The sequence below is a fragment of the Rhizobium sp. BK049 genome, from assembly GCF_014193135.1.
Lineage (GTDB): Bacteria > Pseudomonadota > Alphaproteobacteria > Rhizobiales > Rhizobiaceae > Rhizobium.
In genome coordinates this window covers 1-47,838 of record NZ_JACHYV010000035.1, presented here as the reverse complement: position 1 = coordinate 47,838, position 47,838 = coordinate 1, and the positions used below count along the sequence as shown (strand labels likewise).

Sequence of the window (47,838 nt, the reverse complement as noted above, 5' to 3'; positions counted from 1 at the left end):
TCCCACACCCCTCAAAGGAAACCTCATGGACACCACCACTGCCCCTCAAACCAAGCGCAAGGGCCGCGTACCGAAAGACCCCAACTGCCCTAAGAATGCAGCCAAGCGTGCCGCTTATCACCGCAAGATGGCACGTCTGCGAGAGAACCCTGAAGCCTACCGTGAGCGACTGGACAGGAAGGCTGAGTATCAGCGGGCCTACCGTCAGACCGAAGCGGGCTATGCTGTCGTCAGAGCTGCGGAAGAGCGCTGGCAAGCGGCACACCCTGAGCATGCTCGTCAGCACTATCAGACCGTCATCAGGCCTCAAGTGGTCGAGCGTATCGCTGACATTGTCAAGCGCTTCGACAACCTGCATGATGATGAGCGGTTAGGGTTCGTAGAGTCGCTCTGTGATGACCGTCACGGTGACTACATCACCATGTTCGCCATGCAGTGGGCCATCGTGCGGAACAGGATTGTACCGTATCTGGCCCAGCTCGGAGAAGAAGACGAGTGACCGCCCCCACGGACAAGTTTTAATCTGCTTTAAAGCATCTCGAAGTTTGTTGTTTCAGTCAGCAGGCGGGGCTGACGCCCCTGCTTCAGGACCCCAGTCACACGCACGTAAGCCCCCGCCGACATATGGGCCTTGTCCGCCTTAAGGTAGCTGTCCGCATCAAGCACCGTTCGGGCCCGCACGGTCTCCCCTTCTGGCAGTAGAAGTGCCAGCACCACTGGCCCTGATCGTCTCCCATCGGAACCCATCTCGCCTTCAAGACGCTCCACCGTGCCGACAAATGTGTCAGCTTCATCCCTGTCCTTGATGATCAGCTCTCTGCCAACTTCTTCAACCCTGGGAAAGTAGTCCCGCTGAAATCGTAGGCGGGAGAGGTTGGAAGCTTTCGGAACCTCGCGGAGTGACGACCAATTGAATGTGATGTCCAGAGCGTTATCGACCTGTTCGTCGTGCATTGCCACCAGCGCCTCACATAAGTTCGAGGAAATGATAGGCGCTCTTGATGACTTTAGCTCGTCGACCAGTGTGTCCAGTTCGTCCTCTTCGATGGCGAGGATCAGATCGTTCAATGCCCTCTGTAGCGAAACGGTCACCTTACGCACGAACGGCGCATCCTCAGCGTCGAACTCGATCCTGCTTTGAGCATCCATTGAATTTACTGGGCAGGACACGCTGAGAATGAAGCTGCCTTCCTCGGTCTGATTAAACCTCGCCTTGTCCACGAACTGGCTGGCCTCGGCTAAGTTCAGTCTGGGGTGGCTCGTCCGAGGAAGAACGACTGTGCAGGCGGACGCTTTAAGAAGCTTCTCTGTACTGTTGACCAGCGAAGAAGCGAAAGAGAGCGGTAGCGATCTGTCGTCACCGTCGAAAAATACCCTAAACCGCAGGACGTCGTCGCGGACTGTAGCAAGCGCCGCGAGAAGGGCTTGCCACTTAAGAGAGGCAATATCCGCGAATTTCTCCAGTGCGCCACGCACAGCCTCGTCGTAGTCGGGCGTGATGTCCATGGGGAAGACGAGCTGGCGCTTGGGATACATGTCGTTAGACATGGCATAGAGGCGATGTGGCATAGCATCACGATTCAGACGCCATCCGCGAGCCTTTAAGAAGTCGCGAAGGTCTACGGGCGTAACGAGGTGCGGGTCGCTCACAGGCTGCTTCCTTGATAAGTCGGCAGTTCAAATCGAGACAATGATGCCATTAACCGGCTCAGGCTATGGGGGTCGAATAGCTGCGTTCGGGGCAAATATACTGTTTGTGTCTTCTCGTTCTCGGAAGCACCGGCTCCCCGTAAGCTGACCCAGTACGCACACTTTCGCATGAGGAGCGCTTCCTCGGAATGGTGTAACCAATCTTCGCTCGTCTGAGGCAGGAATAAGACAACAAGTATGCGAGGAGTAGCCACTTCAGTTGATCGCAGGTCATCGTACCGGTTCAGGCCTGAGAGACTGTAGGAATATGAATCGCCCACGAGGGCCGGAGGTTTGACGGTTGCTTTCAGTTGAACCTTCAGGTCCACCTCTTGCAAGATACCACCGGCGAAAGGACCCCATGCGGTGATCTTCGCATCGATACCCGCGCTATCGTCGTGACGGCTCGCGACCTCGCAACCCATATGCGCCTTCGCTGCCACCGCATGAATGTATGCGTAGCTTAGCTCGGCTTCCACGTTCTGCGAGGTTAAAGGGCGCATGTGTCTTCCGCTGTTAAAGAGCATAGCCTAACTGAAAGGCTTAAACGATTTGCCTATCTTATCCAGCCCCAGTGAGCGACAAACGTATCGCACGAAGCTTGCGGGGCATGATGGAGTGGCTTGGGAAGGCCTTTTTAGATTGGTCAGAATGATTGGTCAGAATGAAAAAGAGCAGCCGCTGTAAGGCGTTGATCTCAAAGGAAAAAATACACCATGGATGGGATTGGTGGAGCTAAGCGGGATCGAACCGCTGACCTCTTGCATGCCATGCAAGCGCTCTCCCAGCTGAGCTATAGCCCCATCAAGGCAGTCCGGCGTGGCCGGTCCTGGGATGCTCCGGAGGGCGTTTCCTCTGGAGTGGCGGCTTCTTACTTGCGGTTTTCGCAGATAGCAAGCCTAAAAAATCCGACCCGGAAATTTTTTGTCATCCGGGCCGGCATTTGTCTGATCAGACTTCGTCTTCGTCGCCGGTCACGCCGATGATGTCGCTCATGTCGTCGTCATCGTCGTCTTCGTCAGGCGTGAGGAAGGTGTCGTCATCGTCGTCGCCTTCGATTTCGACATCGTCATCGCCGATATCAGGGATGTCGTCGCCGCCGGCGGCGTCATCGGCATCCTCGAGCGAAACCAGTTCGACTTCGGTGTTTTCGGTATCGACTTCCGCGACCTCGTCTTCCTCGGCAACGTCGGCGATTGCCGAGGTTTCCTCGAAGAAGGACAGGGGATAGGACTTGCCGGTATAAGGGGAAACGATCGGATCCCGGTTCAGATCATAAAACTTCTTGCCGGTTTCCGGATCGGTGCGCTTGGTTCCAAGTTCCGCTTTCGCCACTATAAGCCTCGTGAGAATGGCCGAATCCGCGATTCGGCAAAATGCCGTGCAAGCCGGCGTTCCATCGGAATTTATAAGCCGGTCCCCTTAATCGCTGTGGCTTCCCATGTCAAAGCCAAACTTTATCATCTCCGTGCGGCCGTTTTCGCCGGCTGGCGGATGACCGCTGACGGCGTTTGTGGTAACGAGCCACGGCGGTAGAAGAAGCGGACGAAGGCAGCAGCCGGCCAGGCCGACGCTTCGGAAGAAATGCGCTGCAGTTACAGAGGATTACGCGATGCATGGCTCTGCGCCGCAGCCCGCCGCCAGCTTCCAGCTGTTCCAGCCGCATCCGCGCAGGATGACCCCTTCGGCGCCTCGCGGCGCATCATTGCAGGATTGATCCCCATGGCAACAAAGAGTTTCACCATCGCCATCGACGGTCCGGCGGCGGCCGGCAAGGGGACGCTTTCGCGTCTTATCGCTGAGCGATACGGCTTTCACCATCTCGACACGGGCCTGACCTACCGCGCGACCGCCAAGGCGCTGCTCGATGCCGGCCTGCCGCTCGACGACGAGGCGGTGGCGGAAAAGACCGCGCGGGAGGTTGAACTTGCCGGGCTGGATCGCGATATACTTTCCCGACACGAGATCGGCGAAGCCGCCTCGAAAATCGCCGTCATGCCAGCGGTGCGCCGGGCCCTGGTCGAGGCGCAGCGTCGGTTTGCGGCAAAGACGCCGGGCACTGTGCTCGACGGACGCGATATCGGCACGGTCGTATGTCCGGATGCGCCGGTCAAGCTCTATGTGACGGCGTCGCCGGAGGTACGCGCCAGACGGCGTTACGATGAGATCCTCGGCAAGGGGGCGACGGCGGATTTTGATGCGATTTTCGAGGACGTCAAGCGGCGCGACGAACGCGACATGGGACGGGCCGACAGCCCTTTGAAACCAGCCGATGATGCGCACTTGCTTGATACGTCGGAAATGAGTATAGAGGCCGCGTTTCAAGCCGCTCAATCGATCATCGATGCGGTCTTGAGCCGAAATGCCTAAATTCAAGCGATATTGCATGCTCAGACGCATGGATCGCTTTAATGCAGCCTGAAATTCCGTCCAAGCGCCGGATTGCCTTCGTGAAAGAGGGCGGACTGGGTTCAGGCCCATTCAACTCGAACCAACCGGCGCATACGTGGGCCTTGAAGCTATCGAAGGCCACGCAGGAGATTTTATGTCAGTAGCAACTCCCTCTCGCGAGGATTTCGCGGCCCTTCTCGAAGAGTCCTTTGCCAAGAACGATCTGGCTGAAGGCTATGTCACCAAGGGTATCGTCACGGGCATCGAAAAGGATGTCGCCGTTGTCGACGTCGGCCTCAAGGTCGAAGGCCGCATCGCGCTCAAGGAATTCGGCGCACGCGCCAAGGACGGTTCGCTGAAGGTCGGCGACGAAGTCGAAGTCTATGTCGAGCGCATCGAAAACGCGCTTGGTGAAGCCGTCCTGTCGCGCGAGAAGGCTCGCCGCGAAGAAAGCTGGATCAAGCTCGAAGCCAAGTTCGAAGCCGGCGAGCGCGTCGAAGGCGTCATCTTCAACCAGGTCAAGGGCGGCTTCACCGTCGACCTCGACGGTGCAATTGCCTTCCTGCCGCGTTCGCAGGTCGACATCCGCCCGATCCGCGACGTCACGCCGCTGATGCACAACCCGCAGCCCTTCGAAATCCTCAAGATGGACAAGCGCCGCGGGAACATCGTGGTTTCGCGCCGTACGGTTCTGGAAGAGTCCCGTGCCGAGCAGCGTTCTGAAATCGTTCAGAACCTCGAAGAAGGCCAAGTTGTTGACGGCGTCGTCAAGAACATCACCGATTACGGTGCGTTCGTCGACCTCGGCGGCATCGACGGCCTGCTGCACGTCACCGACATGGCATGGCGCCGTGTGAACCATCCGTCGGAAATCCTGAACATCGGCCAGCAGGTCAAGGTTCAGATCATCCGTATCAACCAGGAAACCCACCGCATCTCGCTCGGCATGAAGCAGCTCGAGAGCGATCCGTGGGATGGCATCCAGGCGAAGTATCCGGAAGGCAAGAAGATTTCCGGTACCGTCACGAACATTACCGATTACGGTGCGTTCGTCGAGCTGGAGCCGGGCATCGAAGGCCTGATCCACATCTCGGAAATGTCCTGGACCAAGAAGAACGTTCACCCCGGCAAGATCCTGTCCACGAGCCAGGAAGTCGAAGTCGTCGTTCTCGAAGTCGATCCGTCCAAGCGCCGTATCTCGCTCGGCCTCAAGCAGACGCTGGAAAACCCGTGGGCAGCATTCGCCCGCAGCCATCCGGCCGGCACTGAAGTCGAAGGCGAAGTCAAGAACAAGACCGAATTCGGCCTGTTCATCGGCCTCGACGGCGATGTCGACGGCATGGTGCACCTCTCCGACCTCGACTGGAATCGTCCGGGCGAGCAGGTCATCGAGGAGTACAACAAGGGTGACGTCGTCAAGGCTGTCGTTCTCGACGTCGATGTCGAGAAGGAACGCATCTCGCTCGGCATCAAGCAGCTCGGCAAGGACTCGGTTGGTGAAGCAGCCGCTTCGGGCGACCTACGCAAGAACGCCGTTGTTTCCTGCGAAGTCATCGCCATCAACGACGGCGGCATCGAAGTGAAGCTCGTCAATCACGAGGATATCACTTCCTTCATCCGTCGCGCCGATCTCGCCCGCGACCGCGACGAGCAGCGCCCTGAGCGCTTCTCGGTCGGCCAGATCGTCGACGCCCGCGTCACCAACTTCTCCAAGAAGGACCGCAAGATCATGCTGTCCATCAAGGCTCTGGAGATTGCGGAAGAGAAGGAAGCCGTCGCTCAGTTCGGTTCGTCCGACTCGGGCGCTTCGCTCGGCGACATCCTGGGCGCAGCCCTGAAGAACCGCAGCGGCGAATAAGCCCCGCAGTCACGTCTGAAATATGGAACCCGCCGGAGCGATCCGGCGGGTTTTTTATTTTCAAGTAATGAAAACCGCTATTCCCAGCCGACCATGCGCTGATAGAGCGCGTAGACCGGATCAGCTGCCGTGTCGGGCCGATACGCCGACGGCTCGGTGTCGATCATCCTTGGCGTCCTGCGCTCTGGTGCCGCTTCCGCCCCGTCAGCATCGGGCTCGGCATCCTCACCGCCGGATTTCGCCCGCTGCTCGTCCTGCGGCGCACCGTCCTGGTGATGGTGATGCTGGTGACTGGTTTCACCGGCCTTTTCGTTCGACGGCGTATCCTTGGCGAACTGATAGGGCAGCTGGGCATAGGCAAAGCCCTCCGGCACCCTGGCCGCGAGCGGCACATAAGAGGCCTCGGCCATTTCGGGAAGCGGCATCGGTTGCGGCTGTGCGGCGATTTCTTTCGACTGTCGGGCGGCGGCAGCCGTGGCTCCGGTTTCCATCTGCGACGGGTGGAGCGCTGCGGACCGTCGAGCGTCGGCGGCGGCCAGATCTGCCGGCTGTCTCGTCAAGGTCTCATTCGCTTCGCTGATGACGGCTTCGTCGAGAATGACATCGATCTCCACCGCCGCCTCGACAGCACCATCCTCCATCACGTTTTCCGAGTCCTGCTCGCGGATGATGGTGACGATCATCTCGGAAACCTCTTCGGTCATCGAGGCGACGATTCCCGTCCAGTTCCGGGGAATGACAGGATCGGCTTTTTCCGACGTTGCGCGAGGCTGAATGACCGGCAGTTCCGTCACCTCGGCCGTGTCGTCACCTGGCTCCGCCTGGGCCGATTGCCGAGCTTCGACCTTCGGGGCAACCTCTGCTTTTGTCGCCGAAGCGGAGCGAATCCGGTTTTCAGACTGCGAAATTTCAGGATCAGCGGCTTCCACGGTTGCGACGGTCACCGCTTCCTCGGTTGCCGCAAGCAGGGCGGTCTCGAACAATTTGCCGGCTGGTTCGGTTCGCTTTTCCGCCGGCTGGCGCATCGTGGCGGGCAGGCTGTCTTCATGCAGCTGGATCTCGGGCCGGGCTTCGGCACGCATCGGCGACGCGTCGTTCTGGCCATAGGAGCGGACAACGGCACGGGCGGCAAGATCGCGATCCTTGTAACGCACCATTTCCAGATAGGCGATGATGCGCGCCGCCTCAGGCCCCGCCGGGTTCTTCAGGGCTTCGGCGATCATCCGGAGCGGCAGGTTGTGACCTTGCTCATTCAGCTGGCGTTCGACCTCATCGATTCTGGCGGCCGGCAGCCGCTGAATGGCGTCGGCAAGCCGAGAGGCGAAGGCCAGATTGGTCTCGTCTTCACGGCGATCGAGGGAAATGGAACGGCCGGCCGCATCGATGACATCGAAAAGGGCTTCGACCATGCGCTCGCGTGCCGCAAGGAGCAGGATATTGAGCTTGCCTGCAATGGCGGAATTCAGGTCGGCGGCTTCGACCGCGTTGACGGGCGCGGGGGCAATCACCGAACGGTCAAGACCGCCGGCAACGATCGCCGCAGTCTGGCCCTGAGATGAAAAGCTTGCATTGGACGCTGCACGAACGGGGGTCAACATGGCATGCCCTTTCGTAAAGTGACGATGAAAGCAGGCTCTATGAAAGGACCGCGCTCATCCGGTCCCTTGCATCCCGAGCAGATCCTCCTGTCCGCATGACGCAAGCGGCGCCATCGAATGCCTAAAAATTAAATCGAATATTAAGAAACAGAGATTAACCAATCGCTAACGCCCGCGGATAAGTTCATCCGCGGCTGCAGACAGTGGAGAATGACGGCAATTCGCTTAGCTGTGAGCGAAGATATCGGCCTCTTCCCAGCCGAGAAGGTCGAGCTTGGCGCGGGTCGGCAGGAATGCGAAGCAGGCCGTAGCGTGGTCGAAGCGGCCGTCGCGGATCAGGCGGGCCGTCAGCTTGTCGCGAAGCGCGTGCAGATAAAGCACGTCGGATGCGGCATATTCGAGCTGGGCCGGCGACAGTGTCTCGGCCGCCCAATCGGAAGATTGCTGCGCCTTGGAGACGTCGACATCGAGCATCTCCTTGAGATTGTCCTTGAGGCCGTGGCGATCGGTGTAGGTGCGGCAGAGGCGCGAGGCGATCTTGGTGCAGAACACCGGGTTCGTCGTGACGCCGAAAGTATGGAAGAGCACGGCGATATCGAAGCGGCCGTAATGAAAGATCTTCTGGTGCGTGGGATCTTCGAGCAGAGCGACGAGATTGGGGGCCTCTTTCTGGCCGGCAGCGATGCGGATGATGTCGGCGGTGCCGTCGCCCGGAGAAAGCTGGACGACGCAGAGACGATCCCGCCGCGGCACCAGGCCTAGGGTCTCGGTATCGATCGCGATCGCGCCGGTATAGCGGGCCGCATCGGTCGCGGAAATATCGCCTTCGTGATAACGGATGGTGGCGGCCATGAGACTGTCTTTCGTTCGGATATTCTCCACTCGCGCTATAGCGCAAAGGCACACATTGCGAAACTGCTTCCTGCTGCGGCTGGTTCAGAATGTCGGCGGCGTGTTGATCCAGAGGAGCACGGTTTCGCCATCGTGGCGGTTGCGCCAGGAATGGTAGCGGCGGCTTTCGAAATATAGTGAATCGCCCGGGCCGAGATCGAAGAACTGGTCGCTGTCGAGCACCAGTTCCAGCCGGCCGGACAGGACATGCATGAATTCCTCGCCTTCGTGGCGATAGGCGCCTTCGCTGGCAGCGCCCGGCGCCAGCACGAAACGATGGCAATCCATCATCCTGCGGCCTTCGGCAAGCAGCTGCACCGTAACTCCGGGGGTCGTTTCCGGCCAGGTGCGCCACTCGCCGGCGCGTATCACTGCCGGCACCTCCTCGCTTTCCTCGCCGGAGAGGCGGGAGACGGTGGTGGCGTAGTATTCGGCGAGGTCGTGCAGCGTCTTGAATCCGACGCCTTGCGAGGTGCGCTCCAGCGTCGAGAGCGTGGAAGCGGTGATGCCGATATCACCGGCGACCTGATCAAGCGTTTTGCCCGCGGCGTGGCGGAGGCTCCGCAATTTACGGCCGAGGCCGGAATCTTGGCCGGGTTCGGCACCGTCGGCGGAAGGTTCCTCGCTCTCCAGCGCCTCGCGAATGGCCGCGGGATTGAGACCGCGCTCGGCCCGATACCAGGAGATGCGCTTCAGTCGCGCCACGTCGTCGGCGCTGTATTGGCGATGGCCGGTTTCGGAGCGGCCGGGAACGACCAGACCCTGGCTTTCCCAGAGGCGCAACGTCGAGGCGGAGACGCCCGCCAGCCGCGCGGCCTCCGCCACCTTGTAGCGCACAGGCCCGTTGTCACTCATCAGCCAATACCCCGATTCTCGTTGCGCGAGCATTCATCAAATCGCGTGATGTTTGAAGCAAAAAATGCCGCTTGTTTTCTTGCAGAAAAAATGTAGGAATTTCCAGAGTATCTTACAGAACTTATGTAAGATAAATCCAAAAACTTCAAACGGGAGCAGATCGATGACCGCGACACACCTTACCGACCGGAAGAATGCCGCGATTTCGCGCGGTGTCGGCATGACCACCCAGATCTATGCGGACCGCGCAGAGAATGCCGAAATCTGGGACAAGGAGGGCCGCCGCTATATCGATTTCGCCGCCGGCATCGCCGTGCTCAACACCGGTCACCGGCATCCCAGGGTTATCGCAGCCGTCAAGGAGCAACTCGACCACTTTACCCACACCTGCCATCAGGTCGTGCCCTACGAGAACTACGTCAGCCTTGCCGAACGGTTGAACGCGCTGTTGCCCGGCAATTTCCAGAAGAAGACGATCTTCGTCACCACTGGCGCCGAGGCGGTCGAGAATGCCGTCAAGATTGCACGCGCGGCAACCGGCCGCTCGGCCGTCATCGCCTTCAGCGGCGGTTTCCATGGCCGCACCTTCATGGGCATGGCGCTGACCGGCAAGGTCGTGCCCTACAAGGTCGGCTTCGGCGCGATGTCCGGCGACGTGTTCCATGTTCCTTTCCCGGTAGAACTTCACGGCGTCTCCGTCGACCAATCGCTCGCAGCGCTGAAGAAACTCTTCGCCGCCGATGTCGATCCGCAGCGCGTCGCCGCCATTATCCTCGAGCCGGTGCAGGGCGAAGGCGGCTTCTATCCGGCGCCCGTGGCCTTCATGAAAGCACTGCGCGAACTCTGCGACCAGCACGGGATCCTCTTGATCGCTGACGAGGTGCAGACCGGTTTTGCCCGCACCGGCAGAATGTTCGCGATGGATCATCACGAGGTGGCCGCCGACCTGACGACGATGGCGAAAAGCCTTGCCGGCGGCTTCCCGCTTGCTGCCGTCACCGGCCGCGCCGAAGTCATGGACGCGCCGGGACCGGGCGGGCTCGGCGGCACATACGGCGGCAACCCGCTCGGCATCGCAGCTGCCCATGCCGTCCTCGACGTCATCGCGGACGAAGACCTCTGCAGTCGCGCCAACCAGCTCGGCGGACGGCTGAAGCAGCGGCTTGAATCCTTGCGCGAGAAGGTGCCGGAGATTGCCGATATTCGCGGACCCGGCTTCATGAACGCCGTCGAATTCAATGACCGGACGACGGGATTGCCGAGTGCTGACTTCGCCAACAAGGTGCGGCTGACAGCGCTCGACAAGGGGCTGATCCTGCTCACCTGCGGCGTCCATGGCAACGTCATCCGCTTCCTCGCGCCGATCACCATTCAGGACGAGGTATTTGGCGAGGCGCTCGACATTCTCGAGACGTCAATGCTGGAAGCAAGCACGGGCAAGTGACCGCATCGGAACCGCATTCAATTCCCAATGAGGATATGACATGGCTTTCACCACCGCACTGACAAAGCACGTTCCTTTCTCTTCTCCCTTGCTTCGCGACGCCGGCTACATCAACGGCGTCTGGACATCAGGCAATGCTGCTGGAACTTTCGACGTGCTCAACCCGGCAACCGGCGAGCTGCTCGCCTCCCTGCCCGATATGGGCGCAGCGGAAACGCGAACGGCGATCGATGCGGCCCATGCCGCCCAGCCGGCCTGGGCTGCCCGCCCGGCCAAGGAGCGCAGCGTCATCCTGCGCAAATGGTTCGACCGGATCGTCGCCAATGCCGACGAACTCGCGGCGATCCTGACGGCCGAAATGGGCAAGCCCTTCCCGGAAGCACGCGGCGAGATCCTTTATGCCGCCGCCTATATCGAATGGTATGCGGAAGAGGCCAAGCGCATTTACGGGGAGACGATCCCGGCGCCTTCCAACGATAAACGCATGATCGTCATTAAGCAGCCGGTCGGCGTCGTCGGCACGATCACGCCGTGGAATTTCCCGGCGGCGATGATTGCCCGCAAGATCGCGCCGGCGCTTGCCGTCGGCTGCACTGTCGTCTCGAAGCCGGCCGAGCAGACGCCGCTGACGGCGATTGCCCTTGCCGTGCTCGCCGAACAGGCCGGCATTCCCGCCGGCGTCTTCAATCTCATTGTCGGGCTCGATGGCCCGGCGATCGGCCGCGAGCTCTGCGGCAATGAAAAAGTGCGCAAGATCAGCTTCACCGGCTCGACCGAGGTCGGCCGTATCCTGATGCGGCAATGCGCCGACCAGATCAAGAAGGTGAGCCTGGAGCTCGGCGGCAATGCGCCGTTCATCGTCTTTGATGATGCTGATCTCGACGCCGCAGTGGAGGGCGCGATCGCCTCCAAATATCGCAATGCAGGGCAGACCTGCGTTTGCGCCAACCGCCTCTATATCCAATCAAACGTCTATGACGCCTTTGCCGCCAAGCTCGCCGCCAAAGTCGCCGCAATGTCGGTTGGCGACGGGTTCAAGCCGGGTGTCGAGATCGGGCCGCTGATCGACGAGCAGGGGCTCGCCAAGGTGGAGGACCATGTCGGCGACGCGCTTGCTAAGGGCGCCAATGTTCTGACCGGCGGCAAGCGCCTCGACGGCACCGGCACCTTCTTTGCGCCGACAGTGCTGACCGGCGTGACCCGCGGTATGACGGTGGCGCGCGAGGAAACCTTCGGGCCGGTAGCGCCGCTCTTCCGCTTCGAGACGGCCGAGGACGTCATTGCTCAGGCCAACGACACGGAATTCGGCCTGGCCGCCTATTTCTATGCCGGCGACCTTAAGAAGGTCTGGCGCGTGGCGGAGGCGCTGGAATATGGCATGATCGGCATCAATACCGGCCTGATGTCGTCCGAGACAGCGCCTTTCGGCGGCATCAAGCAATCCGGCCTCGGCCGCGAGGGCTCCCGCCACGGCGCCGACGATTATCTGGAGATGAAATATCTCTGCATTGGCGGCGTCTGATCGGCCAGCCTCGATCCTTGACCAGGGTAGGTGCCGGTAGCGAGGAACACGGCCGGCATGCTGGTTTTCGTGTGGAAGCCGGTCGATCTCCGGCCGGGTATCCCGGACCGCGTACTTGAGCCTCTCTGTGTCGAAGAGGCTCTGTTGCTGGCGCGTCTCTAAGCGGACCGGGATTGACCTGGCCGAAGGCGCCGGTGCCAATAGTGCGTATCCGGCAGTGTTTCACGTTCTCAAAGTGCCGCCTGCGGTTGCCACGGGCTGACGACAGTTGCTCCAAGCGTGATCTCCCTTCTCAGTTTATTATGGGAAAACAGCTAGCCGACATGGACATTTTTTCGCGCGTGATCCAAGGCTATCGGAAGTAGCTCTACCCGTGGATGCGCCATGACGATTTTAAAGCGTTTACTTAAGCGTCCGCTCACATCGGCGGACCTGCACCGGCTGACCAGGCAAAACATGATGAAGCCGCCTTTACCAAAAGGAATGTATGAAGCCGCTGCGGGCCTTGTAGGAAAGTCAGGCCTCTCACTGTGGGATTACTGGCGCAAAACTTTTTCGATGCAATTGGACGAAATCGCTGCCCAGAAGACGTGGCAAGGTCAACGGGCAAGGCTCTTAGAGCTGTTCTTAGCTGAACAAGGATGGTGCGATATTTGGGCGTCCGCCAAAGACGTTGAAGCGCCGGTATGGGGACACCTAGTTTCCGAGGTGGAACCTTTCGCCGCCATTCCAAAAGAACATTGGAATGGGCTTTTGTCGCAACGGTACATAATCGCGTTGCTCAGCGTAGCGTGTTTGGAAGAGCTAGCAGCGAAAATCCATGCTTTCAACAGTGCCAAAAAACTAGAGCTACGACTGCACAGTGAATATTACAGGGAAATCCTGGGACTCGATCTAAAAACGAATACGATGGTCCATCAAATGGTCGGTTATGATGACGAAGGGGCGTTTGAGTTGGCGGGTCTGAAGGATGACATCATTAACCCGCTCATTGCCGACCAATATAAGTTACTGGATCTAGTGGCGGAGCAGATTGCGAATTCGCAAATTGATATCGTTTCGGTCAAAGAGAAAATCGACGCATTTGACGTGCGAAAACGCGAGCTCGTCGGTGTTTTTCTCGCCAATGCGCCCAAGAGCGCGTAACCTGATTTTCCTAAAAGTAGGCTTCAGGCGTAGCTGCAACCCTGCCACTGCGAGGCTCGGCGCAGCGCTTTCGTGACTGCTCTAAGTGTCCGGAGATTATGGCTTCGGAATACCTTGGAAGACTTGAGCTTCTTGATGAACGTAGCAGGCAAGCGGTCTTCCTCCGCGCCTCGTTAATAATGCGGCGGGCGGGTGATCGGGGGCGCGTCCAGCGACTGCTCCTCCAGCGACAGGAAGCGTTCCGTCAGCCGGTCCAGCTTGGTGCGCATCTGCTCGACGATCTTCCATTGTTCGGCGAGTTGATCGGAAAGCTCTTCGATCGTCTTTGCCTGATAGGCCAGCATTTCCTCCAGCCGGGTGATGCGGTTGGTCTCGTCGGACATTGATCCTCCTTTGCCGGCACCGGCAGAACAGATGATTTTCCCAAAGCGGAAATAGGCCACCGCGTCAATGCTTTCGAGGGCGGGCGCGCCCACGCGCAAAACCGAACCGTTTGGTTACTAAAAGGCCTTGCCGTGCCTGATGTTGTGGGGTAGGCCCTAATCCATCAGGGAGGAATACTGATGGATGCAGGCGACGGCTTTCTTCATCCGGACCGGCTCTTTCCGGCCGACCCGGCGACACGGACGATCGCGCGAAACCTCTACGAGACGGTGCGCAATCTTCCGATCGTCAGCCCGCACGGGCACACCGAGCCATCCTGGTTCGCCGACGACAAGCCCTTCGAAGATGCGGCCTCGCTGCTGGTCATTCCCGATCATTATCTCTTCCGCATGCTGCACAGCGTCGGCGTCGCCCTGGACCAACTCGGCGTTCCCAGGCTCGACGGCAAGCCGGTGGCCGAGGGCCGTGCCATCTGGCGGACCTTTGCCAAGCATTACCATCTCTTCCGCGGAACGCCCTCGAGCCTCTGGGTGGACCACGCGATGTCAGCCGTTCTCGGCTGCACCGAGCCGCTGACGGCTGATAATGCCGACGCGCTCTACGATCACATCAATGCCCAGCTCGCCCTTCCCGAATTCCGCCCGCGGGCGCTGCATCAGCGATTCGGCATCGAAACGATCGCGACGACGGAAGGCGCGCTCGACCCGCTTGTCCATCACCAGAAAATGGCGGCGGAGGGCTGGATCGGCAAGGTCCGGACCACCTACCGGCCGGACAGCGTCACCGATCCCGATGCCGTCGGCTTCCGCGACAATCTCGTCAAATTCGGAGAGATCAGCGGCGCCGATGTGACGCGCTGGGACGGCCTGATCGAGGCGCATCGGCGCCGGCGCGCCTTTTTCCGCCAGTTCGGCGCGACCGCGACCGATCACGGCGTACCCACGGCCTTCACGGCTGATCTGCCGCTTGTAGAAAAGCAGGCGCTGCTCGACAAGGCATTGAAGGGCCCGCTTTCGGCTGTTGATGCCGAGCTTTTCCGCGGCCAGATGATGACGGAGATGGCCGGTCTTTCGGCCGAGGACGGCATGGTAATGCAGATCCATGCCGGTTCGAGACGCAATACCGACAGCGGGCTCTTTACCACCCGTGGCCCCAACATGGGCGCCGACATTCCGACACGCACCGACTGGATCGGCGGCCTGAATGCGCTGCTTTCCAAGTATGGCCACGCGCCGGGCCTGCGTATCCTGCTTTTCACGCTCGACGAGACGACCTATGCCCGGGAGCTCGCGCCGATGGCCGGCCACTGGCCCTGCCTGATGATTGGCCCGCCCTGGTGGTTCCATGACAGCCCGCTCGGCATCCGCCGCTATCTCGACCAGGTGGTAGAGACAGCAGGTTTTGCCAATATGGCCGGGTTCAACGACGATACGCGCGCGCTGCTGTCGATCCCTGCCCGCCATGACGTCTGGCGCCGCGAGGTCTGCCGCTTCCTCGCCGGACTCGTCGCCGAGCACCGGATTTCCGGGAAGGACGCCGAAATCGTGGCGCGCGAACTCTCCTATGACAATGCGAAGAAGGCCTACAAACTGTGAGCGACAGACTGCAGAACGTGACCGGCCTTGCGCCGACGGCGAAGCTTCCCGCCTATAACAGGAATGCACTGAAGGCCGGCATCCTGCATCTCGGCCCGGGCGCCTTCTTCCGCGCCCATTTCGCACCCTTCACGGATGCGGCACTCGCAGCCGCAGGCGGCGACTGGGGTATCGAGGTGGCGAGCCTGCGCACGCCCGATGTCGCGGACAATCTCTCCGCCCAGAACGGCCTCTATACGATGCTGATCCGCGATACATCGGGCACGACGGCCGAGGTGATCGGTTCGATCCTGAAGGCGCATGTTGCGCCGCGCGATCCGGCCGGGCTGCTGGCGCGGCTCGAGGATCCTGCCATCCGCATCGTCAGCATGACGGTGACGGAAAAGGCCTATGGTTTCGATCCCGCAACGGGCGGCCTCGACCTCAAACATCCCGATATTGTCGCCGATCTTGCCAATCGGCATGCGCCGCGCGGCGTCATCGGCTATCTCGTCGAAGGGCTGGCGCGCCGCAGGCAGAAGGGCATAGCCCCCTTCACCCCGCTCAGCTGTGACAACCTGCCGAGCAACGGCGCGGTACTGAAACGCCTCGTGCTGGAATTCACCTCGCGCATCGATGCCGATCTCCATCGCTGGATCGAGACTAATGTCCCCTTCCCCTCGACGATGGTCGACCGTATCACGCCGGCAAGCACCGAGGCGACCTATGCCGATGCCGAGCGGCTGACGGGCCGCACCGACTTGGCAGCGATCGAGACCGAGCCCTTCACCCAATGGGTCATCGAAGATCATTTCGCCAATGGTCGGCCGGCTTGGGAAAAAGTGCGCGGCGCCCTGATGGTCGAGGAAGTCTCGGCCTACGAAAAAATGAAGCTCAGGATGCTGAACGGCGCCCATTCACTGCTTGCCTACCTCGGTTATATCGGCGGCTATGAATTCATCCGCGACGTGATGGACGATGCCGGTCTCGCCGCCCTTGCCTATCGCCATATGCATGCGGCGGCGCGTACCCTCGATGCGGTGCCCGGCATTAATCTCGATGACTACGCGAATGAATTGATAGCGCGCTTTGCAAATAAGGCGATTGCGCATCGCACCTATCAGATCGCCATGGACGGCACGCAGAAACTGCCGCAGCGGCTGCTGGAGCCGGCCTGCGAGGCGCTGGCCCATGGCGACCGTGCGGAGACCTATGCGATCGCCGTCGCGGCATGGATGCGCTATGCGATCGGCGAGCGCGGCAATGGCGAGCGTTACGAGCTGCGCGATCCCCGTGCCGGCGAAATCGCCGCGCTCATTGCTGATGTCCCCCGCACCGGACCGGCGATTTCGGCGGCGCTCTTCACCCTCCCCGGCCTTTTCCCGGCGGCTTTGACGGGCCACCGGGCGTGGACGCAGGATGTGTCGGATAAGCTGGAGATTCTGATCCAGGATGATCGGCTGCCGCTGTTTTAAGGCTTGGAGCCTTTCGGGAAAGAGAGGGTGTGCCGTGTGACACCCCCCTCTGCCCTGCCGGGCATCTCCCCCACAAGGAGGGAGATCGGCTGGGCGCGATGGCTTCCCCAACCACCTCAGGCCCAAACAACTCAAGCATTGTGGTTGTCGGTGCCCGTTTGAGAGGGAGCGATGGTCAAGCCTCTTGCCGATCTCCACCCTTGTGGGGGAGATGGCCGGCAGGCCAGAGGGGGGTGCCACACGATACACCCTCTCCTTGAGTCACTCAGCCCTTCACCCGCACCATCTCAGGATCATAGAGCGGCGACAGCGACACCTTGCAGGGGACGCGTTCCCTCGCGATATCGAGCTCATAGGTGCCGGAGAGGACGAAATCCTCGGTCACCCCCTCGGGATTGCGGACGTAGCCGTAGCCGATCGCCTTCCCAAGCGTATAACCGAAGCCGCCGCTCGAGAGCCAGCCGACACGCTTGCCGTCGCGATAGATGGTTTCGCGGCCGAGCAGCACTGTATTGGGATGGTCGGGAACGAAGCAGCCAAGGCGCTTTTTCACGCCGTCCTTCAGCTGCCGCTCGATCGCCCCGCGGCCGCGGAAGGGGATGTTCTTGCGGATCTTCACCGCCCAGCCGAGGCCGGCTTCGACAGGCGTGTGATCGGGGCCGATATCGGATCCCCAGGCGCGATACCCCTTTTCCAGACGGCAGCTCTCGATGGCGCGATAGCCGGCATTGACAAGGCCGAATTCGCCGCCTGATGCCATCAGCACGTCATAGACTGTGGTGGCAAATTCGACTGGGACATGCAGCTCGTAGCCGAGTTCGCCGACATAGGTAATGCGCAGCGCGCGCACCGGGCAGCCCGATATGCCGATGGTCCTGACCTGGCCGAAGGGGAAGGCCGCATTGCAGACATCGGCGCCGGTCACGTTTTCGAGCACCGCTCGCGCATTCGGCCCCATCAGCGACAGAACGGAATAAGCTGACGTGACGTCGACAAGTTCGGCATGCATCTCGTCCGGAATATTGCGTGCGATCCAATCGAAGTCGTGGGTGGCAAAACCCGTGCCGGTGACGATGTAATATTCGTTCTCGGCGATACGGGCGACGGTCAGATCGCATTCGATGCCACCCCTGTCGTTCAGCATCTGGGTGTAGACGAGCGATCCCACAGGCTTTGCGACATCGTTGGAAGCGATCCAGGAGAGTGCTGCCTCGGCATCCCTGCCCTTCAGCACGAATTTGGCAAAGGAGGTCTGGTCGAAGATGACCGCCGCTTCGCGCACCGCCTTATGCTCGCGGCCGACGGCCTCGAACCAGTTCTGACGGCCATAGCTGTACATATCCCGTGGCTCTTCATTGGCGAAGAGATCGGCAAACCAGTTCGGCCGCTCCCAGCCGAGCTTCTCGCCGAAACAGGCGCCCTGTGCCTTCAGCCGGTCATAGAGCGGCGATTTGCGGCAGGGGCGGCCGCTCGAATGCTCCTCGAACGGCCAGGCCATGGTGTAGTGTTTGCCATAGGCTTCGAGCGTGCGGGTGCGCACCCAGTCGGTATTGAAATGCGGGCGTCCAAAACGGCGGATGTCGACCGGCCAGAGATCATAGGGCGGTTCGCCCTTCGTCACCCATTCGGCCAGCGCCATGCCGGCGCCGCCGGCAGACGCGATGCCGAAGGCGTTGAAGCCGGCGCCGACGAAGAAATTCTTCAGTTCCGGCGCCTCGCCGAGAATGAAGTTGCCGTCGGGCGTGAAGCTTTCCGGGCCATTCAAGAGCTGCTTGACGCCGACATTCTCCAGCGCCGGAACACGGCCGAGCGCCTGCTCCATGATCTGCTCGAAATGCTCAAAATTGCTGTCCAGCAGCGTGTAGTGGAAACCCTCGGGGATCCCATCTTTCGCCCAGGCAATCGGGTTCGGCTCATAGCCGCCCATAACGATACCACCGACCTCCTCCTTGTAATAGGTCAGGCGATCGGGATCACGCAGCGTCGGCAGGTTAGAAGGCACACCGAAGGATTCGGTGATGATATATTGGTGCTCGACGGAGACCAGCGGCACGTTGACGCCGAAGCGGGCGGCGAAGGCGCGTGTCCATTGACCGGCGCAGACGACGACCCGCTCGCATTCGATGCGCCCCTCAGCGGTGATGACGGCACGGATCTTTCCCTTGTCGATGTCGAGATCGAGAACCTCGGTATCCTCGAAAATCGAGACGCCTGATATACGGGCGCCTTTGGCCAACGCCTGGGTGATGTCGGAGGGGTTGGCCTGACCGTCGGTTGGTAGAAAGGCGGCGCCGACGAGATCGTCAATCGTCATCAGCGGCCAGAGATCGAATGCTTCTTGCGGCGTCAGCAACTGCATGTCGAGGCCGAAGGACTGCGCAGTGGTCGCCTGGCGCCTAACCTCCGTCCAGCGCTCCTCATTGCAGGCAAGCCGCAGGCCGCCATTCATCTTCCAGCCGGTGCCGAGGCCGGTTTCCGCCTCCAGCCGCTTGTAGAGATCGACGGAGTAACCGAGCAACTGGGTGATGTTGGCGCTCGTGCGCAGCTGGCCGACGAGACCGGCAGCATGAAAGGTGGTGCCGGAGGTGAGCTTCTTGCGTTCGAGCAGGACGGTATCGGTCCAGCCGAGCTTGCCGAGATGATAAGCTGTCGAGCAGCCGATGATGCCGCCGCCGATGACCACGGCCTTTGCCGTCTTCGGTAATTGTCTCGTCATTTATTGATCCCGTTCAAAGGCTTGGTAGGCGCGCTCGAAACGAGCGAGATTCTCGGCCGTATAGGCGGCATAGTCGAAATCGATCGTGGAATGGATTTCCGAAATCATGCTCCAGAACGTCTCGCGCAGGAGCGAGGCGCATTTCATCGCGGCGTATCGTCTGATCAGCTCATCGGCTGGCGGCCGGTCGAAATAGATTTCCAGCATCAGCCGCTCGGCCGATTCCGGCAGTTCGTTGTTGGAGGCCAATCCACCAAGATCGAAAAGCGGCGTGTTGAAGCCGGCATAGTCCCAGTCGATCAGCCAAAGCCGCTTGCCGTCATCGAGAAAATTGGCTGCCAGCAGATCATTGTGGCCGAAGGCGATATCGAAAGGCCCTGCCGCTGCTTCCAGTGTCTCTGCGTTGGTGACGAGTTTCGCAAGCAAGGGAAGGTAGGCGCTGCCTGCCGCTTTCAGGTTTGCGGCATAATCGCGGATGACGTGGAAGACCCAGAAGATCATCGCCGGGCCGCGGAAATGCCGGGCGATATCGTGGTGACAGGCACGCACCAGCGGGACCACCCGGGCAAGCATGCCAGGCGCCCTGATATCCTCCGGCAAGAGCGCCCTCGCCTCGATATATTCGAGCACCAGCACGCCAGGCGAATGGTGAATGACGGCAGGCGACAGGCCGGCGGCATGTGCGGCGTGGCTGGCGGCAAGCTCGTTCTGGCGGCTGATGTGATGGATCGGAATGTCGGTGCCCAATCTCACCACGCAACGCGTGACGGCATCGCTGACCAGATAGTTCCTGTTGGTGATGCCGCCTGCTATCGGCGATATTTCGATCGAGCCCTGCCAGATGCCAAGCGCATGAATCCTATCCTCAGGCGTCATGCTCACCCCTCCTTGCGGCCCCTTCCGAAATGATGGGACAGAGCAGGATCGGCTGTCAAGCAGCGGCGGCGGCGCTACGCATTCCTTCCGGACTCGCGGGAGCGCTCCCGAGAGTCAGATCGTTTTACCGGCGGCGTCGAATACGTGGCAGCGGGCGGGATCGAAGAAAGTCTTCACATTGGCGCCCCGCTCGACCTTCTGCTGGCCGTCAAGGGCGATCGTCAAGAGCTGCCCATCCGGCGTCGTGGTGTAGAGCATGGTGGCGCCGCCAAGATTTTCGACGAGATCGACATTGACGGTCGAGAGCGTGATGGCGCCCTCTGTAAGCGAAAGATGTTCGGGACGAATGCCGAAGGTGACCTCCTGGCCGGCCTCGCCTTTCAGCCGGCGCGGCAGGCGGACGGAGTTGCCGCAGACGTGAATGCTGGTTTCGGCCTCGCCGACCTTTTCGATGCGGGCCTTGAGGAAATTCATCTTCGGGCTGCCGATGAATCCTGCGACGAAGCGGTTGGCCGGGTCGTTGTAGAGATCGAGAGGCGCGCCGACCTGCTCGATGCGGCCTGAATTCAACACGACGATCTTGTCTGCCATCGTCATGGCCTCGACCTGATCATGCGTGACGTAGATCATCGTGTTGCCGAGCTGCCGATGCAGGCGGGAGATCTCGACACGCATCTGCACGCGCAGTTCGGCATCGAGGTTGGACAGCGGTTCGTCGAACAGGAAGATGCGTGGCTCGCGCACGATGGCGCGGCCGATCGCCACGCGCTGGCGCTGGCCGCCGGAGAGCGCTTTCGGCTTCCGCTCAAGGAGCTTCTCGATCTGCAGGATCTCGGCGGCGCGTTTTACTTTCGGCTGGATCTCGGCCTTCTTGTAACCCGCCGTCTCCAGGCCGAAGGCGAGATTCTTGTAAACGGACATATGGGGATAGAGCGCGTAGGACTGGAAGACCATGGCGATGCCGCGCTTGGCCGGCGCCACCTCGTTCATGCGCTCGCTGTCGAGCAGCAGCGCGCCGCCCGAGATCTCCTCGAGGCCGGCGATCATCCGCAGAAGGGTGGATTTGCCGCAGCCCGAGGGGCCGACGAAAACGACGAATTCGCCGGGATCGATCGTCAGGTCGATGCCATGGATCACATCCATTGCGCCGTAGCGCTTCTCGACCTTCTGAAGAACGACACTGGTTGCCATCTTCTCAAAACCCCTCTCTTTTGCAGGTTACTTCGTTCTTGCGCGCCAATCGGCGTATTTCGGACTGTCGGGACCGACCGGCAGCGGCACTTCGGTGCCGCTGTCGGAAGACTGGTAGATGGCGGTGACGAGTTCAAGCGCACGGCGCGCATCCTTCGTAGTCACCGGCAGGGGTCCAGTGCCGCTGAGGAAGGCGTGGAACTGACCCATCTGGGTGGTGAAGCGCGGCGCAACGGGCTGCCAGTCGCCGACCACGCGATCGATCTTTTTCTGAACGTCGTCATTGGCGGCGATGATCTTCCAGGGATCCTTGCCCGGCGTATAGGGTTCGTGCGTGCTTTCGAAGGTGACATTCTCGAAATGCAGTCTCAGCCGGCTGATCTGTTCCTGCGAGCCGAGCGTGCAGGACAGTGAGACGAAGGCGCCGTTTTCCATCAGCAGGCTGGCGGAGGCACAATCCTCCACCTCGATATCATTGACGCGGGTGGCGACGCGGCCGAAGACCCTTGCCGCTGGACCCATCAGATGCATCAGCATGTCGTGCAGGTGCAGGGCGTGGGTGACGAGCACGCCGCCGAGTTCGGTCGCCCATTTGCCGCGCCAAGGCACGGCGTAATATTCGGGCTTGCGCAGCCAGAAGGTTTCCACGGAAGCCGTATAGGGCTTGCCGGCAATGCCGGCATCGATGATCCGTTTGGCCTTCTGGATGCCGTCGCCGTAGCGGTACTGGAAGATCGGCATCAGCACGCCTTTGGCGGTCTTTTCCGCTTCCATGATCGTATCGACGCCGGCGAGCGAGCCCGTCAGCGGCTTTTCGCAGACGACATGCTTGCCGGCACCGAGAGCGGCGACCACCTGCTCCAGATGAATGCCGGGAGGGGTGCAGATATCGATGATGTCGATCGTTTCGTCGGCCAGCAGCGTCTCGAAAGAGGTGGTGCGGCGTTCGATGCCGAACTCGTCGCCGACGGCGGCCATGCGTTCTTCGCTCAGATCGCAGATCGCCGCCACCTTGAACTTATCGGAATGCGGCAGATAGCCTTCGACGATATGCGAACGGCCAATGCCGCAGCCGACGATCGCGACGGTCTTGATGCTCATGTCACTCTTTTCCATTGCCGCCATCAGCGTTTCATGCCGGTCGTGGCGATGCCTTCGATCAGCAGGCGCTGGAAGAACAGGAAGAAGAAGAACACCGGCACCAGCGTCAGGGTCGACATGGCGAAGAGACCACCCCAATCCGAAGCGCTGGTGGAATCCACGAAGGTGCGCAGACCGAGCTGGATCGTGTAGGTGTTCATGTCGTTCAGATAGATCAGAGGTCCGAAGAAATCGTCCCAGGTCCAGATGAAGGAGAAGATGGCGGCCGTTGCCAGCACCGGCAGCGACAGCGGCAGCATGATCTTCCAATAGATCCGCCAGGCGCTGCAGCCGTCCATCATCGCTGCCTCGTCGAGTTCGCGCGGGATGCCGCGGAAGAACTGCACCATCAGGAAGATGAAGAAGGCGTCACTTGCCAGAAACTTCGGCACGACGAGCGGCAGGATGGTGTTGACCCAGCCAAGGTTGAGGAACAGCACATATTGCGGAATCAGCGTCACGTGATAGGGGATCATCAGCGTGCCGAGCATGATCGCGAACCAGAAGTTCCGGCCGGCAAAACGTAATCTGGCAAAGGCGAAGGCCGTCAGCGAGCAGGCGATGACATTGCCTGTCACGACCAGCAGCGAGATGACGAGCGAATTCCAGAAGAATCGTCCGAAGCTGACGTCGAGGCCGACCCACCCGCGCGCATAGGACGAAAAATCGATCGACGACGGAATGAGCGAAGTCGACGAGAAGATCTCGGTTTCCGGCCTGACCGAAGCCGAAACCATCCACAGCAACGGATAGACCATGAGCAGCGAAGCGGCGATCAGCAGGGCGTGGACAATGAGCGACCCGGGCAGGCTGCGTTTGGTGATATCGGATGGCGGCCTGGCCGCAGTCACGGAAGCGGTCATCTCAGTCATCGTAGTGCACCCAATAACGCGAGCTCAGGAAGGAGAAGGCGGTGAAGATCGCGATGATAACCACCAGGATCCAGGCAAGGGCCGAGGCATAGCCCATGCGGAAATTGCCGAAGGCCTCCTGATAGAGGTAGAGCGTGTAGAACAGTGTCGAGTTGATCGGGCCGCCGGTGCCGCCCGATATGATGAAGGCGGGCGTGAAGGCCTTGAAGGCTTCGATCGTCTGCACGACAGCGTTGAAGAAGATCACCGGCGTCAGAAGCGGCAGAGTGATCTTGTAGAACTGCCGGAATTTCGAGGCGCCGTCGAGGCTGGCCGCCTCATACATGTCTTGCGGGATCTGGCGCAGGCCGGCGAGAAAGATGATCATCGGCGAACCGAACTGCCAGACGGACAACGCGACCAGCGTATAGATCGAATAGTTCGGATGCGAGATCCAGCTCGGCCCTTCGATGCCAATCTGGGCGAGGGCGGCGTTGACGAGGCCGTCGCTGGCGAAAAGCTGGCGCCAGAGCACGGCGATCGCGACGCTGCCGCCGAGCAGCGACGGCAGATAGAAGATGGCACGGTAGATAGGGAGACCGCGCAGGCCGCGGTTCAGCGCCATGGCGACCAGCAAGGCAAAGGTGAGCTTGAACGGCACCGAAAAGACGACATAGGTCAGGGTGACGTGCATGGCGGCCGAGAATTTCGGATCCGCCGTGGCGATGCGCACGTAATTCGCCATTCCCACCCACCGCGGCGACTGCAGCATGTCGAAGTCAGTGAAGGAGAGGTAGAGCGAAATCAGGGCCGGCCCGAGCGTCAGCCCGAAAAAGCCGATGAGCCACGGAAGGAGGAAGAGATAGCCGGGAGCATTGGCATTCCAAAGACGCCTGAAGCGTCCTTCGGCCACGGCCCCCTGGTATCTTTCCACTGTTATGGCCCCTGCGGGCGTGCGCATCGCATTGCTCATACGGGATCAGCCTCGTGCGAGAATCTGCGTAATTTCAGTGACAAGCTGCTTGCCGCCGTCGGAGGGAGAGAGCTGTCCGAAACCGACCTGTTCGGCAATGTTGCGCAGCATCAACTCGCCTTCGCCGGCACCGGCCGGGGGCGGCGGCGGCAATTTGCCGGCGAGATCGCCAAGGCCGCTGACATAGGCCAAGGCAACCTTGCCGTTGTCATCGAGCTTCGCCGCGACGACCTCGCGCATGGCGGCCGATTCCGGAATGCCGCGCTCGACATCCAGTAGCAGAACAGCCTCGGGGTTCTTGACGAAGAAGTTGATGTAATCAACCGCCTGATCGATCGACTTCGACTGCGCCGAGACCGAGAAGAACATCGAAGGCTTGCGATAATGGCCGCCCTTCGAATCCGGCTTGATGCGCATGTAGTTGGTGAGCGCCAGCTTGTCCTTGTTCATGGCCTGATAGGCGACAAACTGGTTGGAATGGGCAAAACCGGCGGCAGCCTTGCCGAGCGACACCGTGTTGGTTTCGATATCATTCTTGTCGAGAGCCTGGATATCGGCAGGTACGCAGGCGCCGGCCGCACGGAACTTGGCCCACATGTCGTACCATTCCGATGCGTCGTCCACGTCGAAGGCGATCTTGCCGTCGGCGGTATAGAGCGCCTTGCCGCGCTGGCGCAGCCAGTTTTCGAACAGCGGTTCACCGCCGCTGCCGTCGGCGAGGCCGAACATGCCCTTGCGTTTGCCCGCCTTCGTAATTTCCGCACCCATGCGGGCGAATTCATCCCAGGTGGTCGCCTGCGTCGGCAGATCGACGCCGGCTTCTTTGAAGGCCGTTGTGTTCAGCACCGTTGCAGCCGAATTGGCGCCCAGGCTGACGCCATAGAGATGGCCGTCGACGCTGCCGCCTTCGATCTGCGCCTTGTCGAAATCGTCGAGATTGAGCTTGGTCGGCATGTAGGATTCGAGCGGCGCGAGCGCGCCGCGCCGGGCGTATTGAACGATGTAGCGATAGTCCATCTGAATGACGTCGGGCGCATTGCGGCCGGCAACCTGGGTCGCCAGACGCGGCCAGTAATCGCCCCAGCCAAGGAATTCGCCGGTAATCGAGGTGCCCGGATTCTTCGATTGATAGAGCTGCGACACCTTGTTGGTGCGGTCGGCGCGAGGCTGCGAGCCCCACCATAGGAGACGCAAGCGCGTTTCCTGTGCCAAGGCGCTGGTTCCGAGCGCCGAGAGCGACAGAAGCGCTGCGCTTCCTGCAACGAAATTACGTCTGCTAACACGTAGAGTCATGTTTTCCTCCTCCAAAGGGAAGCGCCTCCACACGCTTCCAATTTAGTTTTGCTTGCGCAAATAACTAATTGGTTACAAGCTACGAGCAAAGCGGCAAGCCTGTCAAGCGGTGTCGGTCAGAGCATGATGCCGAAAGCGCTGGAGGTCACGGCGACATCATGCTTTCAGCATTCCGCTCCAGCGGGCCGCCCTTCCAAATTCGGTTTTTACAATTTCGAACCGAAGGCTTATGAGCACAACACGTGAAGACAGGGGTGGAGCGATGAAAGACAGCGGGGGAAACAGGGACAAGAAGCAGACGCGGCGACCGTCCACGGAGCGGACGGCGCAACGCGATCCGGAGCGGACGCGCGCCGCGATCCTTGAAGCGGCAACCCGGGAATTTGCCGAAAACGGCATGGGCGGAGCCCGTGTCGACGCCATCGCCGAACGCGCCGGCACCAACAAACGCATGCTCTACCATTATTTCGGCGACAAGGAGCAGCTCTACCTCAAGGTGCTCGAAGAGGCCTATGTCGGCATCCGCACGGCCGAGCGCGCGCTGCATATCGGCGACCGCAGCCCCGAAGAAGGCATCGGCGAACTCGCGCTCTTCACTTGGCGTTATTTCCTCCAGCACCCGGAATTCCTGAGCCTGCTCGGCACCGAAAACCTGCACCGCGCCCGATGGCTGCGCCAATCCGTCCGGCTCAAGGAGCTGCATTCGCATCTGATCGGCGAGCTTTCCCAAGTGCTCGAGAAGGGAAAGAAACAAGGCGTCTTCATCGAGACCGCCGATCCCCTGCATGTCTATCTGACGATTGCCTCGCTGGGTTATTTCTACCTTTCCAACCAGTACACGCTTTCGACGATCTTCGGCCGCGACCTGATCGAGCCAGCCAATCTCAGTGCCTGGGAGAGGCATATCGTCCACGTCACCCTTGCCTCGATCCGGCGCTGATACCGAAAGCAGGATTTGACTATTGACAGGCTCGCCGCTCTTCTGCCATCAAGTAACCGTTTAGTTACCGGCTTGGGAGGGCCGGGCCAGGACGCCCGCTCCCACCGCAAAAGATTGCAGGGAGGAAAACATGGCACGCTTGGGGATCATCTTGCACGGCGTCACAGGCCGCATGGGTTACAACCAGCACTTGGTGCGCTCAATCCTGGCCTTCCGCGACCAGGGCGGCATCACGCTGAAATCGGGCGAGAAACTCGAGATCGACCCGATCATCGTCGGCCGCAACAGCGCCAAGATGGAAGATCTGGCGAAGAAGCATAACATCAAACGCTGGTCGATCGATCTCGATGCTGCGCTCGCCAATTCCGACGACACGATCTTCTTCGATGCCGGCACGACTCTGATGCGCGCCGAGCTTCTGTCCAAGGCTCTCGACGCCGGCAAGCACGTCTATTGCGAAAAGCCGATTTCCGACGATCTGCAGGTGGCGATCGATCTCGCCCGCAAGGCACGGCGCTCCGGCCTCAAGCACGGCGTCGTGCAGGACAAGCTTTTCCTGCCGGGCCTGCGCAAGCTGGCGCTGCTGAAGGATTCCGGCTTTTTCGGCAAGATCCTTTCGGTGCGCGGCGAATTCGGCTACTGGGTTTTCGAAGGCGATTGGGGCGTACCCGCCCAGCGCCCCTCCTGGAACTACCGCAAGGGCGACGGCGGCGGCATCATCCTCGATATGCTCTGCCACTGGCGCTACGTGCTCGACAACCTGTTCGGCGAAGTAAAGGCTGTCTCCTGCCTCGGCGCCACCCATATTCCCCGGCGCATCGACGAGCAGGGCAGGCCCTATGATTGCGACACGGACGATGCCGCCTATGCGACTTTCGAACTGGAGGGCGGAGCGATCGCGCAGATCAACTCTTCCTGGGCGGTGCGCGTGCGCCGCGACGATCTCGTCACCTTCCAGGTCGACGGCACCCATGGTTCTGCCGTCGCCGGCCTGACGAAATGCTGGAGCCAGCATCGCGTCAACACGCCGAAGCCGGTGTGGAACCCCGATCAGCCGCAGACAATCGACTTCTACAAGACCTGGGACGAGGTTCCCGATACGCAGGCCTTCGACAACGGCTTCAAGGCGCAGTGGGAAATGTTCATTCGCCATGTCGTCGAAGATGCGCCGTGGCCCTATGGCCTGGAAGCCGGCGCCAAGGGTGTACAGCTCGCCGAGCTCGGTCTGAAATCCTGGGCCGAACGCCGCTGGCTCGACGTTCCCGCACTGGAGTTCTGAGCCGTGACGACGATCAATCTCCCCCTCGACGGCAAGATCGTTCCCTATACGCTGACCGGCACACCGATCGAGCTGAAGAGACGCGACGCCAAGAGCTTCCCGCGCATCGCCTTTGCCGCCGCTCACGTGGTCGCCGATCCGCTCGCCGACAACGATCCCTGGCTGACGCCGGCGATCGACTGGGAGCGGACGCTGGCCTTCCGCCACCGGCTCTGGGATCTCGGCCTCGGCGTTGCCGAAGCGATGGATACGGCGCAACGCGGCATGGGCCTCGGCTGGCCGGAGGCGCGCGACCTCATCCGCCGGGCGCTTGCCGAAGCGGCCGGCCGTAAGGACGCATTGATCGCCTGCGGCGCCGGCACCGACCACCTGTCGCCGGGTCCCGACGTGACCGTCGACACGATCATCAGGGCCTATGAGGAGCAGATCGAAACGGTAGAGGCGGCCGGCGGCCGCATCATCCTGATGGCCAGCCGGGCGCTCGCCGTCGCGGCAAGAGGGCCGGACGACTATATCAGGGTCTATGACCGCATCCTGCGCCAGGTCAGGGAACCCGTCATCATCCACTGGCTGGGAGAAATGTTCGACCCGGCGCTTGAGGGATACTGGGGCAATGGCGACCACCTGAAGGCGATGGCAACCTGCCTTGAGGTGATCGAAGCCCATGCCGCCAAGGTCGACGGCATCAAGATCTCGCTGCTTTCCAAGGAGAAGGAAGTGACGATGCGCCGGCAGTTGCCCAAAGACGTGCGCATGTATACCGGCGACGACTTCAACTATGCCGAGTTGATCGCTGGCGACGAACAGGGTCATTCGGATGCGCTGCTCGGCATTTTCGACGCTATCGCACCGGCAGCGTCCGCCGCGCTCGACGCGCTTGGCCGCAAGAGCAATCACGAATTCTTCCATCTGCTCGAGCCGACCGTGCCGCTATCGCGCCACATCTTCAAGGCGCCGACCCGCTTCTACAAGACCGGTGTCGTCTTCCTCGCCTATCTCAATGGGTTGCAGGATCATTTCACGATGGTTGGCGGCCAGCAGAGCACGCGTTCGCTGACGCATCTGGCTGAACTTTTCCGCCTGGCCGACAAGGCCCGCGTTCTTGCCGATCCGGAACTCGCGACTGATCGCATGAAACAGGTGCTTGCCGTCCACGGCGTTCACTAAGTGCCGGTGCGGCAATGGGAGAGAAATGACATGCAGGTCGAAGGACTTTCGATCAATCTGGCGACGATCCGCGAGCAATGCGGCTTTGCCGAAGCCGTCGATATCTGCCTGAAGCACGGCATCACATCGATCGCACCCTGGCGCGACCAGGTCGCCAAGGCGGGTCTCGACGAAGCAGTGCGGATCGTCAGGTCGAACGGCATCAAACTGACCGGCCTTTGCCGCGGCGGCTTCTTTCCGGCGGCAACCGAGGCCGACTGGCAGAAGAACCTCGATGACAACAGACGGGCCATCGACGAGGCGGCGGCCTTTTCCGCCGACTGCCTCGTGCTCGTCGTCGGCGGCCTGCCGGGCGCTTCGAAAGATATCGTCGCGGCTCGTCAAATGGTCTTCGATGGCATTGCGGCCGTGCTGCCGTATGCGCGGGCCGCTGGCGTGAAACTTGCGATCGAGCCGCTGCATCCGATGTATGCCGCCGACCGGGCCTGCGTGAACACGCTCGGCCAGGCGCTCGACATGTGCGAGCCGCTCGGCGAGGATGTCGGCGTTGCGATCGACGTCTACCATGTCTGGTGGGATCCCGATCTTGCCAATCAGATTGCCCGCGCCGGACGCATGAACCGTATCTTCGCCCATCACATCTGCGACTGGATGGCGCCGACGAAGGACATGCTACTCGACCGCGGCATGATGGGCGATGGCGTCATCGACCTGAAGGGCATAAGACGGATGATCGAAGCCGCCGGTTTCTTCGGCGCGCAGGAAGTGGAGATCTTTTCGGCCGAAAACTGGTGGAAGCGTCCGGCCGACGAGGTGATCGCCACTTGCGTCGAGCGCTTCCGGAGCTGCTGCCAGATCTGATTCTTGAGCATTTCCGTTTCTCTTCGAAACACGAAATGCTCTATCTCTTTGTTTTTACGCAATTCCGGACGCAAAAACCGCTGCACACTTTTGCTGGAATTGCTCTGAAATCCCATTGTTTCATCACGTATGAAAGAGGAGTCATTCGATGGAGAAACGCCGTTTTGCCCTGATCGGCACCGGTAACCGCGGCACCACCATGTGGGGCAAGGACCTGCTTGCCGGCTGGCGCGAGCATGTCGATCTCACAGCCATCGTCGAAAAGAACGCGCTTCGCGGCGAGCGCGCCCGCACCATGATCGGCAGCAATGCGCCGCTCTATGACAACATCGATTCCATGCTTGCCGAGCAGAGGCCGGATCTCGCCATCGTCTGCACGCCCGACCATACACATGACGATATCATCGTGCGGGCGCTGGAATCCGGCATCGACGTCATCACCGAGAAGCCGATGACCACCTCGATCGAGAAAATTCGCCGGATTCTCGACGCCGAGAAGCGCACCGGCCGGCGGGTCGACGTCTCCTTCAACTATCGCTATGCGCCGACAGCTGCGAAGATCAAGGAGCTTCTGAATGCAGGCGAGATCGGCCGGGTGACCTCGGTCGATTTTCACTGGTATCTCAACACCAAGCACGGCGCCGACTACTTCCGCCGCTGGCATGCCTATACGGAAAATTCCGGCAGCCTGTTCGTTCACAAGGCTACCCATCATTTCGATCTGCTGAACTGGTATCTCGACAGCGATCCCGAGTCCGTCACCTCCTTCGCCGATCTGCAGAACTACGGCCGCAAGGGTCCTTTCCGCGGGCCCCGCTGCAAGCTCTGTCCGCATGCGCAGGAATGCGACTACTATCTCGATCTCGAAAAGGATCCGTTCCTCGATCAGCTTTACGAGGATCCTTCGAAGATCGACGGCTATTTCCGGGACGGCTGCGTCTTCCGCGAGGATATCGACATCCCCGACACGATGGTCGTGTCCATCCGCTACCGCAACAACGTCCATGTCTCCTATTCGCTGAATACCTTCCAGCCGATCGAGGGCCATCACCTCGCCTTCAACGGTACCAAGGGACGCATCGAGCTTCGCCAGTATGAGGCTCAGCCCTGGGAAGTGCCGAAGGAAGACACGATCCTTCTCATTCGCAATTTCCCGAATGGGAAGGAGGCGGTGGAGCGCATCGTCGTGCCGCATTTCACAGGCGGCCATTACGGCGGCGACGACCGGATGCGCAACATGATCTTCAAGCCTGACATGGAAGATCGGCTCAGCCAGCGCGCCGGCACACGGGCGGGCGCCATGTCCGTGCTCTGTGGCATTGCCGCGCTGACGAGCTCGCGCACCGGCAAGGTGGTCGATATCGCCGAACTGATGCCCGAGCTCGCCAATGACGGTTCGCCTAATTCGTTGAGAACACCGCGCTGACCGCATGGCCAGCGCAATGGCGCGCGTCAGGCGATGTTTTCGAGATCCTGCCGGCGGATCTGGTAGAGCAACGGCCGGCCTGTTGTAAAACGCTCGACCTCGTCCGCCGCCATCGCGCCGAGACGCGCCCGTTCCAGGCCGATGGCGCCGGCAATATGCGGTGTCAGGAAAACATTCGGCAGATCGTAGAAGATCGAACCCGCCTCCGGAATTTCCGGATCGGTGACGTCGATGACCGCGTCGATGCGGCCGGTCTTCAGCTCCGACAGCAACGCGGCCTCATCGATGAGAATGCCGCGCGCGGTGTTGATGAGCGTTGCCCCATCCTTCATCAGCGACAGTCTTCGCGCATCGATCATATGCCGCGTCGACGGCAGTGATGGCGCGTGCAGGGAAACGATATCCGCGCGCCGCATCAACTCGTCGAGATCGACCTTTTCCGCTCCCAGTCCGGCTGCTTCGGCCGCTCCGATCATTGGATCGAACAGCAGCACCCTGTAGTCGAAGGGTTTCAGGAGTTCGATCACCCGCCTGCCGATGCGCGAGGCGCCGACGATCCCGAGGGTGCGGCCATAGTTGCCGATCGCTTCGCGCTGCATCGGATATGTCCGATCGCGATTGCGGTCGGCGACGTAAAGATCGTGGAAGCGGAAGGCGCGTTTGCCGGCAAAGAGGATCGCGGCGAGCGTGAATTCGGCAACGGGCACCGCATTGGCCTCGGCCGCGTGGCTCACCGCTATACCGGCTTCGAAAATGGCATCATCGATGATGCCCTTCACCGTGCCCGCCGCATGGACGACGAGACGAAGCCGCGGCGCAATGGCGAGAATTTCAGAGCCGATATAGGGCGCTCCCCAGCCGGTGATCAGGATCTCCGCTTCTGAAAGCAGGCGTCTTGCCCGCGCGTCGTCCAGCCGCTGCAGCGGCTCGGGATCGCGCAGACGGCCGATCGTATCGAGCCGCCGCAGGATCTCGTCGGGCAGGACATGTTCCGTGCGCGACGGTTCCATGGCAAGGACGATGGCCGGGCGGCTCATGGCATCTGACCCGGCGCTTCGATGGCGCTGACGGTTACGCCCTTTTCCCGCACCAGCGCCTCCAGTGCCGTAATATCAGGCGCTTTCGGCGGCCGCGCCCAGGCCGAGGAAACGGCAGCGGGATCTTCGAGCGCCAGCACCGCCGTCACCAGGATGGTCTCACCTGCCGGGATCTGACCGCGCAGTTGCGGCACGATGGTCTTGGCGACGATTACATTGGTATTGGGCTGGGCCTTCTGCGCGAGTCCGGCGCGTTTGATCGACGATCCCAAGTCGAGAATGCCGGTGAAATCGGCTTCGCCGATCGCATAGGCAGCGCCATCCGAAGCCGACAGCGTGTCCAGCTCGAAATCCCGGCGGGCGATGGCGAAGCCGCCTTCGGCGACCCTCAGCGGCCGGGCCGCCCTGATCCGGTGGAGGCGGATATGCCAGGGGGCCGCGGGCGCGAGCCAGCTCTCGACGCTGACATCGGGGGAAGGTGACCATTTCGCATAAAGCACGTCGCCCGCGAGTTTTGCCTCTTCATTCGTCTCTCGCACGCGGTAGTGCAGGCCGTCTTCGCTGAAAGCCAGCATCGAATCGAAGGCGGCGAGGGCAAAGCCGCGCTCATCGGATTCGACGCTGAAGCCATAGCGGGTGGAATAGGCGAATTTGGCGTATTTCTCCGTGCCGAAACGCATCTGCAGGTTTTCCTGGCCGGAAGACAATGCGACGACATCGCTGCCCGTCCGCATGATCACCATGCCTGGATGGCGCTGGGGAACGACTGCCGACGTCTGCTCCGGCGCCTTTTCTTCAGCGGTCCAGAACGGGTGGTCCTCCGAGATCGCGAGCGGCAGAAAAGCCTTCAAGGCCCAATAGGGCGAGCCGGCGGAATTATAGCTCTCCGACATCAAGAGGTTTGGATAGCCGAAACCGATCGACAGCACGCCGTCGCGGTCGGCAATCGGCTTGTCCCTCCACCAGCGCAGATGCTGCAGGCAGAGATGCTTGACCTCACCCCAGGGCAAAGCCTCGACATCGGCAAAGGCGAGCGCTGACCAGAAGCCGGCGCAGGCAAAACGATAAGTCAGGCTGCGGCCGAACGGAATCGTCGCCCCGTCGGCGGCAAACCAGTGGCGGAAATCCCGGGCGAAAAGGACGGCGCGCTCGCGGTAGCGCTTGGCGTAATCGTCATCGACGAGCTTCGAATAGATCAGGCCATAAAAATGCATGGCGAAGGGGATGTAATGGTCGATGCGGCGCACGTTGCCGTCGCGATACCAGCCGTCGCCGATATAGAAGCCTTCGAGTTCGTGCAGATATTGTCGCGTCAGGCTGCGGTCGAATTCGGTGCCGAGACGATCGAGGGCGATATCGACGAAGATGCGGAAAAATTTCCAATTATTGTCGGCATAGTCGAACTGCCTGGCATGTTTGAGATAGGCGACGACATTGCTGCGGGCGCGCGCATCGAGCGGCCCCCAGATCTCTTCCGGCACCAGCGCCAGGGCAAAGCCGAGGGCAGCAAGCTCGACCATCCGCTGATCCCGGCCATTGACCGTTCCCCAATATTCGGGATGGGCAGGGTCGGTGCCGTTTGCCAGACCTTCGGCAAAACGATGCCAATGGGCGAAGTCGCCGCCGCCGGCGCCAAAAGGCGCCAAGCCCCAGAGCGGCCGGGCAAAGCCCTCGAGATCGGCGGCCGCCCGGTCGAAATGGGCGGCGGCGCCACTAAGCCTGACGCGGGCATTGCCCTTGGAAAAACAGGGAAGCAGCGGATCGAAGAGAGCAAGCAGCGCGCGGCTCATATCGGCGCGGGTTTCAAGCGGATTGCCGGCAAGCGGATTGGCGCTGGCGGGATCGTAAGTCATCGACACCTCTTACTGGTTCTCGGCATTGGCAACGGTCCCCCCCGGAACGGGAACGACCGCCTGGCAGATCTGGCGCGCAGCCGCTGTCCTGTTGCGGAATCGGGACAGCATCAGGGATACGGCTTCCCGCCCGAGAGCGGCACGATCGACGCGCATGGTGGAAAGCCGCGGATTGGTCATCAATGCGCAGGGCAGATCATCAAAGCCGATGATCGCGAAATCCTCCGGCACCCGCAGGCCGGCCTCAGTGACAGCTTCGAGAACGCCAACGGCAATGAAATCATTCATGCAGAAAGCCGCTGTGAAGCCGGCATTCTCGGCAAGGACCGCCGCCGTGCTTTCATGAGCCTCGCGGCTTGCGCTGCCCTGGAGCGCGAGCGAAACGAATCGCCCTTCGGCGCCGGGGACGGCGGCGACTGCCGCCTCGAAGCCGCGAATGCGTTCCCGAATCGTATGGCGGTGAGAACCGCTCAGATGCAGGATGCGGCGGTGGCCAGCGCTTGTCAGCCGACTGGTGGCTTCGTAGGCACCAAAGAAGTTAGCCGGAGAAACACCGTCGAACTGCATCCTGGGATCAGTGCCGTTGACAAGCACGGTCGGTGTTGTGCTGGCCTGCAGCCAGTCGCGCAAGGCTTCGTTGGGATCGATGCCGACGAGAAAGAGGCCCTCGGCCTCCGCAGCCCGCATATAATCACGTACGGCATCCGGCGTGATACGATCCTCGCGGGCTAGGCGAATTTCAAATGGCATTCCCGCCTCGGCGGCTCCAGTGCGCAAGCCGTCGACGATCGCTTCGTAGAAGACGCTGAGCCCGCCCGTGATGCCGTCGCTGGCGATCAGCGCCAGCCCGCCGGCAACGGCCTCGGCGGTAGGCCTGACGGGATAACCGTGGTCAGCCGCAACCTTCAAGATATGACGGCGGACGCTTTCGCTGATGCCCGGCTCATTGGCAAGCACGCGCGACACCGTCGAGACGGAGACGCCGGCCAGAGTGGCTATGTCGGCCTGGCGCGGCCGCTTGGTTTTATGCTCGTTCATACAGCAAACATTATGCAAACATTGCAAATTTGCAAGAATTTGATTAATTCTTGCAATAGAAATATTTTTGCGTACTCTATCCGGCGAGTGTCCCGGCACGCCGTTGGAGGATGGCAGAGGACATATTGGGAACAAGGAGGAATATGATGCATCTCAATCGCCGTTCATTCCTAGTGAGTTCGGCCGGCGCCGCCGCCGGCTTTGCCTTTGGCGCAGGAAGCGCTATCCCGGCCTTTGCCGAGGAGGCGCAGCTGCGCGCCATGTGGTGGGGATCCAACGACCGTGCCAAACGCACGCTCGATGTCGCCAAGCTCTATCAGTCGAAGACACCCGGCGTCACGATCGTCGGCGAATCGCTTTCCGGCGAAGGCTACTGGACGAAGCTCGCCACGCAGATGGCCGGCCGGGCCATTCCGGACGTTTTGCAGCTCGAGCCAGGAACAATCTCCGATTATTCCAAGCGCGGCGCCTGCCTGCCGCTCGACGAATTCGTCCCTTCGACGCTGAAGGTCAACAGCTTCGGCCCCGACATGCTGAAACTGACCACCGTCGACGGCAAACTCTATGGCGTCGGCCTCGGCCTCAACTCGTTTTCGATGTTCTTCGACACGGTCGAATTCGAAAAGGCGGGCATTCCGCTGCCGACGACAGATCTTACCTGGGATGAATATGCCAAGCTTGCCGTAGAACTCGCCAAGTCCTCGGGCAAGGGCGGTGGCCCCTATGGGGCGCGTTACAACTATGTGTTCGACGCGTGGCTGCGCCAGCGCGGCAAAAGCGTCTTTGCCAAGGAAAGCGTCGGGCTCGGCTTCGCGGCCGATGATGCCAGGGAGTGGTTCGACTATTGGGAGAAGCTGCGCAAGGCGGGGGGCACCGTTGCCGCCGACGTCCAGACGCTCGATCAGAACACCATTGACACCAATTGCCTCGGTCTCGGCAAATCGGTGATCGGCATGGCCTATTCCAACCAGATGATCGGCTATCAGCTGATCATCAAGAACAAACTCGGCATCACCATGCTGCCGCGCGAAAAGAAGGGCGGCCCTTCCGGACATTATTATCGCCCGGCGCTGATCTGGAGTATCGGCGCGACCACAAAGCATGGCGAAGCGGCCGCGAAATTCATCGACTTCTTCGTCAACGACATCGAAGCCGGCAAGATTCTCGGCGTTGAGCGCGGCGTGCCGATGTCGCCAGCCGTGCGTGAAGCCATTCTGCCGCAGCTGAACCCGACAGAGCAGGAAACGGTCAAATACGTCAACATGCTCAAGGATCAGGTCGGTGAATATCCGCCGCCGGTGCCGATGGGTGCGACCCAATTCGACCAACGCGTGCTGCGCCCGATCTGCGACGAACTCGCCTTCGAGCGGACTTCGCCCGCCGACGCAGCGACCCGGCTCGTCGAAGAGGGTAAGGCAACGCTTAAGGGATGATCGCTTGCGCGATATGAAAGGAGAGGCCCGCAGACGCCGGCGGGCTTTTCTGACGCCCGGCTGAAGCGCGTGTAGACCTTGATTGCGTGCTTCAGCTTGCTTCTTCCAACCTCGCCCTCGCAAACCGCGGCATGCGCGACATGGCGCTTAGTTGCCGGCCAGGCTTTTCACCACGCGCCAGTCAGGCCGGCCGAGATTGAACGGCCAGGCATGCACCTCCTGATCATTGAAATAGACCACTTCCTGAAGGTTCGGGAAGGCGCTCTGTTTCAACGTCGCGGTTTCGATCCACGGCCTCATATAGGCGTCGCCGCCTTCGTAACCGAGCTCTGCGACCCAGATGGGCTTTCCATAGCCGGCGACAAGATCATAGCCCTGCTTCAGCGCTTCTGAGAAGGTCCGGTGCTTGTTGTAGGCAAGCTCGTCGTAGCGCTCCAGCCCGAAAACCGAGAGCCCGATAAGATCGACATAATCGTCGCCGGGATAATAGTCCTGCAGGCCGGGTACACCCTTCGGCGACCACATTGTCTCGGTGCCGGGCGCCTCGTCGCGAACTATGTCCATCATGCGTCTGTAGGCGGCGATGAAGTCTTGCGGGTTCCAGCCGGCCCACGAAAACCGCCCGGATTTGTCTTCCATTTCCTGTCCCCAGCGGATGATCACGGGGCTTTTCAGCTGGGATATCATCTGCGCGATCGACCGCATGTTGACATCGTAGTCGCCGCGCAGAACCTTTGCGCGAAGCTCGCCAGAAGTCAGCCGCCGTTCAACGTCCCAGGACCAAGGCTCCACCGTTATCAGCAGGTTGCGGCCCCTGGCCAACGCATAGGCATCCGCAACGCGCAGCGTCTCCAGGTCAACGTCTTCCCAAGGCAGGAACAGGGCTTCGGTCGAGACATTGGCCTGGGCGCCGAAATCCCCATGTGGGTCGTAGGCACCGAACTTGATGCCGTCGGCGTGAACGACCGGGCGTTTGTCGATGATCGTCCGCGCGCTCGCCGCCGGGTTCGGCGCAATGCCCGCATATTGCACCTCGCTTCGGCCCGGCAACTCCGCGACGCACAACAGCAGCAGCGCGATCGCGGCGGTCGAGAGGTGATTTTTCGTCAGCTTCTTCATGGCTCACCCTCCTTTCGGGCTATCTCCTGATTCAGCAGAAACTGCTTCAGTTCATACGCCTTGGCGCTGACGGTATCTGCGGAGACGAGCTTGCGGAATTCGTCATCCTGGCGCACAGAAGAATGGCGGAAGATGTACCAATTGCCGTCCGGCTGGCGGCGCTGGTAGATCGTGTTGCCGATCTTGCGATGACCGAAACAGGTGCTGGCACGCGCAGCCCCCTCGGCATTCGTCCAGGTCGCGCGCATGCAGAGCTGGCCGAGATCGTCGACCACCCATCTGCCTTCGGCGAAGGACTGCTTGCCCTTGTCGTTGGTCCAGGCCACGAACCGCCGTCCTTCATCGAAGAAACGACCGCCGCCGGTGGCCCAGGTCCAGGTCTTGTCACCGTAGATGCGGTAGAGTTCATAGGCGCTGAGCGGCGTCGGCGGATTCTTCTCAGCGGCCTCGGCAGCGTGCGCCGCCAACGGCAGACACAGGCTGAGAGCCAGGGCTGCGCCATACAGTCTCGATTCGATGCTCATTATATGCTCCTCCTCGACACGTCCGGGTTGGCCGGTTCATACACCCTGTTGGTCCCGCCCGGTGTTTCCGAATCCATTCCACCTGAGACGAAACTTCACGGTCCTGGTCTTGCCGTGACCGGCCCCGGCCACCGCAAATTGCGATTGGCTGAAACTGATGAGCGTCTGGCCATGGGAAAGCGCCTCGAGACTGCGCAGCCCATGGCTGCCGGCCTGCATGCCGCCGGTGACACAGATCGCCAAACCCGTAGCCGTCGCAAGCCAGAGGCCGCGCGATTGCGGCAGCAGCGGCAGGCCGTTCTCGAACGCATGGCGAACGACGATTAGCACGGTTAGCGACAGATAGAGCGCGAGGTTCATCGCAGCGAAAAGATAAAAGCCCTGAGCGGCAGCGGCCTCGCCGGCGAACACCATGGCCGCGGCGCAAAGCCCCGCGAGAGCAATATAGGGCGCAACGACGCGCAGCGGCAAAGACTGCTGCTGCCTTCCCTTCGGGGTGATGCGAAAGTCGACGAAAGAACCGGAGAAATGGTCGCGAATGGCCGCCAGGCTGCCGGCCAGCGACCATGGCCAGCGCAGAAAAATGAAGGCCAGCCCTTCCCAGCCAAACAGTTTCGCGTCGTGCGGCCGGAAGGTTCCCGTGGCCCGCCAGAAGAAGGCAAAGAGCATCAGCACGATCGACAGCGGCGCGAAATGGAGCAGAAAATCCGGATAGGTCACGTTGACGAAGACCTGGCCCGTCAGCAAGGCGGCAACCGGCAGCAGGAACATCACTGCCATGACGGCGGAAAAGAGCGGATACCACAGCTGCGAAAAGACGAACTGGAATTTCAGCCGCCAGGGCAGATTGATGACGTAGCGGCGGGAATATTGCAGCAGGATGGTGACGAGGCTGCGCGACCACTGGAATTCCTGCACGGCGAGATCGACGAAATTCGCCGGGCCGTCGCCATGAGCGATCGCATCGATCGCGTGGACGCCGCGCCAGCCGCCGGCGTTCATCATCAGCGTCGTCGAATGATCTTCGGCAAGCTCGGGGCCAAGGCCCCCTATCTGGCGAAGGGCTGACGTGCGGACCGCATAGTGGGAGCCGATGCAAAGGGGCGCCCAACCATGGTTGTAACCGGTCTGCAGCGAGCCGTGCAGACTTGCCTCCGCATAGAGCCTGCCGCGCGCGACCCAACTCGTCGCGGCATTCGCATCACAGATGCTGGGTGCGGAAACATAGCCGACGGCAGGATCGGCGAAAGGGCGCAGGACTTCACGGAGATAGGTCGGTGTCGGCACATGATCGGCATCGAACTGGGCGACGAAATCGTAACGCGCATAGCCGAAATGGTCGTAGAAATAAGCAAGATTGCCTTCCTTGCACCGCGTCCGGCGCGGCCAGGTCGTGCGGTGATACTCCGCCACGCCCTTCCGCGTCGAGATCAGCACGCCGTGCTCGGCGCACCAGCGTCTGGTTTCCGCGGACGGATCCTCGTCGGCCAGCCAGACATCGAACTCGACACCAGTTTGATCGAGCATCGCCTGAAGCGTGGCTCGGACGACGGCAAAAGGTTCGGACGGCGCCTTGGTGACGACCATCGCCACGCGTCCTTCTGGCAGCCGGGCGCGCGAACCGATCGTTCTCGCATCGAGGAAGATCAGGATGAAATAGGCGGGGACAAGCGTAATCCAGGCAAGCACGACGGTGACGAGCACGAAGGCTGACCAGGAAATGATGTGGGCGGACTGACACCACCAGCTCCAGAAATAGCCGAGCGCCGCCAGCCAGCAGAGGATGCCGAAACCATAGGCGACACGATTCCACCCTGTGAACACGGGGTTAAATGGGTCCGCAGCAGCTTTCGCCGTCCTGACCCGGTGATCGATCTCCGAAACCAGGCTCATGCCGTCACCTCCAGCCCGAAGGTCGGGCCGGCCGTGCGGATGATCGTGTCGAGATCGGAAAGAGCCGGCACGAAGCCGAGCTCTGCCTTCGCCCGTGCCGTATTGGCAAAGAGGATCGGCGGGTCGCCGGGGCGGCGGGCGCGATAACGGACGGGGACTTCGCGGCCGCTGGCGCGATAGACCGCGTCAATGATCTCGCGCACTGACGTGCCACGGCCGGAACCAAGATTGACGCTGAGCGAGGCGCCGTCTGCGATCAGGTGGTTGACGGCGGCCAAATGTGCCTGTGCGAGATCGCTGACATGGATATAGTCGCGAACGCAGGTTCCGTCCTCGGTCGCATAATCGGTTCCGAAGACATCGAGCCGGTCCAGTCTGCCGGCGGCAGCAAGAAGGGCGCGGGGGATAAGATGTGTCTCGGGCTCGTGACGCTCGGCAAGCTCACCCTCCGGATCGGCGCCGGCCGCGTTGAAATAACGCAAGGCAGCGAAGCGGATGCCATAGGCAGCGGCAAAATCCTCGAGCGCCATCTCGAAGATCAGCTTGGTGCGGCCATAAGGATTGACCGGCTGCTGCAGACTTTCCTCCCGTATCGGCAACGAGGCGGGAACGCCATAGGTGGCGCAACTGCTGGAAAAAACGATCTTGTCGATTTCCTGGTCGAGACAGGCCTCGAGCAGCGTGAGACTGCCGACGACATTGTTGCGGTAATATTTCCGCGGCATGTCGACGGATTCGCCGACATAGGCATTGGCGCTGCAATGGATGACGCAATCGGGCGAAAATTCGGCCATCGTCCGGCGCAGCGCAGCGGCGTCGCCGAGTTCCCCGCGGACGAGCGGGCCCCAGCGGACGCTGTCGGCATGTCCGGTCGAGAGATTGTCGTAGGTAACGGGGATCATCCCGGCGCGCGACAGCGTTTTGCAGATATGACTGCCTATGAAACCGGCGCCGCCGGTGACGAGTATATAGCGGGGCATCTCATACGGCCTCCGCCTGTTCCGTCCCGGCAAGCAGGCCGTCGAAATATTCGACGGTGCGCGCCAGGCCGGCTTCGAGCTCGATATGAGGCTGCCATGCCAGTTCCGTCATCGCCCGTGAGATATCCGGCCGCCGCTGGCGTGGATCGTCGACGACAGCCGGAAGGTGAACGATGCGGGAACGCGAATTTGTGAGGTCCCGGACGATTTCCGCCAGGCGTCGAACGGTGAACTCGCCCGGGTTGCCGAGATTGATCGGACCGTGGCATGCGCTGCCGGCTGCCGAGAAGCGCAGAAAACCTTCGATGAGATCATCGACATAGCAGAAAGAGCGAGTCTGCTGGCCGTCGCCGTAGATGGTCAGGTCGGCGTTGCGCAGGGCCTGCACGATGAAGTTGGAGACTACCCGCCCGTCATCGGCGCGCATGCGGGGCCCGTAGGTGTTGAAGATGCGGCCGACCTTTATGTCGACGCCGTAGGTCCTGTGGTAGTCGAAAAACAGGGTTTCGGCACTGCGTTTTCCCTCATCGTAGCAGGCTCGCGGACCGATGGAGTTGACATTGCCGCAATAGGATTCGCGTTGCGGGCTCTGGGTCGGGTCGCCATAGACTTCCGACGTCGACGACTGAACGACGATCGCGCCGGTCTTGCGCGCACAATCCAAGGTGTTGACGGCGCCGAGTACGCTGGTAAGCAAGGTGCCCACCGGATCCCGTTGATAGTCGGGCGGAGAGGCAGGAGAGGCGAAGTTGAAGATCAGCGACGCTTCGATATCGAAGGGCTGACGCACATCGTGCTCGATGATGCGAAAGCGGGGGTTCGATGCGAGATGCTCGACATTTGCACGGCGGCCGGTGGAAAAGTTGTCGAGGCATATGACGCTGTGGCCGCTTAGCAGAAGCCTTTCGCAGAGATGCGAGCCAAGAAAGCCGGCTCCGCCATTTACAAGAGCGGTGCCCAGATTCTTGAGCACCGCTATGTTCTTTACTTCCGAATAGCCTTCGCCGGGAACGAAACTACGCATTACAAACTCCTCCCCACGCTTTAGTCTTTTGTATTATTTACACGGCTTACATCTTACCATACTCGGATGTATATTCATGCAATTGCGTACCAATACATGAATAAGTTCGAGGTTATTCTTCAGTAACTCATTTACTATTGAAATGATAAGGCGATTGTTATCAAGGTCAACTTTAAAAAACATAAAATATCCCAAATAATTACGCAGTTGTTCTTCAGAGTAACAAATGATTAATCATTTTACTTATTTTTTCACGTAAAACGGGAAACACGCCGTTGCTCAAACTTTGCTCAATAAAGATGGGATAGAAGAAGGAGAGGTCGGCTTCGCAGGGCTGCGCCACCGGTCTTGCATCCGGAAGCGTCCTATGAGAGGGATTTGGCATGTTCAAAAATCGCGCCACAGCCCAGCCGAAAGGCTGGCGTCCATTTCATTTTGCGATGCTTGCGGGGGGAGTGACGCTTCTTGCGATCGGAGCGACGGCTTGTGCGGTCGTTGACGACGACATGGCCGCTATCGCGAAAAAGAATGTTGTCGTCGTCGAGACGCGACCCGTTTCGAAGGCTTACGCCTACCCGGAAAATCGAACCGCTCGGCCTGTTGCGGCACGAGCCCGCATCGTCGCCTATCACGGGTCCGCGCCCTATATCTGCTCTCCAAGCGGCTTCGGACAGAAGTCGCGCTGCTTTGCCCGTCGCTCGACCTGAAGCAAAAGCGCAACCCAAGCGCAACTCAAAGTATGATAGCGTTCTTTGCGCGCCTGAAAAAGCGCGGCGCTATCGATCAGTTGCGCCACCGGCTGGACATGTCGTCATCGCCGACCGGATGGTCGTTGAAGAAGCGAGACGCTGCTTCCGTACGGTTTCGCACGTTCATCTTCTTATAGATGTTGCGGACGTGAACCTTCACTGTGTTTTCGGAAAGATGCAGCTTGTCGGCAATAATCTTGTTCTGCGTCCCCTTGCAGATGAGATCCAGGATCTGAACCTCCCGGGTCGTCAAGGCGGAGATGCTGTCGCGTCTCAGCTTGAGCGCATTGTTGCGGGCGGCATCAACCGACTTGGTCTGATAAAGTGAGGGCTCCAGTTGGGTCCCCTTATTGGTGAGGCGGTTGAGAAGCGCCGAGGGAAAATGCTCCCCGCCCTTCATCAGCAGATCCACCGCGGCCATGAAGACATCAAGCCGAAGATTAAGCGGCAGGACGCCGTCGATGATCCGTGCCTCGACCAAACGGCTGACATACGGCTCCATCATGTCGATGGCCTCGACGACAAGTCCGATCGAGGTTTCCGGATGATTTTCCCTGACCGCCTGCAGCGCTTCTTGCAACTCGGGCGTAGGTATATGGTAAAATAAAACCAGTTTTATATCGCTGCTATCCTTTGCCAGCATCGGAGTTGCGTTCGTTATGCTTGGCACATCGCAATTTGGAAATTTCTTTGCCAGCGCCTCCACCATGCATTCTGAAAACAGATCAGCCTTGGCTACAACAAGGATAGTATCTCCGGACGGGCTAGACTTTCTCGCCTGGTCCGCATTCTCCATTCCTGAACCTGTCATGAACATATACGCCTCCCCTAGCGGTACACTTTACTCAAACATGCAGCGATGGCAGGTATAAGATAGTATGAAATGCCGGTCCTATTGTGTCATCGCCTTTTTCTTTAGACATTTCTTAATTATGTTAATACGGATTGAGAAGGAAGGAAATGGCCCAAAGTGATTAGTTTTAGGGAGCGAGAAACAATAAGATACTACGTAACGGTTGTATTTTTGCTCACCCTTATACTCCGAGGTTATATTTGCCCCTACTATAGATAATTCAGTGAATGTAATATTTCAGTACAAATTGTAATATTTTTTCGTCCGCCCCTGATGATTACGAGGCTCGCAAGTTGTCACCCAACCCGGTCACTCCTGGCAAAAGCCTCGCGTTCCCGGCTGCTTATGCCGGGCCGTGATCTCTGCAAGGCCAGCGCTGCGCTCGAACGTGTCCGGTCGGTCGCCGAGGCAGCGCATCGCAGAGGCTGATATCGTCCAGAGGCCCTCCGTGCGCTGGAACAGGGGGCACCAGCAAGATGAAGAAGGCGCGGCGTCTGCACTGGCGCACCTGCGCGGCTGTTGAAATGCACTCGACCGGGCGCATCATCACCATGCTCTTTGATTTTGAGCTGCAATCGCTGCTAAAGAGGCGTGAGCCTATTTTGCACTCCTCAGCGAGACGTCATGCAGATCGATGCGGACAGGGCAGAACGGGAACGGCTTCTGGCCATTCTCGATTTCTGGCATAAGATCGAGTTTTTCATACCTTATGATCTCTCCACTCGCCTCGTCTCGGGCGAAGGACGGACCGTCTTCTGGCTGCATGCAGAGACGCTCTTGCAGGACAGCGCTGCACTCAGCCGTCCTGTCATACCCGAGGAGAAGCAGATCACCGGCTTTACCTTGTTCCTCGGCGTTTTCACCAAATCCGAGATCTCCGACATCCGCAGGCACTTCGACAGCGCTGCGGTCGACATTGCCGAGTATGAGGATGCCGAACGCAGCGATCTCGATGGCGATACCTGCTTTGCCAGCCTGCAGCTTACTCCGCTCGGACAGCCGATGTTCGAAACATTTTCCGTCTCGACGCTTCCGTGGGCCCTCGGACGGGTACGGAAAACCGGTCTCTCCTCGCTCAGCCATGAGGCATTTGCCAACGGCAAGCGGCCGCTGTTGGAATTGCTTCAAAACTTTCAGGCGCAGCGACAGCTGGGGTCTTCATCCTTCGAGGCTGCCACCGATCAGCCGATCGATGCCGGCGAAATCGTGGCGCTGCATGAATTGCTCTGCGATTGGGCAGGTTTTGCCTCACGCCAGGAAAAGCCCATCGCCGCCGTTGAAATACGCTACCGCGACAGGTCGGAAAGACCCGAGCTCATCTCGTTGCCGCCTCAACAGGAGGATCATGCACCTAACGCCGATGAGGAAGACGAAAGTGCCAGCCTTGATGAAGACATTGGCATTCTGAACAGCTTCTTTATCGAGGATATCGAACGGGCGATGATCTGCGTCAAGCAGGGCAATGTCCCGGAGCCGCTCCGGCGGTACCTCAACCCGCCGGCAGATGAAAATCGGGTCGACCTTTATTCGGAAGAAGGACGCCGGGCGATCATTCGGGCGCTGCATCCCGGCAATCTCAACCGTGGACGCTGGCTGAGCGAGCCTCATCTCGCAATGAGCCTCATGCAACAGTTCGCGATCAATGCGGCGATCGCCGGTCTGTCGGAAACGGGATTATTCTCGGTCAACGGCCCGCCGGGCACCGGAAAGACCACGCTGCTGCGTGACATGTTCGCGGACAACATCGTTCGGCGCGCCCGGGTGCTCTCCTCCCTGACGACGGCGCGCGACGCCCTTGACGGCTCGCCACGCCGTGTCGGTTTTACGGATCGGAGCACCGCCTCCATATCGGCGCTGATCCCAGCCCTTGCCGGGTTCGAAATGGTCGTCGCCTCCTCTAACAATGCCGCCGTGGAGAATATTTCGCGCGACCTTCCCTAGCGGAGCTCGATCGCGAGCACGTCTTCCTTTCAATATTTGCAGACGGTTGCACACAAGATCGCCTGCCAGAAAGACAACGGAGCGGTCGTCAAGCTCCCTGACGGCGACCGCCCATGGGGGTTGATCGCCTGCGCGCTCGGCAATTCCAGGAACCGCCGGGCCTTCAAAGAACGTTTCGCCTTCATGGAGATCGCCGAAAGACCGAAGCCCGGCTGGTCGGGCGCCGCAAAGCCGCAGACCATCTGGGAATGGTTGAAGAGCTATGAGGGGCCAAGCTTCGCCGAAGCGGCATCGGCTTTTCATGCCGCCGACGAGATGGTTCGCGAAAAGATCAGCCAATATGCGCGCTATGCCGATCTGCGTGATGAGATAGCGCCCGTTTCGCAGGATGCATTCTGCCGCGAAGCGCTCGAGAGGGTGGCTGTCGCCGCGGACGAAGTTTTGCATGCGCAGAATCGATGCGACATGCTGGCGACCGAAATGCGCCGCATCGCCGACGGTTTGTCTTATCTGAAGGAGGAGGAACAGCTGCTCGACCGCAGCGCCCCTGCGCGATGGAGGAGAGTGCTCTCGACCAACCCGGCCCGGCAGCATCGCCAGGATGTCATCACCAATGCGCGGAAGCAGCTGGAACTGCGCAAGGCGCTGGCCGAATGCGAAGATCAGCTTGCGAAAACCGATAAACCCACATTGGAACGGGCTTTGCGAGAGCATGACCGGGCCGAACGGGCACTGCGGTCACGACGGAAAATCTGGTCTGCGAAAAAAGAGGAACTCGAGCGGCTGGGGGAAATTCTCGATCATCCCGCCGCACCGGAGCGTCTCACCGATCTCGATGAGGATCAGGTGCAGATCGACGGTCTCTGGCATCAGGACGAACTGGCGGCTCTGCGTTCGGCATTGCTGGAAGCAGCGTTGACGCTGCATGAAGCTTGGTTGGCCGACGTCGGCAGGAAGGGCGGAGGTTTTGGCGGAAATATCGTTGCCGTCACCAAAGTGCTTTCCAACAACAATCCCGTCGATGACAAGCACATTGCATCGATCTGGCAGAGCCTTTTCATGATCGTTCCGATCGTCTCCACGACATTCGCGTCTTTTGCCAAGCAGTTCCGCGGGCTTGGGCCCGGCTCGATCGGCTGGGTCTTCATCGATGAAGCCGGCCAGGCGGTACCGCAGGCGGCGGTCGGGGCGTTGATGCGGGCACGCCGCGTCATGGTGATCGGCGATCCCTTGCAGATCGAACCGGTTTTCACGCTCCCCAGCGCGCTGATTTCAGGCGCTTCGGCTCTTTCACCCCACACGGCGGCAGGCCAATATTCGCCGAACAGGGCGTCTGTGCAGATGCTGGCCGATGCCGCCAATCGCTACGGAACGACGCTTCAGGGCGAGGAGGCAGATGGGCTCTGGATCGGCAGCCCGCTCAGAGTGCATCGACGCTGCATCGATCCGATGTTTAGCCTTGCTAATCAGATCGCCTATCGGAACAAGATGATCTTCGGGGTGGAAGAGCGCCGGCCGGCCGGCGACGCATCGCCCTTTTATGGCGACAGCGCCTGGATCGACGTAAAGGGCAAGGTCTCGGGCAAACAGGTCGTTGCCGAGCAGATAGACTTCATCGTCGACCTCCTCGCCGCGACTTATCACCGGGACGGTGCATTGCCGGACATCTACATCATCTCGCCGTTCAAGGAGATCAAGACCGGTTTGAGACAGGCTCTTTCTCATGCGGTCTGGATCGACCAAGACGGATATGCGCGCGGATCTCCAGCGAAACTACAGAAATGGCTTCAGGAACGGGTAGGCACGGTTCACACCTTCCAGGGCAAGGAAGAAGATATCGTTTTCATGGTTCTC

The 47,838-nt window shown here is 60.5% G+C and carries 37 protein-coding genes, 1 tRNA gene and 1 pseudogene; 16 read left to right on the top strand and 23 right to left on the bottom strand.

All coding sequences use genetic code 11. The features are described 5' to 3' along the window. A partial coding sequence (locus FHT70_RS27275) for a hypothetical protein (protein ID WP_210282971.1) occupies window positions 1-499 on the top strand: 499 nt, incomplete at its 5' end. A gap of 29 nt (window positions 500-528) precedes the next feature. Here the strand turns inward: FHT70_RS27275 and FHT70_RS27270 are convergent. The 3 genes from FHT70_RS27270 to FHT70_RS27255 form a co-directional block, all read right to left on the bottom strand. Beyond that, window positions 529-1,650, bottom strand: coding sequence for a hypothetical protein (locus FHT70_RS27270; protein ID WP_183706156.1), 1,122 nt, complete (start codon window positions 1,648-1,650; stop codon window positions 529-531). 766 nt (window positions 1,651-2,416) lie between these two features. Continuing rightward, window positions 2,417-2,492, bottom strand: a tRNA-Ala gene (locus FHT70_RS27260). A gap of 148 nt (window positions 2,493-2,640) precedes the next feature. Then, on the bottom strand, window positions 2,641-3,024 hold the full coding sequence (locus FHT70_RS27255; RefSeq protein WP_085776500.1) for a TIGR02300 family protein: 384 nt from the start codon (window positions 3,022-3,024) through the stop codon (window positions 2,641-2,643). A gap of 387 nt (window positions 3,025-3,411) precedes the next feature. Here FHT70_RS27255 and cmk point away from each other — a divergent pair, with 387 nt between their 5' ends. Continuing rightward, complete coding sequence (gene cmk / locus FHT70_RS27250; RefSeq protein WP_183706152.1) at window positions 3,412-4,059, top strand: (d)CMP kinase; 648 nt, start codon at window positions 3,412-3,414, stop codon at window positions 4,057-4,059. A 175-nt stretch (window positions 4,060-4,234) separates the two neighbouring features. Then, a complete protein-coding gene (rpsA, locus tag FHT70_RS27245) occupies window positions 4,235-5,938 on the top strand; it encodes a 30S ribosomal protein S1 (RefSeq protein WP_085776498.1) in 1,704 nt (567 codons plus the stop codon). A 77-nt stretch (window positions 5,939-6,015) separates the two neighbouring features. Here rpsA and FHT70_RS27240 read toward each other — a convergent pair whose 3' ends face one another. From FHT70_RS27240 to FHT70_RS27230, 3 genes are all read right to left on the bottom strand, one after another. Then, a complete protein-coding gene (locus FHT70_RS27240; protein ID WP_183706150.1) occupies window positions 6,016-7,536 on the bottom strand; it encodes a hypothetical protein in 1,521 nt (506 codons plus the stop codon). Window positions 7,537-7,761: 225 nt separating this feature from the next. Next, a complete protein-coding gene (locus tag FHT70_RS27235) occupies window positions 7,762-8,388 on the bottom strand; it encodes a ribonuclease D (protein WP_085776496.1) in 627 nt (208 codons plus the stop codon). Between the two features lie 84 nt (window positions 8,389-8,472). Then, a complete protein-coding gene (locus FHT70_RS27230; protein WP_183706148.1) occupies window positions 8,473-9,282 on the bottom strand; it encodes a MerR family transcriptional regulator in 810 nt (269 codons plus the stop codon). A 163-nt stretch (window positions 9,283-9,445) separates the two neighbouring features. Here FHT70_RS27230 and FHT70_RS27225 point away from each other — a divergent pair, with 163 nt between their 5' ends. The 3 genes from FHT70_RS27225 (at window position 9,446) to FHT70_RS27215 (ending at window position 13,394) form a co-directional block, all read left to right on the top strand. After that, on the top strand, window positions 9,446-10,726 hold the full coding sequence (locus FHT70_RS27225) for a 4-aminobutyrate--2-oxoglutarate transaminase (protein ID WP_183706146.1): 1,281 nt from the start codon (window positions 9,446-9,448) through the stop codon (window positions 10,724-10,726). Between the two features lie 40 nt (window positions 10,727-10,766). Further along, window positions 10,767-12,248 carry an NAD-dependent succinate-semialdehyde dehydrogenase gene (locus FHT70_RS27220; protein WP_183706144.1) on the top strand — a complete coding sequence of 494 codons (1,482 nt, stop codon included), beginning with the start codon at window positions 10,767-10,769 and terminating at the stop codon, window positions 12,246-12,248. Window positions 12,249-12,632: 384 nt separating this feature from the next. Continuing rightward, the gene (locus FHT70_RS27215; RefSeq protein WP_183706142.1) at window positions 12,633-13,394 is read left to right on the top strand and encodes a hypothetical protein; all 762 of its coding nucleotides are present in this window, start codon (window positions 12,633-12,635) and stop codon (window positions 13,392-13,394) included. 173 nt (window positions 13,395-13,567) lie between these two features. Here FHT70_RS27215 and FHT70_RS27210 read toward each other — a convergent pair whose 3' ends face one another. Further along, window positions 13,568-13,777 (bottom strand): SlyX family protein, encoded by a 210-nt coding sequence (locus FHT70_RS27210; RefSeq protein ID WP_183706140.1) that lies wholly within the window; start codon window positions 13,775-13,777, stop codon window positions 13,568-13,570. 180 nt (window positions 13,778-13,957) lie between these two features. On the opposite strand from FHT70_RS27210, the gene uxaC reads away from it, so the two are divergent. Next, window positions 13,958-15,373, top strand: coding sequence for a glucuronate isomerase (uxaC, locus tag FHT70_RS27205; RefSeq protein ID WP_183706138.1), 1,416 nt, complete (start codon window positions 13,958-13,960; stop codon window positions 15,371-15,373). Then, window positions 15,370-16,827, top strand: a complete 1,458-nt coding sequence (locus FHT70_RS27200; RefSeq protein ID WP_183706137.1) for a mannitol dehydrogenase family protein — start codon at window positions 15,370-15,372, stop codon at window positions 16,825-16,827. The genes uxaC and FHT70_RS27200 overlap by 4 nt, the downstream gene beginning before the upstream one ends. A 265-nt stretch (window positions 16,828-17,092) precedes the next feature. On the opposite strand, the gene FHT70_RS27195 is transcribed toward FHT70_RS27200, so the two are convergent. From FHT70_RS27195 to FHT70_RS27165, 7 genes are all read right to left on the bottom strand, one after another. Then, window positions 17,093-19,543: an FAD-dependent oxidoreductase gene (locus tag FHT70_RS27195; RefSeq protein WP_183706135.1), complete on the bottom strand. Its 2,451-nt coding sequence runs from the start codon at window positions 19,541-19,543 to the stop codon at window positions 17,093-17,095. Then, the gene (locus FHT70_RS27190) at window positions 19,544-20,419 is read right to left on the bottom strand and encodes a choline kinase family protein (protein ID WP_183706133.1); all 876 of its coding nucleotides are present in this window, start codon (window positions 20,417-20,419) and stop codon (window positions 19,544-19,546) included. 114 nt (window positions 20,420-20,533) lie between these two features. Continuing rightward, window positions 20,534-21,610: a sn-glycerol-3-phosphate ABC transporter ATP-binding protein UgpC gene (gene ugpC / locus FHT70_RS27185; RefSeq protein WP_183706131.1), complete on the bottom strand. Its 1,077-nt coding sequence runs from the start codon at window positions 21,608-21,610 to the stop codon at window positions 20,534-20,536. Window positions 21,611-21,637: 27 nt separating this feature from the next. Beyond that, on the bottom strand, window positions 21,638-22,735 hold the full coding sequence (locus tag FHT70_RS27180) for a Gfo/Idh/MocA family oxidoreductase (protein ID WP_183706129.1): 1,098 nt from the start codon (window positions 22,733-22,735) through the stop codon (window positions 21,638-21,640). After that, window positions 22,735-23,622 (bottom strand): carbohydrate ABC transporter permease, encoded by an 888-nt coding sequence (locus FHT70_RS27175; RefSeq protein ID WP_088396864.1) that lies wholly within the window; start codon window positions 23,620-23,622, stop codon window positions 22,735-22,737. Before FHT70_RS27175 ends, FHT70_RS27180 begins: the two co-directional genes overlap by 1 nt. Then, window positions 23,615-24,574, bottom strand: coding sequence for a sugar ABC transporter permease (locus FHT70_RS27170; protein ID WP_085776486.1), 960 nt, complete (start codon window positions 24,572-24,574; stop codon window positions 23,615-23,617). Before FHT70_RS27170 ends, FHT70_RS27175 begins: the two co-directional genes overlap by 8 nt. A 6-nt stretch (window positions 24,575-24,580) precedes the next feature. Continuing rightward, on the bottom strand, window positions 24,581-25,867 hold the full coding sequence (locus FHT70_RS27165; RefSeq protein ID WP_183706127.1) for an extracellular solute-binding protein: 1,287 nt from the start codon (window positions 25,865-25,867) through the stop codon (window positions 24,581-24,583). A gap of 262 nt (window positions 25,868-26,129) precedes the next feature. On the opposite strand from FHT70_RS27165, the gene FHT70_RS27160 reads away from it, so the two are divergent. The 5 genes from FHT70_RS27160 to FHT70_RS27140 all read left to right on the top strand — a co-directional run bounded on the left by FHT70_RS27160 (window position 26,130) and on the right by FHT70_RS27140 (window position 31,540). Further along, on the top strand, window positions 26,130-26,807 hold the full coding sequence (locus tag FHT70_RS27160) for a TetR/AcrR family transcriptional regulator (protein WP_183706125.1): 678 nt from the start codon (window positions 26,130-26,132) through the stop codon (window positions 26,805-26,807). A 130-nt stretch (window positions 26,808-26,937) separates the two neighbouring features. Continuing rightward, window positions 26,938-28,086, top strand: coding sequence for a Gfo/Idh/MocA family oxidoreductase (locus FHT70_RS27155; RefSeq protein WP_183706123.1), 1,149 nt, complete (start codon window positions 26,938-26,940; stop codon window positions 28,084-28,086). A 3-nt stretch (window positions 28,087-28,089) separates the two neighbouring features. Then, window positions 28,090-29,253: a dihydrodipicolinate synthase family protein gene (locus FHT70_RS27150; protein WP_183706122.1), complete on the top strand. Its 1,164-nt coding sequence runs from the start codon at window positions 28,090-28,092 to the stop codon at window positions 29,251-29,253. Window positions 29,254-29,283: 30 nt separating this feature from the next. Further along, window positions 29,284-30,114, top strand: a complete 831-nt coding sequence (locus FHT70_RS27145; RefSeq protein ID WP_183706120.1) for a sugar phosphate isomerase/epimerase family protein — start codon at window positions 29,284-29,286, stop codon at window positions 30,112-30,114. A gap of 148 nt (window positions 30,115-30,262) precedes the next feature. Further along, the gene (locus FHT70_RS27140; RefSeq protein WP_183706118.1) at window positions 30,263-31,540 is read left to right on the top strand and encodes a Gfo/Idh/MocA family oxidoreductase; all 1,278 of its coding nucleotides are present in this window, start codon (window positions 30,263-30,265) and stop codon (window positions 31,538-31,540) included. A 26-nt stretch (window positions 31,541-31,566) separates the two neighbouring features. Here the strand turns inward: FHT70_RS27140 and FHT70_RS27135 are convergent, their stop codons facing one another. Genes FHT70_RS27135 through FHT70_RS27125 form a run of 3 tightly spaced genes read right to left on the bottom strand, consistent with a single transcriptional unit; the run spans window position 31,567 to window position 35,468 of the window. After that, window positions 31,567-32,577 (bottom strand): hydroxyacid dehydrogenase, encoded by a 1,011-nt coding sequence (locus FHT70_RS27135; RefSeq protein ID WP_183706116.1) that lies wholly within the window; start codon window positions 32,575-32,577, stop codon window positions 31,567-31,569. Then, window positions 32,574-34,430, bottom strand: coding sequence for a DUF2264 domain-containing protein (locus FHT70_RS27130; RefSeq protein ID WP_183706114.1), 1,857 nt, complete (start codon window positions 34,428-34,430; stop codon window positions 32,574-32,576). The genes FHT70_RS27135 and FHT70_RS27130 overlap by 4 nt, the downstream gene beginning before the upstream one ends. Window positions 34,431-34,439: 9 nt before the next feature. Next, complete coding sequence (locus FHT70_RS27125; RefSeq protein WP_183706112.1) at window positions 34,440-35,468, bottom strand: LacI family DNA-binding transcriptional regulator; 1,029 nt, start codon at window positions 35,466-35,468, stop codon at window positions 34,440-34,442. 146 nt (window positions 35,469-35,614) lie between these two features. Between FHT70_RS27125 and FHT70_RS27120 the strand changes: the two genes are divergently transcribed. Then, window positions 35,615-36,901 carry an ABC transporter substrate-binding protein gene (locus tag FHT70_RS27120; RefSeq protein ID WP_097600484.1) on the top strand — a complete coding sequence of 429 codons (1,287 nt, stop codon included), beginning with the start codon at window positions 35,615-35,617 and terminating at the stop codon, window positions 36,899-36,901. Window positions 36,902-37,048: 147 nt separating this feature from the next. On the opposite strand, the gene FHT70_RS27115 is transcribed toward FHT70_RS27120, so the two are convergent. From FHT70_RS27115 to FHT70_RS27095, 5 genes are read right to left on the bottom strand one after another with little or no spacing between them, the layout of a single operon-like run. Further along, window positions 37,049-38,020 (bottom strand): glycosyl hydrolase, encoded by a 972-nt coding sequence (locus tag FHT70_RS27115; protein ID WP_183706110.1) that lies wholly within the window; start codon window positions 38,018-38,020, stop codon window positions 37,049-37,051. Beyond that, window positions 38,017-38,544, bottom strand: a complete 528-nt coding sequence (locus FHT70_RS27110; RefSeq protein ID WP_183706108.1) for a DUF995 domain-containing protein — start codon at window positions 38,542-38,544, stop codon at window positions 38,017-38,019. Before FHT70_RS27110 ends, FHT70_RS27115 begins: the two co-directional genes overlap by 4 nt. Window positions 38,545-38,580: 36 nt before the next feature. Next, window positions 38,581-40,437, bottom strand: a complete 1,857-nt coding sequence (locus FHT70_RS27105) for a glycosyltransferase family 2 protein (protein WP_183706107.1) — start codon at window positions 40,435-40,437, stop codon at window positions 38,581-38,583. Beyond that, the gene (galE, locus tag FHT70_RS27100; RefSeq protein WP_097600488.1) at window positions 40,434-41,417 is read right to left on the bottom strand and encodes a UDP-glucose 4-epimerase GalE; all 984 of its coding nucleotides are present in this window, start codon (window positions 41,415-41,417) and stop codon (window positions 40,434-40,436) included. Before galE ends, FHT70_RS27105 begins: the two co-directional genes overlap by 4 nt. Before the next feature lies 1 nt (window position 41,418). Continuing rightward, window positions 41,419-42,441, bottom strand: a complete 1,023-nt coding sequence (locus tag FHT70_RS27095; protein ID WP_183706105.1) for a UDP-glucuronic acid decarboxylase family protein — start codon at window positions 42,439-42,441, stop codon at window positions 41,419-41,421. Window positions 42,442-42,824: 383 nt separating this feature from the next. Between FHT70_RS27095 and FHT70_RS27090 the strand changes: the two genes are divergently transcribed. Next, a complete protein-coding gene (locus FHT70_RS27090; RefSeq protein WP_183706103.1) occupies window positions 42,825-43,148 on the top strand; it encodes a hypothetical protein in 324 nt (107 codons plus the stop codon). Window positions 43,149-43,224: 76 nt separating this feature from the next. On the opposite strand, the gene FHT70_RS27085 is transcribed toward FHT70_RS27090, so the two are convergent. Beyond that, window positions 43,225-44,007, bottom strand: a complete 783-nt coding sequence (locus FHT70_RS27085; protein ID WP_183706101.1) for a response regulator transcription factor — start codon at window positions 44,005-44,007, stop codon at window positions 43,225-43,227. Between the two features lie 660 nt (window positions 44,008-44,667). Here FHT70_RS27085 and FHT70_RS27080 point away from each other — a divergent pair. Next, a pseudogene (locus FHT70_RS27080) lies at window positions 44,668-47,838 on the top strand (AAA domain-containing protein); the annotation flags it as partial.

What these genes read in the sequence shown, in the direction of transcription:
- FHT70_RS27095 (WP_183706105.1), bottom strand. Translation starts at nt 42,441, where the DNA reads ATGCGTAGTTTCGTTCCCGGCGAAGGCTATTCGGAAGTAAAGAACATA.
- ugpC (WP_183706131.1), bottom strand. Translation starts at nt 21,610, where the DNA reads ATGGCAACCAGTGTCGTTCTTCAGAAGGTCGAGAAGCGCTACGGCGCA.
- FHT70_RS27090 (WP_183706103.1), top strand. Translation starts at nt 42,825, where the DNA reads ATGTTCAAAAATCGCGCCACAGCCCAGCCGAAAGGCTGGCGTCCATTT.
- FHT70_RS27210 (WP_183706140.1), bottom strand. Translation starts at nt 13,777, where the DNA reads ATGTCCGACGAGACCAACCGCATCACCCGGCTGGAGGAAATGCTGGCC.
- FHT70_RS27220 (WP_183706144.1), top strand. Translation starts at nt 10,767, where the DNA reads ATGGCTTTCACCACCGCACTGACAAAGCACGTTCCTTTCTCTTCTCCC.
- cmk (WP_183706152.1), top strand. Translation starts at nt 3,412, where the DNA reads ATGGCAACAAAGAGTTTCACCATCGCCATCGACGGTCCGGCGGCGGCC.
- rpsA (WP_085776498.1), top strand. Translation starts at nt 4,235, where the DNA reads ATGTCAGTAGCAACTCCCTCTCGCGAGGATTTCGCGGCCCTTCTCGAA.
- FHT70_RS27215 (WP_183706142.1), top strand. Translation starts at nt 12,633, where the DNA reads ATGACGATTTTAAAGCGTTTACTTAAGCGTCCGCTCACATCGGCGGAC.
- FHT70_RS27135 (WP_183706116.1), bottom strand. Translation starts at nt 32,577, where the DNA reads ATGAGCCGCCCGGCCATCGTCCTTGCCATGGAACCGTCGCGCACGGAA.
- FHT70_RS27130 (WP_183706114.1), bottom strand. Translation starts at nt 34,430, where the DNA reads ATGACTTACGATCCCGCCAGCGCCAATCCGCTTGCCGGCAATCCGCTT.
- FHT70_RS27235 (WP_085776496.1), bottom strand. Translation starts at nt 8,388, where the DNA reads ATGGCCGCCACCATCCGTTATCACGAAGGCGATATTTCCGCGACCGAT.
- FHT70_RS27145 (WP_183706120.1), top strand. Translation starts at nt 29,284, where the DNA reads ATGCAGGTCGAAGGACTTTCGATCAATCTGGCGACGATCCGCGAGCAA.
- FHT70_RS27175 (WP_088396864.1), bottom strand. Translation starts at nt 23,622, where the DNA reads ATGACTGAGATGACCGCTTCCGTGACTGCGGCCAGGCCGCCATCCGAT.
- FHT70_RS27165 (WP_183706127.1), bottom strand. Translation starts at nt 25,867, where the DNA reads ATGACTCTACGTGTTAGCAGACGTAATTTCGTTGCAGGAAGCGCAGCG.
- FHT70_RS27170 (WP_085776486.1), bottom strand. Translation starts at nt 24,574, where the DNA reads ATGAGCAATGCGATGCGCACGCCCGCAGGGGCCATAACAGTGGAAAGA.
- FHT70_RS27120 (WP_097600484.1), top strand. Translation starts at nt 35,615, where the DNA reads ATGCATCTCAATCGCCGTTCATTCCTAGTGAGTTCGGCCGGCGCCGCC.
- FHT70_RS27230 (WP_183706148.1), bottom strand. Translation starts at nt 9,282, where the DNA reads ATGAGTGACAACGGGCCTGTGCGCTACAAGGTGGCGGAGGCCGCGCGG.
- FHT70_RS27195 (WP_183706135.1), bottom strand. Translation starts at nt 19,543, where the DNA reads ATGACGAGACAATTACCGAAGACGGCAAAGGCCGTGGTCATCGGCGGC.
- FHT70_RS27190 (WP_183706133.1), bottom strand. Translation starts at nt 20,419, where the DNA reads ATGACGCCTGAGGATAGGATTCATGCGCTTGGCATCTGGCAGGGCTCG.
- FHT70_RS27105 (WP_183706107.1), bottom strand. Translation starts at nt 40,437, where the DNA reads ATGAGCCTGGTTTCGGAGATCGATCACCGGGTCAGGACGGCGAAAGCT.
- FHT70_RS27115 (WP_183706110.1), bottom strand. Translation starts at nt 38,020, where the DNA reads ATGAAGAAGCTGACGAAAAATCACCTCTCGACCGCCGCGATCGCGCTG.
- FHT70_RS27085 (WP_183706101.1), bottom strand. Translation starts at nt 44,007, where the DNA reads ATGTTCATGACAGGTTCAGGAATGGAGAATGCGGACCAGGCGAGAAAG.
- FHT70_RS27140 (WP_183706118.1), top strand. Translation starts at nt 30,263, where the DNA reads ATGGAGAAACGCCGTTTTGCCCTGATCGGCACCGGTAACCGCGGCACC.
- uxaC (WP_183706138.1), top strand. Translation starts at nt 13,958, where the DNA reads ATGGATGCAGGCGACGGCTTTCTTCATCCGGACCGGCTCTTTCCGGCC.
- FHT70_RS27110 (WP_183706108.1), bottom strand. Translation starts at nt 38,544, where the DNA reads ATGAGCATCGAATCGAGACTGTATGGCGCAGCCCTGGCTCTCAGCCTG.
- FHT70_RS27180 (WP_183706129.1), bottom strand. Translation starts at nt 22,735, where the DNA reads ATGGCGGCAATGGAAAAGAGTGACATGAGCATCAAGACCGTCGCGATC.
- FHT70_RS27125 (WP_183706112.1), bottom strand. Translation starts at nt 35,468, where the DNA reads ATGAACGAGCATAAAACCAAGCGGCCGCGCCAGGCCGACATAGCCACT.
- FHT70_RS27160 (WP_183706125.1), top strand. Translation starts at nt 26,130, where the DNA reads ATGAAAGACAGCGGGGGAAACAGGGACAAGAAGCAGACGCGGCGACCG.
- FHT70_RS27225 (WP_183706146.1), top strand. Translation starts at nt 9,446, where the DNA reads ATGACCGCGACACACCTTACCGACCGGAAGAATGCCGCGATTTCGCGC.
- FHT70_RS27240 (WP_183706150.1), bottom strand. Translation starts at nt 7,536, where the DNA reads ATGTTGACCCCCGTTCGTGCAGCGTCCAATGCAAGCTTTTCATCTCAG.
- galE (WP_097600488.1), bottom strand. Translation starts at nt 41,417, where the DNA reads ATGCCCCGCTATATACTCGTCACCGGCGGCGCCGGTTTCATAGGCAGT.
- FHT70_RS27155 (WP_183706123.1), top strand. Translation starts at nt 26,938, where the DNA reads ATGGCACGCTTGGGGATCATCTTGCACGGCGTCACAGGCCGCATGGGT.